This is a genomic window from Streptomyces sp. NPDC002888, from assembly GCF_042888465.1.
Taxonomy (GTDB): Bacteria; Actinomycetota; Actinomycetes; order Streptomycetales; family Streptomycetaceae; genus Streptomyces.
Window position 1 is genome coordinate 55,662 of sequence record NZ_JBIAPU010000002.1, and the last position, 56,363, is coordinate 112,024.

General features: G+C 71.3%; 48 protein-coding genes, 1 pseudogene and 1 riboswitch (1 of these 50 only partly in view). Of the genes and pseudogenes, 26 read left to right on the top strand and 23 right to left on the bottom strand.

What is annotated here, in order from left to right; genetic code table 11:
- Positions 1 to 46: 46 nt before the first annotated feature.
- The gene (locus ACFYWX_RS03220; RefSeq protein ID WP_389422226.1) at positions 47 to 1,873 is read right to left on the bottom strand and encodes an acyl-CoA dehydrogenase; all 1,827 of its coding nucleotides are present in this window, start codon (positions 1,871 to 1,873) and stop codon (positions 47 to 49) included.
- Positions 1,874 to 2,085: 212 nt separating this feature from the next.
- Between ACFYWX_RS03220 and ACFYWX_RS03225 the strand changes: the two genes are divergently transcribed.
- Together ACFYWX_RS03225 and ACFYWX_RS03230 are read left to right on the top strand one after the other, a co-directional pair.
- Positions 2,086 to 2,559 carry an SseB family protein gene (locus ACFYWX_RS03225; RefSeq protein ID WP_389422227.1) on the top strand — a complete coding sequence of 158 codons (474 nt, stop codon included), beginning with the start codon at positions 2,086 to 2,088 and terminating at the stop codon, positions 2,557 to 2,559.
- Positions 2,560 to 2,693: 134 nt separating this feature from the next.
- Complete coding sequence (locus ACFYWX_RS03230) at positions 2,694 to 3,671, top strand: pirin family protein (protein WP_389422228.1); 978 nt, start codon at positions 2,694 to 2,696, stop codon at positions 3,669 to 3,671.
- Between the two features lie 41 nt (positions 3,672 to 3,712).
- Here the strand turns inward: ACFYWX_RS03230 and ACFYWX_RS03235 are convergent, their stop codons facing one another.
- On the bottom strand, positions 3,713 to 4,588 hold the full coding sequence (locus tag ACFYWX_RS03235) for a hypothetical protein (protein ID WP_389422229.1): 876 nt from the start codon (positions 4,586 to 4,588) through the stop codon (positions 3,713 to 3,715).
- A 183-nt stretch (positions 4,589 to 4,771) separates the two neighbouring features.
- Between ACFYWX_RS03235 and ACFYWX_RS03240 the strand changes: the two genes are divergently transcribed.
- Positions 4,772 to 5,836, top strand: a complete 1,065-nt coding sequence (locus ACFYWX_RS03240; RefSeq protein WP_389422230.1) for an AI-2E family transporter — start codon at positions 4,772 to 4,774, stop codon at positions 5,834 to 5,836.
- Between the two features lie 15 nt (positions 5,837 to 5,851).
- On the opposite strand, the gene ACFYWX_RS03245 is transcribed toward ACFYWX_RS03240, so the two are convergent.
- Complete coding sequence (locus ACFYWX_RS03245; protein ID WP_389422231.1) at positions 5,852 to 7,975, bottom strand: SpoIIE family protein phosphatase; 2,124 nt, start codon at positions 7,973 to 7,975, stop codon at positions 5,852 to 5,854.
- 163 nt (positions 7,976 to 8,138) lie between these two features.
- On the opposite strand from ACFYWX_RS03245, the gene aspS reads away from it, so the two are divergent.
- From aspS to ACFYWX_RS03270, 5 genes are all read left to right on the top strand, one after another.
- Positions 8,139 to 9,902: an aspartate--tRNA ligase gene (gene aspS / locus ACFYWX_RS03250; RefSeq protein ID WP_389422232.1), complete on the top strand. Its 1,764-nt coding sequence runs from the start codon at positions 8,139 to 8,141 to the stop codon at positions 9,900 to 9,902.
- 133 nt (positions 9,903 to 10,035) lie between these two features.
- Positions 10,036 to 10,995, top strand: coding sequence for an intradiol ring-cleavage dioxygenase (locus ACFYWX_RS03255; RefSeq protein ID WP_389422233.1), 960 nt, complete (start codon positions 10,036 to 10,038; stop codon positions 10,993 to 10,995).
- Positions 10,996 to 11,161: 166 nt separating this feature from the next.
- Positions 11,162 to 12,538: an MFS transporter gene (locus tag ACFYWX_RS03260; RefSeq protein ID WP_389422234.1), complete on the top strand. Its 1,377-nt coding sequence runs from the start codon at positions 11,162 to 11,164 to the stop codon at positions 12,536 to 12,538.
- Positions 12,539 to 12,586: 48 nt separating this feature from the next.
- Positions 12,587 to 13,045, top strand: coding sequence for a hypothetical protein (locus ACFYWX_RS03265; RefSeq protein WP_389422235.1), 459 nt, complete (start codon positions 12,587 to 12,589; stop codon positions 13,043 to 13,045).
- Between the two features lie 133 nt (positions 13,046 to 13,178).
- A complete protein-coding gene (locus ACFYWX_RS03270) occupies positions 13,179 to 14,171 on the top strand; it encodes an intradiol ring-cleavage dioxygenase (RefSeq protein WP_389422236.1) in 993 nt (330 codons plus the stop codon).
- 73 nt (positions 14,172 to 14,244) lie between these two features.
- On the opposite strand, the gene ACFYWX_RS03275 is transcribed toward ACFYWX_RS03270, so the two are convergent.
- Entirely contained in the window at positions 14,245 to 16,803 is a 2,559-nt protein-coding gene (locus ACFYWX_RS03275) for an FG-GAP-like repeat-containing protein (protein ID WP_389422237.1), read from the bottom strand.
- A 185-nt stretch (positions 16,804 to 16,988) separates the two neighbouring features.
- Here ACFYWX_RS03275 and ACFYWX_RS03280 point away from each other — a divergent pair, with 185 nt between their 5' ends.
- Positions 16,989 to 18,332, top strand: coding sequence for a polysaccharide lyase family 1 protein (locus ACFYWX_RS03280; protein WP_389422238.1), 1,344 nt, complete (start codon positions 16,989 to 16,991; stop codon positions 18,330 to 18,332).
- A gap of 67 nt (positions 18,333 to 18,399) precedes the next feature.
- Here ACFYWX_RS03280 and ACFYWX_RS03285 read toward each other — a convergent pair whose 3' ends face one another.
- On the bottom strand, positions 18,400 to 19,011 hold the full coding sequence (locus tag ACFYWX_RS03285; RefSeq protein WP_389422239.1) for a hypothetical protein: 612 nt from the start codon (positions 19,009 to 19,011) through the stop codon (positions 18,400 to 18,402).
- Positions 19,012 to 19,088: 77 nt separating this feature from the next.
- Here ACFYWX_RS03285 and ACFYWX_RS03290 point away from each other — a divergent pair.
- Positions 19,089 to 19,234: pseudogene (locus tag ACFYWX_RS03290) on the top strand (pectate lyase); the annotation flags it as partial.
- A gap of 82 nt (positions 19,235 to 19,316) precedes the next feature.
- On the opposite strand, the gene ACFYWX_RS03295 reads toward ACFYWX_RS03290, so the two are convergent.
- Complete coding sequence (locus ACFYWX_RS03295; RefSeq protein WP_389422240.1) at positions 19,317 to 20,249, bottom strand: hypothetical protein; 933 nt, start codon at positions 20,247 to 20,249, stop codon at positions 19,317 to 19,319.
- A gap of 165 nt (positions 20,250 to 20,414) precedes the next feature.
- Positions 20,415 to 21,272, bottom strand: coding sequence for a helix-turn-helix domain-containing protein (locus ACFYWX_RS03300; RefSeq protein WP_389422241.1), 858 nt, complete (start codon positions 21,270 to 21,272; stop codon positions 20,415 to 20,417).
- A gap of 394 nt (positions 21,273 to 21,666) precedes the next feature.
- On the opposite strand from ACFYWX_RS03300, the gene ACFYWX_RS03305 reads away from it, so the two are divergent.
- Positions 21,667 to 22,542: a helix-turn-helix domain-containing protein gene (locus tag ACFYWX_RS03305; protein WP_389422242.1), complete on the top strand. Its 876-nt coding sequence runs from the start codon at positions 21,667 to 21,669 to the stop codon at positions 22,540 to 22,542.
- Positions 22,539 to 22,748: a DUF397 domain-containing protein gene (locus tag ACFYWX_RS03310; RefSeq protein ID WP_389422243.1), complete on the top strand. Its 210-nt coding sequence runs from the start codon at positions 22,539 to 22,541 to the stop codon at positions 22,746 to 22,748. Before ACFYWX_RS03305 ends, ACFYWX_RS03310 begins: the two co-directional genes overlap by 4 nt.
- 7 nt (positions 22,749 to 22,755) lie before the next feature.
- Here the strand turns inward: ACFYWX_RS03310 and ACFYWX_RS03315 are convergent, their stop codons facing one another.
- The 3 genes from ACFYWX_RS03315 to ACFYWX_RS03325 form a co-directional block, all read right to left on the bottom strand.
- On the bottom strand, positions 22,756 to 23,121 hold the full coding sequence (locus ACFYWX_RS03315) for a PH domain-containing protein (RefSeq protein ID WP_389422244.1): 366 nt from the start codon (positions 23,119 to 23,121) through the stop codon (positions 22,756 to 22,758).
- A gap of 47 nt (positions 23,122 to 23,168) precedes the next feature.
- On the bottom strand, positions 23,169 to 24,785 hold the full coding sequence (gene metG, locus ACFYWX_RS03320) for a methionine--tRNA ligase (RefSeq protein ID WP_389422245.1): 1,617 nt from the start codon (positions 24,783 to 24,785) through the stop codon (positions 23,169 to 23,171).
- A 118-nt stretch (positions 24,786 to 24,903) separates the two neighbouring features.
- Positions 24,904 to 26,667, bottom strand: a complete 1,764-nt coding sequence (locus ACFYWX_RS03325) for a VWA domain-containing protein (RefSeq protein ID WP_389422246.1) — start codon at positions 26,665 to 26,667, stop codon at positions 24,904 to 24,906.
- A gap of 273 nt (positions 26,668 to 26,940) precedes the next feature.
- On the opposite strand from ACFYWX_RS03325, the gene ACFYWX_RS03330 reads away from it, so the two are divergent.
- A complete protein-coding gene (locus ACFYWX_RS03330; RefSeq protein WP_389422247.1) occupies positions 26,941 to 29,025 on the top strand; it encodes a PhoX family protein in 2,085 nt (694 codons plus the stop codon).
- Between the two features lie 70 nt (positions 29,026 to 29,095).
- On the opposite strand, the gene ACFYWX_RS03335 is transcribed toward ACFYWX_RS03330, so the two are convergent.
- From ACFYWX_RS03335 to ACFYWX_RS03345, 3 genes are read right to left on the bottom strand one after another with little or no spacing between them, the layout of a single operon-like run.
- Entirely contained in the window at positions 29,096 to 30,100 is a 1,005-nt protein-coding gene (locus ACFYWX_RS03335) for an endonuclease/exonuclease/phosphatase family protein (RefSeq protein ID WP_389422248.1), read from the bottom strand.
- Positions 30,045 to 30,389, bottom strand: coding sequence for a hypothetical protein (locus tag ACFYWX_RS03340; protein WP_389422249.1), 345 nt, complete (start codon positions 30,387 to 30,389; stop codon positions 30,045 to 30,047). The genes ACFYWX_RS03335 and ACFYWX_RS03340 overlap by 56 nt, the downstream gene beginning before the upstream one ends.
- Positions 30,390 to 30,432: 43 nt before the next feature.
- Entirely contained in the window at positions 30,433 to 31,224 is a 792-nt protein-coding gene (locus tag ACFYWX_RS03345) for an alpha/beta fold hydrolase (protein ID WP_389422250.1), read from the bottom strand.
- A gap of 89 nt (positions 31,225 to 31,313) precedes the next feature.
- Here ACFYWX_RS03345 and ACFYWX_RS03350 point away from each other — a divergent pair, with 89 nt between their 5' ends.
- Entirely contained in the window at positions 31,314 to 32,648 is a 1,335-nt protein-coding gene (locus tag ACFYWX_RS03350; protein ID WP_389422251.1) for a PLP-dependent aminotransferase family protein, read from the top strand.
- Here the strand turns inward: ACFYWX_RS03350 and ACFYWX_RS03355 are convergent.
- Positions 32,554 to 33,462, bottom strand: a complete 909-nt coding sequence (locus tag ACFYWX_RS03355; protein ID WP_389422252.1) for a hypothetical protein — start codon at positions 33,460 to 33,462, stop codon at positions 32,554 to 32,556. The two genes, ACFYWX_RS03350 and ACFYWX_RS03355, sit on opposite strands and share 95 nt — an antisense overlap.
- A 296-nt stretch (positions 33,463 to 33,758) precedes the next feature.
- Positions 33,759 to 34,211 carry a hypothetical protein gene (locus tag ACFYWX_RS03360; protein WP_389422253.1) on the bottom strand — a complete coding sequence of 151 codons (453 nt, stop codon included), beginning with the start codon at positions 34,209 to 34,211 and terminating at the stop codon, positions 33,759 to 33,761.
- 241 nt (positions 34,212 to 34,452) lie between these two features.
- Here ACFYWX_RS03360 and ACFYWX_RS03365 point away from each other — a divergent pair, with 241 nt between their 5' ends.
- From ACFYWX_RS03365 to ACFYWX_RS03385, 5 genes are all read left to right on the top strand, one after another.
- Positions 34,453 to 35,736, top strand: coding sequence for a hypothetical protein (locus ACFYWX_RS03365; protein WP_389422254.1), 1,284 nt, complete (start codon positions 34,453 to 34,455; stop codon positions 35,734 to 35,736).
- A 79-nt stretch (positions 35,737 to 35,815) separates the two neighbouring features.
- A complete protein-coding gene (locus tag ACFYWX_RS03370) occupies positions 35,816 to 36,160 on the top strand; it encodes a hypothetical protein (RefSeq protein WP_389422255.1) in 345 nt (114 codons plus the stop codon).
- A 4-nt stretch (positions 36,161 to 36,164) separates the two neighbouring features.
- A complete protein-coding gene (locus ACFYWX_RS03375) occupies positions 36,165 to 38,768 on the top strand; it encodes a caspase family protein (RefSeq protein ID WP_389422256.1) in 2,604 nt (867 codons plus the stop codon).
- The gene (locus ACFYWX_RS03380; RefSeq protein ID WP_389422257.1) at positions 38,768 to 40,129 is read left to right on the top strand and encodes an extracellular solute-binding protein; all 1,362 of its coding nucleotides are present in this window, start codon (positions 38,768 to 38,770) and stop codon (positions 40,127 to 40,129) included. The genes ACFYWX_RS03375 and ACFYWX_RS03380 overlap by 1 nt, the downstream gene beginning before the upstream one ends.
- 499 nt (positions 40,130 to 40,628) lie before the next feature.
- Positions 40,629 to 41,972 carry a tetratricopeptide repeat protein gene (locus ACFYWX_RS03385; protein WP_389422258.1) on the top strand — a complete coding sequence of 448 codons (1,344 nt, stop codon included), beginning with the start codon at positions 40,629 to 40,631 and terminating at the stop codon, positions 41,970 to 41,972.
- A 41-nt stretch (positions 41,973 to 42,013) separates the two neighbouring features.
- On the opposite strand, the gene ACFYWX_RS03390 is transcribed toward ACFYWX_RS03385, so the two are convergent.
- Positions 42,014 to 42,781 carry a hypothetical protein gene (locus ACFYWX_RS03390; RefSeq protein ID WP_389422259.1) on the bottom strand — a complete coding sequence of 256 codons (768 nt, stop codon included), beginning with the start codon at positions 42,779 to 42,781 and terminating at the stop codon, positions 42,014 to 42,016.
- A gap of 375 nt (positions 42,782 to 43,156) precedes the next feature.
- Between ACFYWX_RS03390 and thrS the strand changes: the two genes are divergently transcribed.
- Both thrS and ACFYWX_RS03400 read left to right on the top strand, forming a co-directional pair.
- Positions 43,157 to 44,371, top strand: a complete 1,215-nt coding sequence (gene thrS / locus ACFYWX_RS03395; protein WP_389422260.1) for a threonine--tRNA ligase — start codon at positions 43,157 to 43,159, stop codon at positions 44,369 to 44,371.
- 97 nt (positions 44,372 to 44,468) lie between these two features.
- A complete protein-coding gene (locus ACFYWX_RS03400) occupies positions 44,469 to 45,491 on the top strand; it encodes a nucleoside hydrolase (protein ID WP_389422261.1) in 1,023 nt (340 codons plus the stop codon).
- Here the strand turns inward: ACFYWX_RS03400 and ACFYWX_RS03405 are convergent.
- Together ACFYWX_RS03405 and ACFYWX_RS03410 are read right to left on the bottom strand one after the other, a co-directional pair.
- Positions 45,488 to 46,585: a HoxN/HupN/NixA family nickel/cobalt transporter gene (locus ACFYWX_RS03405; RefSeq protein ID WP_389422262.1), complete on the bottom strand. Its 1,098-nt coding sequence runs from the start codon at positions 46,583 to 46,585 to the stop codon at positions 45,488 to 45,490. The two genes, ACFYWX_RS03400 and ACFYWX_RS03405, sit on opposite strands and share 4 nt — an antisense overlap.
- A gap of 27 nt (positions 46,586 to 46,612) precedes the next feature.
- A riboswitch (cobalamin riboswitch) is annotated at positions 46,613 to 46,801 on the bottom strand.
- 120 nt (positions 46,802 to 46,921) lie between these two features.
- Positions 46,922 to 47,878 carry an LAETG motif-containing sortase-dependent surface protein gene (locus ACFYWX_RS03410; RefSeq protein ID WP_389422263.1) on the bottom strand — a complete coding sequence of 319 codons (957 nt, stop codon included), beginning with the start codon at positions 47,876 to 47,878 and terminating at the stop codon, positions 46,922 to 46,924.
- Between the two features lie 331 nt (positions 47,879 to 48,209).
- Between ACFYWX_RS03410 and ACFYWX_RS03415 the strand changes: the two genes are divergently transcribed.
- Complete coding sequence (locus tag ACFYWX_RS03415; RefSeq protein WP_389422264.1) at positions 48,210 to 49,871, top strand: glycoside hydrolase family 13 protein; 1,662 nt, start codon at positions 48,210 to 48,212, stop codon at positions 49,869 to 49,871.
- Between the two features lie 8 nt (positions 49,872 to 49,879).
- Here the strand turns inward: ACFYWX_RS03415 and ACFYWX_RS03420 are convergent, their stop codons facing one another.
- Positions 49,880 to 50,596 carry a DUF4142 domain-containing protein gene (locus tag ACFYWX_RS03420; protein WP_389422630.1) on the bottom strand — a complete coding sequence of 239 codons (717 nt, stop codon included), beginning with the start codon at positions 50,594 to 50,596 and terminating at the stop codon, positions 49,880 to 49,882.
- Positions 50,597 to 50,789: 193 nt separating this feature from the next.
- Here ACFYWX_RS03420 and ACFYWX_RS03425 point away from each other — a divergent pair, with 193 nt between their 5' ends.
- The 4 genes from ACFYWX_RS03425 to ACFYWX_RS03440 all read left to right on the top strand — a co-directional run bounded on the left by ACFYWX_RS03425 (position 50,790) and on the right by ACFYWX_RS03440 (position 53,997).
- Positions 50,790 to 51,458, top strand: coding sequence for an O-methyltransferase (locus ACFYWX_RS03425; protein ID WP_389422265.1), 669 nt, complete (start codon positions 50,790 to 50,792; stop codon positions 51,456 to 51,458).
- A 36-nt stretch (positions 51,459 to 51,494) separates the two neighbouring features.
- The gene (locus ACFYWX_RS03430; RefSeq protein ID WP_389422266.1) at positions 51,495 to 52,307 is read left to right on the top strand and encodes an MOSC domain-containing protein; all 813 of its coding nucleotides are present in this window, start codon (positions 51,495 to 51,497) and stop codon (positions 52,305 to 52,307) included.
- Positions 52,308 to 52,457: 150 nt separating this feature from the next.
- Positions 52,458 to 53,201, top strand: coding sequence for a carboxypeptidase regulatory-like domain-containing protein (locus ACFYWX_RS03435; protein WP_389422267.1), 744 nt, complete (start codon positions 52,458 to 52,460; stop codon positions 53,199 to 53,201).
- A 109-nt stretch (positions 53,202 to 53,310) separates the two neighbouring features.
- Positions 53,311 to 53,997, top strand: a complete 687-nt coding sequence (locus ACFYWX_RS03440; protein ID WP_389422268.1) for a DUF6445 family protein — start codon at positions 53,311 to 53,313, stop codon at positions 53,995 to 53,997.
- Positions 53,998 to 54,004: 7 nt separating this feature from the next.
- Here the strand turns inward: ACFYWX_RS03440 and ACFYWX_RS03445 are convergent, their stop codons facing one another.
- The 4 genes from ACFYWX_RS03445 to ACFYWX_RS03460 form a co-directional block, all read right to left on the bottom strand.
- Complete coding sequence (locus ACFYWX_RS03445; protein ID WP_389422269.1) at positions 54,005 to 54,499, bottom strand: hypothetical protein; 495 nt, start codon at positions 54,497 to 54,499, stop codon at positions 54,005 to 54,007.
- 111 nt (positions 54,500 to 54,610) lie between these two features.
- Entirely contained in the window at positions 54,611 to 54,799 is a 189-nt protein-coding gene (locus ACFYWX_RS03450; RefSeq protein ID WP_389422270.1) for a hypothetical protein, read from the bottom strand.
- Positions 54,800 to 54,886: 87 nt separating this feature from the next.
- A complete protein-coding gene (locus ACFYWX_RS03455; RefSeq protein ID WP_389422271.1) occupies positions 54,887 to 55,708 on the bottom strand; it encodes a hypothetical protein in 822 nt (273 codons plus the stop codon).
- Between the two features lie 94 nt (positions 55,709 to 55,802).
- Positions 55,803 to 56,363, bottom strand: partial view of a hypothetical protein gene (locus ACFYWX_RS03460; protein ID WP_389422272.1) — the 3' portion only. 21 nt of this gene lie beyond the right edge of the window; the window shows 561 of its 582 coding nt (coding positions 22–582); its start codon lies beyond the right edge, outside the window; its stop codon occupies positions 55,803 to 55,805.

Sequence of the window (56,363 nt, forward strand, 5' to 3'; positions counted from 1 at the left end):
TGGAAGCGGGCCCTCGTAAGGACAGTGTGGAGGGAGGAGCCGAAGCCTAGAACGCGGCCTCGTCGAGCTCCATGAGGTCCAGGTCGACGCCCTCGGCCACCTTGCGGGCCAGGGTCACGCCGGGCAGGACGTTGGCCGCGAAGAACTTCGCCGCCGCGATCTTGCCGGTGTAGAACGACTTGTCCTTGGCCGAAGCCGTCGGAAGCTTCTCGGCGGCGACCGCCGCGCCCTTGAGCAGCAGGTAGCCGACGACCACGTCACCGGAGGCGAGCAGCAGGCGGGAGGTGTTGAGCCCGACCTTGTAGATGTTCTTGACGTCCTGCTCGGTGGCCGCGAGGTCGGTCAGCATCAGGCCGACGATCGCCTCCAGCTCGACGGCCGCCTTCGCGAGGTGCTCGCGGGCGCCCGCCAGCTCCTCGTCGCCGGTGCCGAGCGCCAGGAACTTCTTGATGTCCTCGGCCAGGGAGTTCAGCGCGGCGCCCTGGTTGCGGACGATCTTCCGGAAGAAGTAGTCCTGGCCCTGGATCGCGGTGGTGCCCTCGTACAGGGTGTCGATCTTGGCGTCGCGGATGTACTGCTCGATCGGGTACTCCTGCAGGAAGCCGGAGCCGCCGAAGGTCTGGAGCGACTGGGCGAGCTGCTCGTAGCCCTTCTCGGAGCCGTAGCCCTTGACGATGGGCAGGAGCAGGTCGTTCAGCGCGTGCTCGGTGGAGGTGTCCTCGCCGGCGGCCTCCTTGACGGCGATCGCGTCCTGCACCGACGCCGTGTAGAGGACCAGGGCGCGCATGCCCTCGGCGTACGCCTTCTGCGTCATCAGCGAGCGGCGGACGTCGGGGTGGTGCGTGATGGTGACCTTGGGCGCGGCCTTGTCCATGAAGTTGGCCAGGTCCGGACCCTGGACGCGCTCCTTGGCGTACTCCAGCGCGTTGAGGTAGCCGGTCGACAGGGTCGAGATCGCCTTCGTGCCGACCATCATGCGGGCGAACTCGATGATGCGGAACATCTGGCGGATGCCGTCGTGCTTGTCGCCGATCAGCCAGCCCTTGGCGGGGTGGCGGTCGCCGAAGGTCATCTCGCAGGTGTTGGAGGCCTTCAGGCCCATCTTGTGCTCGACGTTGGTGGCGTAGGCGCCGTTGCGCTCGCCGAGCTCGCCGGTCTCGAAGTCGAAGAGGTACTTCGGGACGAGGAAGAGGGACAGGCCCTTGGTGCCGGGTCCTGCGCCCTCGGGGCGGGCCAGCACGTAGTGGAGGATGTTCTCCGACATGTCGTGCTCACCGGAGGTGATGAACCGCTTCACGCCCTCGATGTGCCAGGAGCCGTCCTCCTGCTGGACCGCCTTGGCGCGGCCGGCGCCCACGTCCGAGCCGGCGTCCGGCTCGGTGAGCACCATGGTGGAGCCCCACTGCTTCTCGACGGCGATCCCGGCGATCTTCTTCTGGACGTCGTTGCCCTCTTCGAAGAGGACGCCGGCGAACGCCGGGCCGGAGGAGTACATGAAAGCGGCCGGGTTCGCGCCGAGGACCAGCTCCGCGTTCGCCCAGAGCAGGGACGGGGGAGCGGTGGTGCCGCCGATCTCCTCGGGCAGGCCCAGGCGCCAGTACTCGGCGTCCATGTAGGCCTGGTAGCTCTTCTTGAAGGAGGCGGGGACCGGCGCGGTGTTGGTCTCCGGGTCGAAGACCGGCGGGTTGCGGTCGGCCTCAGTGAAGGACTCGGCCAGCTCGTTCTCCGAGAGCCGGGTGAGCTCCTCGAGGATGCTCTTCGCGGTATCGGCGTCCATCTCCTCGAACGGGCCCGTGCCGTACAGCTTGTCGCGCCCGAGCACCTCGAAGAGGTTGAACTCGATGTCGCGGAGATTCGACTTGTAGTGCCCCATGGCGACGGCTCCGTAGAGAGATCGGCGAGGCACTGACTCCCCGCACATGTTCACGTTCCAATCAAGTGGCTCCGATGATGCTACCCGCCGGTAATAAGAAGCAACCCCGAACCGTGATCTGTGACGCGTTACGCGCTCGGCCGGTTCGCGCCGGCACCGCGAGGGTCACCGAGCAGTCCCGCCCGACGGGTCCTCTCGGTACTCTTGCGCTCATGTACGGCTACGACCAGAACGTCGGTGCACAGCAGGGCTACGCCCCGCCGCAGCAGCCCATGTCCGGCGGCGTCGGAGGGTACGGCCAGCAGCCGCCGCTCTACCCCGAGCCGTCCCCGCCCTCGCTCGCGGACGCGGTGCGGGCCTTCACGACCGGGCAGCTGTCGGCCGAGGACTTCCAGCAGGTCTTCGCGACGTCGAAGGTCTACTGCCCGCGCGGCGACAACCCGGGCTTCCTCGCCCTGCACAACACCCAGCAGCCGGTCATCCCGATGTTCACCTCCCTCAAGGAGCTGCGCCGGTACGCGGGCAAGGAGTCCAAGTACTTCGTGATCACCGGATCGGAGGTGATCGACCTGCTGCCGACGGGGTACGGCTTCGTCCTCGACATGGAGGGTGAGCACCGGATGGTGTTCGACGCGAAGGCGGTCGAGCAGATGGTCGAGTTCGCGATGCGCCGGATGTATGGCTAGACGCCCTTGCTTCGCAGGCGGCTGACGCGCCCCACACCCCGTAGGCCCGGAGGGAATGCCCTCCGGGCTTTCTCTGTTGGGGGTAGCAGAAAGTTCAATGCTCAACTAAACTGGCCGCACAAGGAGGTACCGACATGCCTGCAGTGACCGTCGAGAACCCGCTGACGCTGCCGCGCGTAACCGCGCCCGCCGACGCCGTGGCACGTCCCGTGCTCACTGTCACGACCGCGCCCAGCGGTTTCGAGGGCGAGGGCTTCCCGGTGCGCCGTGCGTTCGCCGGGATCAACTACCGCCACCTCGACCCGTTCATCATGATGGACCAGATGGGCGAGGTGGAGTACGCGCCCGGGGAGCCGAAGGGCACCCCTTGGCACCCGCACCGCGGCTTCGAGACCGTCACCTACATCATCGACGGGATCTTCGACCACCAGGACAGCCAGGGCGGCGGCGGCACCATCACCAACGGCGACACCCAGTGGATGACGGCCGGCTCGGGCCTCCTCCACATCGAGGCGCCGCCGGAGTCCCTCGTCATGTCCGGCGGCCTCTTCCACGGCCTGCAGCTGTGGGTGAACCTCCCGGCCAGGGACAAGATGATGGCCCCGCGCTACCAGGACATCCGCGGCGGCCAGGTCCAGCTGCTCGCCTCCCCCGACGGCGGCGCGCTGATGCGCGTCATCGCCGGTGAGCTGGACGGCCACCAGGGCCCCGGTATCACCCACACCCCGATCACGATGATCCACGCGACGCTCGCGCCGGGCGCGGAGATCACCCTGCCGTGGCGCGAGGACTTCAGCGGCCTCGCCTACGTCCTGGCCGGTCGCGGCACGGCCGGTCCGCAGCGGCGGCCCGTGCAGATGGGGCAGACCGCCGTCTTCGGCGCCGGCTCCTCGCTGACCGTCCGCGCGGACGAGAAGCAGGACTCCCACACGCCCGACCTGGAGATCGTCCTCCTCGGCGGACAGCCCATCCGTGAACCCATGGCGCACTACGGGCCGTTCGTGATGAACACCCGCGAGGAACTCCAGCAGGCCTTCGACGACTTCCAGAAGGGCCGTCTGGGGACGATCCCGGCCGTCCACGGGATGTCCGAGGAAGGCCCGCTGGGCTGACAGCGGATTGATCCGCCTGACCCGCGCCGCGCGGCCGCGGGTCAGGCGGCTTCCTCCGTCTTCTCCCACGTGGTCACGTCCAGCGTGACGGAGGACAGGCCGTACTCGTCGTCCTTCTGCCATCCGAGGACCCGGATCGCCGCGACGCGGTTCTCATCGGTGAGTACGCATGAGGTGAGCCCCCTGCGGATGGTCTTCGCCTTGATGGTGAAACCGAATTCGGTGGCCGCGGAACAGCTCTCGGCGGTCGGTTCCCCGTTGACTGTGGCGAGGTCGCCCTGGTCCCCCGCGATGGTGTAGCCGTCGGCGTTGGACGTCAGGTAGAAGGAGATGTCGGGCTGGCCGTTGGTGAAGTCCACGTCCAGGTTCGTGCCGGACCGCAGGACCACCTTGCGTTCCTCCCGGACCGCGGCTGCTCCCGTGGCCGCTCCCGTGACGTCGGCCGTGGCGGCGCCGGACGCGGGAGCGCCGAGGACGCCCGACGGGGAGGGTGTGCCGGAGGCCGTCGGTGCGGTGGGGGCTCCGGTCCGGCCGGCTGTCCGGTCGGCACCGGGTGTGCCGTTCGACTGCGTCAGCATCTGATAGGTCACCACACCGCCCACGGCCAGCAGGGCGGCCGCCACGAACGTGACGGTGGTGCCCTTGAAGGCGAACCTGAAGCCCCGGCCGCCCACGGAGAGGCTGGACGTGGGAGAGCTTCCGTGCGCTTCCTGCATCACCCGTGTGACCTCGGCGTCCGCGACGGCCCGGGTGCGCCGGGCGTCGGCCTCGCCCTGCGCCCGGATGGTCATCGCTTCAGCCTCCCCCTGTGCCTGGATCCTCGCCGACTCCGCCATACCCGCGCTGTACTCGCGCATCATCTGCGGTGTGAACGAGGCCTCCTCGGCCCCGTCCTTCCGGGATGCGGACTTGCCCATGTCGCTCCTTGCCTGCCGTAGGGACACGGCCAGGGCACACATCGTGCAGTTCGGGAGGCGACGACAGCCCTCACTCACACAGGGGTCACTCGAAAGAGTGGTGTAGTGGGATAATTGACGATCCGTCACCCGACCGGCCCGCCAGTGAAGGACAGCCCGCCCTCCCCGTGCTCCCCTGGAGGCGTGCAGGAGTCCCGCCCGCTGCTCCCCGGCCCCGTCCGCCGTCTCGCCGCCTGGTGCGCCACGATCCTGCTCGTCTCCGGGGTCGTCTACGTCGGGATCAGGCTCTGCGCGCAGGTGCGGACGGCGGTCGTGCCGGTGCTGCTCGCGCTGCTCGGGACCGCGCTGCTGCGGCCCTTCCACCGCAGGCTGGTGAAGGCGGGGGTCAACCGGTCCCTCGCCGCCGGGGTGACCTGCGTGGCCGTCGTCGCCGTGGTCGGCGGGGCCGTGTACATCGTCGTCGCCGCGCTCATCGACACCGGGGACGAGATCGTCGCCTCGCTCAAGGACGCGGCGCGGGGGGTCGCCGACCACTTCGGGGCCGCCGGAACCTCGCTCGACGACCTCGCCTCCAACGCCCGGGAACTGCTCACCAAGTTCGGCGGGACCGCCGCCTCCGGTGTGATCAGCGGGGTCAGCGTCGTCGGCGAGAGCATCGCCATGGCCGTCCTCGCGCTGCTGCTCGTCTTCTTCTTCCTGCGCGACTCCGACCGCGCCGTCGGCACCCTGCGGTCCGTCGTCCCCGGTCCGGCCGGCGACACCCTGGAGGCGATGGCGCGGCGGGCGTTCCGGGCCGTCGAGGGGTTCATGCGCGGGACCACCCTCATCGCGCTCATCGACGCCCTGTGCATCACCGTCGGACTCCTCGTCCTGCGCGTCCCCGGTGCCGCGGGCCTCGGCGCCCTCGTCTTCGTCGGCGCCTACATCCCCTACCTCGGCGCCTTCCTCTCCGGAGCCCTGGCCGTGCTGGTCGCGCTCGCCGACCGCGGGTTCGTCATCGCGCTGTGGGCGCTCGGCGTGGTGCTCGCCGTGCAGGTGCTGGAGGGCCACGTGCTCCAGCCGGCGATCCAGAGCCGGACCGTACAGATGCATCCGGCGGTGGTGATGGTCACGATCACCGCCGGAGCGTCCGTGGCCGGCATCCTCGGCATGCTGCTCGCGGTACCGCTGACCGCGGCCGCCTTCGGGGTCGTACTCGAACTACGGGCACGCCACGGCACGCCCCCGGCGCCCGCCGGGGAGTCGTAGCGGCCCCTGTGTGTCCTACCGCGTGTCCGCCCGGGGCTCGTGGAGCTCGAACCAGATGCTCTTGCCCTCGCCCTGCGGAGCCACCCCCCACGCGTCCGCGAGCAGCTCGATCAGCATCAGGCCGCGGCCCGACGAGGCGAGTTCTCCGGGCCTGCGCTTGTGCGGAAGATCGTCGCTGGTGTCCGCGACCTCGATCCGCATCCGGCGCCCGCCCGGTGCCCCGGTCACCTCGGCGACCAGGAGGGCGTCGGCGTCGGTGTGCACGAGGACGTTGGTCAGCGTCTCGGAGACGAGGAGCACCGCCGAGTCGACCTGGTCCTCGCAGGACCAGTCGTGCAGCAGCTCGCGCAGCTGCTGGCGGCCCTCGGCGATCCGCTCGGGCTCGTCCTGCGCGACCGTCAGCACCGTGCGGCGCACGCTCGGCCGTACGGTGACGGTGTCCCCGCAGCCGCAGCCCTCACCCTGCCTGCACAGCAGCAGTAAGGCGATGTCGTCCTCGCGGCGGTCGGCCAGCGGGCCGGTGGTGTGGTGCGAGGACGGCCCGTGCACGGCCTGGACCAGGGCGTCGGCGAGCCCCTCCAGGTCGCCCTCGTGGGCCTCCAGGGTCTTGCGGATGCGCTGCCAGCCGGTGTCGAGATCATGGCCGCCGGTCTCCAGCAGGCCGTCCGTGCAGATCATCATGGACTCGCCGGGCTCCAGGCCGAGCCGCGTGGTCGGGTAGTCGGAGTCCGGATCGATGCCCAGGGGCAGGCCGCCGGCCGTGGGGCGGACGATCACCGTGCCGTCCGCCATCCGTATCGCCGGATCCAGATGGCCGGCGCGGGCGGTCTCCAGGACCCCGGTCACCGGGTCGACCTCGATGTACAGGCAGGTCGCGAAGCGCAGGCCCGCCAGGTCGTCGTCGGAGTGCGTGATGCCGTAGAAGAAGCGGGAGGCGCGGGAGAGGACCGCGTCCGGCCGGTGGCCCTCGGCGGCGTACGCCCGCAGCGCTATCCGCAGCTGTCCCATCAGGCCCGCCGCCCGTACGTCGTGCCCCTGCACATCCCCGATGACCAGGGCGAACCGACCTCTGGGCAGCGGGATCATGTCGTACCAGTCGCCGCCGACCTGGAGGCCGCCGCCGGTGGGGATGTAGCGGGCGGCGAGGGTCATGCCCGGTATCTCGGGGCCGAGCTGGGGCAGCATCGAGCGCTGCAGCCCGTCTGTCAGCTCCCGCTGGGTCTCGGCCGCACCCGCCCGGGACAGGGCCTGGGCGAGCATGCGGGCCACGGTGGTGAGCACCGAGCGCTCGTCGGGCGTGAACGCCACCGGGTAGGCGAAGGCCGCCATCCAGGCGCCCATCGTGCGGCCCGCCACGATCAGCGGCAGGAACGCCCAGGACTGGCGGCCGAACTGCTGGGCCAGCGGCCAGGTGAGCGGATAGCGCTCCTTGTACTTCTCCGGGGAGGACAGGTACACCGCCCGGCCCGTGCGTGCCACCTCCGCCGCCGGATAGTCGGTCTCCAGCGACATATGGGTGAAGGGGCCCTCGTCGCCCGGCTCCTGCCCGTGGTGGCCGATGATCGTCAGGCGATCGCCCGTAATCCCGAACACGGCGAGCCCGTCCGGTGAGAACCCGGGCATCGACAGCCCCGCCGCGACCCGCAGCACCTCCTCCGTGGACCGCGCCTCCGCCAGCGCCCGTCCCGCGTCCAGCAGGAACGCCTCCCGGGAGCGCCGCCAGTCGCCGGTGACCGCGCTACGGCCCGCCGGGGTGCCCGGCGAGGGCTCGGTGACCTCCTGGAGGGTGCCGATCAGCTCGTACTCCTTCTTCACCCGGTCGAAGGACGGCTTGGAGCGGCTGCGGACGACCCGGATGATCCGGCCCTGGTCGTCCATGACCCGTATGCGCACCTCGGCGAGGGTGTTCTCGGCGACGGCGAGCTGCACCACGCCGGTGATCTCGTTCCAGTCGACAGGGTGGAGGCGGGCCCGGGCCTGGGCCTGGGTGAGGGTGGTCTGCTCGGCGGGCAGCCCGAGCAGCCGCGCTGCCTCCGCGTCCACGGTGACCAGCTCGGTGGCGGTGTTCCAGTGCCACAGGCCGGTCGCGAGGGCGGCGAGAACATCCCCCACGGCGGGCAGAGGCTCGCCAGTGCGCATTGCCCTACTTTAAGAACAGCCGATCGAGAAGTGCCACTGATCGCCTGATCGTCCACGAAACAATGGTGGGGAGGCGATCATGGGGTGCCCGGTACGCTGGGGGTGTTTCACGTGAAACACCGGCTGAAACAGACCCCGATCCGCGAAGACTGGATGAACGACGATGCATCGGTACAGGTCCCACACCTGCGGCGAGCTCCGCGCCTCTGACGTCGGCAGCGACGTCCGGCTGAGTGGCTGGCTGCACAATCGGCGCGACCTGGGCGGCATCCTCTTCATCGATCTGCGCGACCACTACGGCATCACGCAGCTCGTCGCCCGCCCCGGCACGCCGGCGTACGAGGCCCTCGACAAGCTCACCAAGGAGTCGACGGTCCGCGTCGACGGCAAGGTCGTCTCGCGCGGCACGGAGAACATCAACCCGGACCTGCCGACCGGTGAGGTCGAGGTCGAGGTCGGCGAGGTCGAGCTGCTCGGCGCCGCCCAGCCGCTGCCCTTCACCATCAACACCGAGGACGGGGTCAACGAGGAGCGGCGCCTGGAGTACCGCTTCCTGGACCTGCGCCGCGAGCGCATGCACCGCAACATCATGCTGCGCACGGCGGTCATCTCGGCGATCCGCCACAAGATGGTCGCCCTCGGCTTCAACGAGATGGCGACGCCGATCCTGACCGCGACCTCCCCCGAGGGCGCCCGCGACTTCGTCGTTCCCTCGCGTCTGCACGCGGGCAGGTTCTACGCCCTGCCGCAGGCTCCGCAGCAGTTCAAGCAGCTGCTGATGATCTCCGGCTTCGACCGCTACTTCCAGATCGCGCCCTGTTTCCGCGACGAGGACGCGCGCGCCGACCGTTCGCCGGGCGAGTTCTACCAGCTCGACGTCGAGATGAGCTTCGTGGAGCAGGAGGACGTCTTCCAGCCCATCGAGCAGCTCATGACCGAGCTGTTCGAGGAGTTCGGCAACGGCCGTCACGTCACCTCCCCCTTCCCGCGGATCCCGTTCCGCGAGGCGATGCTGAAGTACGGCTCCGACAAGCCGGACCTGCGCGCCCAGCTGGAGCTCGTCGACATCACCGACGTCTTCGAGGGCTCGGAGTTCAAGGCCTTCGCCGGCAAGCACGTACGCGCGCTGCCCGTCCCGGCGGTGAAGGACCAGCCCCGCAAGTTCTTCGACCAGCTGGGTGACTACGCCGTCTCGCAGGGCGCCAAGGGCCTGGCCTGGGTCCGCGTCGCCGAGGACGGCTCGCTCTCCGGCCCGATCGCCAAGTTCCTCACCGAGGAGAACGTCAAGGTCCTCACCGAGCGCCTCGGCCTGGAGGCCGGTCACGCCGTCTTCTTCGGCGCGGGCGAGTTCGACGAGGTCACGAAGATCATGGGCGCGGTGCGGGTCGAGGCCGCCAAGCGTGCCGGGCACTTCGAGGAGAACGTCTTCCGCTTCTGCTGGATCGTCGACTTCCCGATGTTCGAGAAGGACGAGGAGACCGGCCGGATCGACTTCTCGCACAACCCCTTCTCCATGCCCCAGGGCGGCATGGAGGCGCTGGAGACCCAGGACCCGCTGGACATCCTCGCCTGGCAGTACGACATCGTCTGCAACGGCGTCGAGCTGTCCTCCGGCGCGATCCGGAACCACGAGCCGGACATCATGCTGAAGGCGTTCGGCATCGCGGGCTATGACGAGGAGACCGTCGAGCGCGAGTTCGCCGGCATGCTCCGCGCGTTCCGCTTCGGCGCCCCGCCGCACGGTGGCATCGCGCCCGGCGTCGACCGCATCGTCATGCTGCTGGCCGACGAGCCCAACATCCGCGAGACCATCGCCTTCCCGCTCAACGGCAACGCCCAGGACCTGATGATGGGCGCGCCGACGGAGCTGGACGAGGCGCGCCTGCGTGAGCTGCACCTCTCGGTGCGCAAGCCGCAGCCGAAGTAAGGCAAGCCTTTAGAGGCGCTGACCTGGAAAGGGACCTGAAATCGACGTCGGTTTCAGGTCCCTTTCGCGTGCGCGGGGAAAAGGCGCTGTTTTCTCAGGTCGTTGACAGGCTTCTTACCTAGCTTCCGGGACCATGACAGCGAATGAACAGCATCAAGAGCCCCAGGCCGCCACGGAATCCAGTGAATTGACGCGCCGCAAGGTCGTCGCGGTGGGCGCGGGCGCGCTCGCCGTGGTGGGCCTGGGCGGCAGCGCGTTCGCCGCGAACGCCTTCGCCGAGGACACCGCGAGAACCACCGGGGACGATGCCGAACTCTGCTACCGGCTGACCTCGGAGACGGTGGAGGGCCCGTACTACATCGACGCCGACAAGATCCGTCAGAACGTCACCGAGGACCGCGAGGGAATTCCCGTCCTCCTCAGCCTCAAGGTGATCGACTCCGAGACGTGCAGGCCGATCCGCAACGCGGCCGTCGACATCTGGCACTGCGACGCGGTGGGCGTCTACTCCGGCTACGAGGACCAGGGCAACGGAGGGGGCGGGGGCGGCCCCGCTCCCACGGGTGAGCCCCCGACCGGCGAGCCCTCGGGGCCCCCTCCCGGCGGCGGGCACCAGGAGCCGACCGACGACACCCGCTATCTGCGCGGCACATGGCGGACGGACCGGGACGGCCGGGTGACGTTCCGGACGGTCTTCCCGGGCTGGTACCGGGGCCGCTGCGTGCACATCCACACCAAGGTGCACGTCGACGGCAAGTGGACCGACGCCGGGTACGAGGGCGGCCACACCTGCCACACCGGCCAGTTCTTCTTCGACGAGGAGTCCGTCCTCGCCTCCGCCGAGGTGGAGCCGTACGTGTCCAACACCGCCGAGCGCACCACGCTCACCGAGGACACGATCTACGACCAGAGCGGCACGCAGGGCGGGCTGCTGAAGCTGAAGTACGACAAGCGGCACATCGCGAAGGGCGTCCACGCGTCGCTCACGGTGGGCGTCGACCCGGAGGCGACGCAGGACGGCCAGGGCGGACCGCCGCCGGGTGGTCCGGCGTCGCCCTCGGCGTCACCTTCACCGTCGCCTTCGGCCGGCTGACACCTCTCGGCCCCCGACCTGCACGGTTGGGGGCCGTTTTCTCTCCACCACTTGTTCATATACGTGTCCATCTGAACAGCCCATTGACCCGGAAGTGTTGCCTCCATATCGTGCCCAAGAACGTGATAGCGATTCACGTATGTGAACGGCGAGTGGGGAGACAACGATGTCAGAACCGTCAGAGCCTGAAGCCTCCCGGCCCGGGGCCGAGAGCCGGGCCGTCGGCAAGTTCCTGCGCCGGATGATGCCGCTGCTGGTGCTGATGCTCCTGGTCAACAACCTGGACCGGACGAACGTGGGCTTCATCGAGGAGGAGCTCCAGGCGGACGTGGGGATCGGCGCCACCGCCTACGGCTTCGGGGCCGGCCTGTTCTTCATCGGGTACGCCCTGTTCGAGGTGCCGAGCAACATGCTGCTGGAGCGCTTCGGGGCCAGGGTCTGGCTGACCCGGATCATGATCACCTGGGGTCTGGTGATCGTGGCGATGTGCTTCATCCACAACGTCACGACCTTCTACGTCCTGCGCTTCCTGCTCGGTGTCGCGGAGGCCGGCTTCTTCCCCGGCGCGATGCTCTACATCACCCAGTGGCTGCCCGACTCCAGCCGCGGCCGGGCGACCGCGATCTTCCTGGGAGGTTCCGCGGCCGCGGGCATCGTCACCGGACCGATCACCGGCGCGCTCCTCGAGCTGCACGGGGCGGGCGGGATCGCCGGCTGGCGCTGGATGTTCGCTCTGGAGGGCACGTTCTCCGTCGTGGTCGGCATCGCCGCCGGCTTCTTCCTCGTCTCCCGGATCGAGGACGCGCCCTGGCTCACGCGGGACGAGAAGGACGCGCTGAGCGTGGCGGTGGCCAAGGACCAGGAAGCCCGTATCGGGGCGCCGAAGGTGTCGCGGCTGAGGCTGCTGTTCCACCGTCAGGTGGCGCTGCTGATCGGCGCGTTCTTCGCGATGACGCTCACGGGCTACGCGATCACGTTCTGGCTGCCGAGCCTCATCGAGGACATCGGCGGACTGTCGTCCTTCCAGGTCGGGCTGCTGTCGGCGATCCCCGCGGTGTGCTCCATGGTCGCCATGTACTCCATGAGCCACTTCACCGACCGCGCCCCGGACCGCCGCCCCTACCTGGCACTCATGCTGGTGCTGTCCGCCATCGGAACCTTCCTCGCCACCCTCGGCTCCCCCTGGTTCGGCCTCGCGGCGATCACCCTCGCGGGCGTCGGCTCGAAGTGCGCGGCGACGCTGTTCTGGCCGATGGCACAGTCGGGGCTGGACCTGAGGATCGCGGCGCCGGGCCTGGCCCTCGTCAACTCGATCGGCAACCTGGGCGGTTTCGTGTCCCCGACCCTCTTCGGCTACCTCAAGGACACGACAGGCAGCACGAACGGCGGTCTCTACACCCTGTCGGCGGCGTCGCTGCTGGCCGTGGTCGCCGCGATGTTCATCCGCGGTGCGCGGGCGACCTCCGAGCGGCCCCTCTTGGAAACCTCACCGGAGGCACACAGCAACCCCGAGGGAGGCGCACAGCGGCCTGTCGTGTCATAGGGGAGGCGGGTCGTCCAGCACCGGAGAGACCGGAGAGTAGGGGAAGTCATGGGGTCGGGGTCCACGGGATTCATGCTCGCGTCGGCCGTGCTGTTGATCGTCGGCGCGGTGGTCGCCGTCGTGGCGCAGCGGCGGACGGGGCGGGCGGCGGATGACCTGTCCGACCTCGATGCGGAGGCCGAGGCGAACGGGTGGCTCGTGCGGTTGGGCGCGAGCCTCTCGGGGCTGGACGTACGGGAGTGGGCCCGCGCCGACGAGAACGCGGCGCAGGCGCTGGCCCACGCCACCGACCACCACCGCAAGGCCCGCGCCCAACTGGCATCGGCCCGCACCTCCGCGGAGTACACGCAGGTGAGCCGGACGGCGGCGCAGGGGCTCCGGCATGTGGAGGAGGCTCGGGCGGCGTTGGGGGCGAGATGGGAAGGAACGTCCACGCCGGGGTGGGTAGTTCGCACCAGATGTGCCGCAAGGCCGTCACCACTCCGCAGTCCGGCGGGTCCCGAGTAAGGCAAGCCTTGCAAGGACTTTTACCGGAAAAGGGCCGAGATTGGACCCCGTTCTCACCCCGCCCTCACGGACCCATGGAATTCCATAGCCCTTTCTCACGGTCCTGACAGCCGTGCCTCCTAGCTTCCTCGCCATGACGGGAAACCAGACGGCCGAAGGGCCGAAGCACAAAAAGAACCTGACTCGCCGCAAGGTCGTCGTCGCCGGTGCGGGTGTCGTCGCCGCGGTGGGGGCGGGCGGCACGCTGGCCGCGGGTGCGTTCGCCGGTGAGACCCCCAAGGGGAAGAAGGGGGCCGGGGCCTCCGCGAGCAGCAGCAGCTCCGAGGTCTGCTACAAGCTCACCTCCGAGACCACCGAGGGCCCCTACTACATCGACGCCGACAAGATCCGCCAGGACATCACCGAGGACAAGGAGGGCATCCCGCTCACCCTCAGCCTCAAGGTGATCGACTCCGAGACCTGCAAGCCCATCGCGAACGCGGCCGTCGACATCTGGCACTGCGACGCCCTCGGCCTCTACTCGGGGTACGAGAGCCTGTCCACCGGGGGCGGCGGCGCACCCTCGGGCGCTCCCAGCGACGCCCCCTCCGGCACCCCGACCGGCGAGCCGCCGTCGGGTGAGCCGCCGGCCGGTGGCGGCGGTGGCGGTGGGCACGAGGAGCCCACCGACGACAAGCGGTACCTGCGCGGCACGTGGAAGACCGACAAGCAGGGGCGCGTCACCTTCAAGACGGTCTTCCCGGGCTGGTACCGGGGCCGCACCGTCCACATCCACACCAAGGTGCACGTCGACGGCAAGTGGACCGACGCCGGGTACGAGGGCGGCCACACCTGCCACACCGGTCAGTTCTTCTTCGACGAGGTGTCCGTCCTCGCCTCCGCCGAGGTGGAGCCGTACTCCACCAGCACCACCGAGCGCACCACCCTCACCGAGGACACCATCTACGACCAGAGCGGCACCCAGGGCGGCCTGCTCAAGCTGAAGTACAACAAGAAGAACATCGCGAAGGGTGTTCTCGGCTCGATCACCATGGGCGTCGAGCCCGACGCCACCCACGACGGCACCGACGACGCCGTCCAGCCGGGCGCGTCCGCCTCGGCGTCGGCCTCCGCCTCGGCGAGCTGACATGACAGGGCGCCCGGGAGTACGCGTCTCCCGGGCGCCCCTCAGCCTTTACGACAGGGCCTTGCAGCCGCCTTTACGACAGGGCCTTGTAGCCGCCCCAGCCCGTCGCGATCCTCGTCCCCGCGCCGAACGAACCCTTGCCGTCACCGTTGTGGCGGTAGAGGTTGCCGCTGGTGTCGCGGGCGACGATGTCGGCCTTGCCGTCGCCGGTGATGTCGCCGACGCCGGCGAGGGCGTTGTAGGAGCCGCCCCAGTTGGCGAACACCTTGGTGCGGGCCTTGAAGGTGCCCGTCCCCGTGCCGTCGTAGCGGTACAGGTTGTTGGACTTGTCCTGCGCGATGAGATCCCCGATGCCGTCACCGGTGATGTCCCCGACTCCGACGATCTTCTTGTACGTCCGCCAGTCCGCGAAGATCTTCGCGCGGGCCGACAGGCCGCCGGTGCCGGTGCCCTTGTAGAGGTAGATGTCTCCGGTGGTCGCGTTGCGGGCGACCAGGTCCGGGCGGCCGTCGCCGCTCACGTCTCCGGGCGCGGCCAGGACGTCGTACTGGTTCCAGCCGCTGGTGCCCACGGTCGTGTACGCCGTCGACGGGGTGACGGCCTTGCCGCACACCGGCTTGTACAGCCGCAGCGATCCGTTGCTCTGCCGCACGAGTACGTCGTTGCAGCGGTCGCCGCTCAGGTCGCCGAAGGGCACCGCCGTGATCGACGTGGCCCAGCCCGTGGCCGTGGTCTTCCCCGAGAACCTGCCGCCGTAGTGGACGGACAGAGCCCCTGACGAGTTCAGGGTCAGCAGATCACCCGTGCCGTCCGGGGTGCCCGAGGCGCCGCCGAAGTCGCGGGCGACGGCCGCGCCGCCGGAGACGGTGACCGTGCCGGAGGCCAACTTCACGGCGGTGGTCGCGCCCTGCTGGGTGGCGTTGAGGGTCCAGGTCAGGGGGCCGTTGGGGGCGTAACCGCCGCTGGTGGTACGGCCGTTCCAGCTCGCCGCGACCAACAGGTCGGCGGTGGTGCCGGTGAGGGTGCGGACGGTCTTCCCCGCCGGGTCCTTGATCGTCACCGACCAGGAGGAGGTGGGCCGGCTGAGCTGCCAGGTGGGCGCCCAGACGGTGCCGGCGGAGGTCGTGCTCTTCAGCGAGGCCGCCGCCGGGACGGTGGACCCGGTGACGGCGAGCGCGGGCCAGGCGGTCCGGGAGCCGTACAGCTGCGCCTTGCCACTGTCGGTTTTGGCGCCGGACCAGACGGCGGTGGCACTGCCGTCGGGGCCCACGCTGATCTCGCCGTAAGTGCGGGCGTTCGTCGAGCCAGGCAGCTCGGCGGGAGTGGTCCACGTGCCGTCGGTGCGGACGGACTCCCGCAGGGCGCCGCTCTGGTTCCACAGGGCGCGCACCGTGCCGTCGGGGCCGATGGTGGCGTCGTACGCCTCGGAGGCGTAGGCCGTCGACAACGTCTTCGGGGCCGACCAGGTGCCGGTGGCGGCGTCGCGGGTCGCGGTGCGGGCGCTGAACGTGCTGGTGTAGTCGACCCAGACGAGGGTGACGTCGCCGTCGGGCGCGATCAGCGGCTCGGGGGTGCCGGCGAGGTCGTCGCTCGCGGTCACCGTCTCGGGCGCGGACCAGGTGCCGGCGGCGGACCGGGTGGACGTGAGGATGGTCGTGTCCTCGGACTCGTCGGTGCCCGGCCAGGCGAGGGTCAGGGTGCCGTCGTCGCCGGCGGTGACCTCGGGGTCGCCGACCGACTGGTAGCTGCCGGTCGCGGCGGCGGGGGCGCTCCACTCGGCGGCGCCGGCCGCGCGGGTGACCGCCAGCAGCCGGGCGGACGGGCCGTCCCACTGCTTGTAGACGACGACGGTGGTGCCGTCCGAGGTGACGGCGACGCTCGGACCCGCGGCCAGGTCGGCCCCGTCCGCGGCGGCGGTGCTCAGCGGCACCGGCGCGGACCAGGTGCCGTCGGCGCCACGCGTGGAGCCGTGGACCTCGGCCACGGCACCGGCCGTGGTCCGGTTCGCCCACACCGCGGTGAGCGTCCCGTCGGGGGCCTCGGCGAGGTCGATGCCGGCGTTGCCCCAGGTGGTGTCGGTGCCGACGATCTCGGCGGGCGCGGACCAGGCGGACCGGTCGGCGGCCAGGACCGAGCTGACCAGGCGCATGCCGAGGGGGCCCTCACCCGGCGCGGCCTCGTCGGGGTGCTCCACCCACAGGGCGGTGACCGTGCCGTCGGCGGAGGCGTGCAGTTGGGCTGCGCCGGCCTCGGTCGGGGTGGTGGCGAGGAGCTTCGGCGCTCCCCAGGTGTCGCTGCCCTCGGCCCGTACGGCCGCGTACAGCTTCCGCTCGCCGCCGCCGGTGCCCGCGAACTGGTTCCACAGGGTGACGGCGGATCCGTCGGTCGCGGTGGCGACGTCGAGGACGTAGGTGTCGACGTCGGTGCCGGTGATGGCGGTGGCCGTGCTCCACGGCGCGACCGGAGCGACCGGCGAGGTCGGAGCGGTTGGCGCGGTCGGAGCGGTCGGCGCGGTCGGAGCGGTCGGCGCTGCGACGGCTGCCGACGGAAGGACGGCGCCGCCCGCGACCACGAGCGCCACCGAGGAGATCGCGACCGCCAGTCGGCGGCGCGGCAGGGCGTATCTGCCCACGTGTTCTTCCCTCCCCGCGAAGGGACACGCTCCCTTCGCACAAGTGAGCGGACTTTACCAACGCCGAAAAAAACAGTGACGGGCGGCAACCCCTGTGGCTGCGGCGACAACTGAGGGGTCGTGAGCACCGTTCACCGGAGCTTCACCGCACAGCACTTGTCCCACAACCCTGTAAGGACTCCACCGTGGCAGCAGCCTCCCACCGCCGGTCCCTCCGCAAGCGGCGCGCCCTCGTCGTCTCCGCCGCCGTCGTCGCGGCGGGTGTCGGCGCCGGTGTGGTCGTGATGAACGCGAACGCCGCCCCCGTCGACCTGTTCCACCAGACGCTCGCCGCGAAGGACGGCTGGGCGTCCTCCGGCACCGGCACGACCGGCGGCGCGAAGGCCGACGCCGCGCACACCTTCACCGTCTCCACTCGCGCGCAGTTGGTGAAGGCGCTGGGTTCCGCCACCGACACCACGCCCCGGATCATCCAGGTCAAGGGCACGATCGACGCCAACACCGACGACGCGGGCAAGAAGCTGACCTGCGCGAACTACTCCTCCGGCACGGGTTACTCGCTCTCGGCGTACCTGAAGGACTACGACCCCGCCACCTACGGCCGCTCCAAGCTCCCCTCCGGCACGCAGGAGAAGGCCCGCGCCGCGGCCCAGGCCAAGCAGGCGAAGAACGTCGTCTTCAAGGTGCCGGCCAACACCACCCTCGTCGGCGTGCCGGGCACGAACGCGGGGATCACCGGCGGCATGGTCCAGATCCAGAACGTGGACAACGTCATCGTCCGCAACCTCACCTTCGCCGCCACCGAGGACTGCTTCCCGCAGTGGGACCCGACGGACGGCGACGACGGCAACTGGAACTCGAACTACGACTCCGTCACCCTGCGCGGCGCGACCCATGTCTGGGCCGACCACAACACGTTCACCGACGGCCCGCACTTCGACAGCGCGAACCCCAAGTACTACGGCCGCGAGTACCAGATCCACGACGGCGCCCTCGACATCACCAAGGGCTCCGACCTGGTGACCGTCGAGCGCAACCAGTTCACCAACCACGACAAGACGATGCTCATCGGCAGCAGCGACACCGACAGCGTCGGCAAGCTGCGCGTCTCCATCCACCACAACGTGTGGAAGGGCATCATCCAGCGCGCTCCCCTGGCCCGCATCGGCCAGATCCACATCTACAACAACGTCTACGACACGACGACCCTCAACGGCTACGCGCCGCAGTACAGCATCAACTCCCGCGCCAAGGCCCAGGTCGTCGCCGAGAACAACTACTGGAAGCTCCCCTCCGGCGCCAAGCCCGCCAAGGTGTTGAGCGGCGACGGCACCGGCTCGGTCAAGGGCACCGGCAACCTCGTCAACGGCACGGTCACCGACCTCGTCGCCGCATACAACGCCGCGTCGTCCAAGGACCTGAAGACCACGGTCAACTGGACCCCGACCCTCACATCCGGCCTCCAGACGTCAGCGAAGAACCTGCCGACGGAACTGGGGACGACCACGGGCGCGGGCGTCCTGAAGTAGCGCGTGTGCGAGGGGCCCGGGATGTGTTCCCGGGTCCCTCGCGGCGTCTCACTCGCTTGGCAATCGCTCAGGACTGGGATTCGGCCCAGAAGTTAAAGATCCTTGAGAAGCCCGCCCGTACGGCGCCGCGCCGCGTGAGCACGGACCGGTCGACTCCGGAGAAGAGAGCTGCGAGGGAGACGTCGGCGGGTAGGACCCGGCCCGCCACCTGCACGGTTACTTTCCTGCCGCTTCCGAGACCCGACTGCCGCACCGTGATGACGACACCGGGGTCTTCGGCGTCGGGCTGCCGGGACAGCGTGTATGCCCGGCGGTTGATCGCCGTGAGTCTGTACGCGTCGCCCAGATACGTCATGTGCAGGGAGCGCCCCCGGTGCGTAAGCGCCCACCGGTGCCGGCTCATCCGCACGAGCCCGTCGCCCACCCGGAGCGTCGCGCGGTTGAGGGTCGGCATCGACAGGACGTCCGTGTGCACGCCGCGCGTCTCGAACGTGGCCGTGGGGATCAGAGCACCGCGCACATCCGTGACGATTGCGTTCGACGCGTCCCGGCCCGCCGGGTACACCACCCGGATGTCGCCGAGCTCCGGAGAAGTGCCCTCCCAGCCGAACTTCGTTCGCCCGACGGGCTGTTTCTCCTTCCAGTACGTGAGTGTGAACGGGCTGATGGTCGTGTGCATGTCGTCCCTCGCTAGTCGAACGGGTTGAGGGCGCTGCCCAGCTTCTTCGCCCCGCCGGCGATACCGTCCCCGACTTCTACGACACGACGACCCTCAGCGGCTACGCGCCGCAGTACAGCATCAACTCCCGCGCCAAGGCCCAGGTCGTCGCCGAGAACAACTTCTGGAAGCTGCCCTCGGGCGCCAAGCCCGCAAGGGCCTCCATGGCGATGGCACGGGCGCGGGCGTCCCGAAGTAGTGCATGCGTGAGGGGCCCGGGACTTCAAGTCCTGGGCCCCTCACGGGCGCTGCGCCTTGTGCTGCGGCTACTCGGTTTCGAAGATCTCGGCAGCGGACGAGGCGGTGAGAGCTCGGTCGAGCCAGTGGCGCAGGAGGTCGAGGTCGTCGCAGGAGGTGATGCGTTCGCGTGCCTCGTCGGGGACGTCGAGGCCGCGCCGCTCCAGGACGAACAGGATGTCCTCGGCTCGGCCCTTGGCTTGGCCCTCGGCCCGGCCCTCGGCCCGGCCCTCGGCCCGGCCCTCGTCGAGGGCCTTGGCCCGGGCTTCGTCGCGGACTTCTTCGAAAAGGGGCGACTTGTAGAAAGAAAGGTCCACGGCCACCAGGTTCCTCCATAGTGCTGCGGCGGGCAGCTTGCCCAGGCCCTGCGAGATGAATTCGATGATGGGGTTCTTGACGGCGTCCGGCGTGTCCCGCAGAACGGTCGTCATTGCCTTCAGTATGGCCCCGATGTCCGGGTTCTTACCGTGAGTGATCGCGGACAGCGTGGCGAGCGCGAGGTCCTTGCGGGCCTCGGCCGGGTCGGTGATCACCGGCATGTTGTGCGGTCCCGCGACCAGCGGGCGCAAGGTGAGCACGGGCCACTGCCGAGGGCCGAAGTGGACCGGTCGCGCCGCCCATTCGGCGGTGGCACGGTCCTGGCAGACGACCAGCAGTATCGGCTGCAACTGGTACTTCGTGAGCAGGTACGACGCGTAGTACGCCCAGCTGGCGGGCTTGTCCGGGTCCTTGCCGCCCTGGGCCTCGATGGCGAGGATGAGCGGTTCGTCGTCCTCCATGTCCAGCCGCAGCAACGTGTCGACGCGGCGTTCGAGGGGGCGGGTTTCGGTGAGGTCGGTCGGCAGGACCGTGACCGAGGTGGGTGGGGCGAAGTCGACACCCAGCACCTCGGAGACCCGGGAGAAGAGGTCCGGGTGCTCCTGGAAGATGCGGTGCATCGCCTCGTGGGGCGAGCTGACCATACGGGTTCCTGTGAGGGTGAGGTAGTAGGAGGTAACACGGGAAGGGGATTGCCTCTGGCACATGCCAGAGCCGATCCTGTGTCGAGCGTAGGGGCGCAACACCGCGCAGTGGCAGTGCAGTTGGTGATGTTCACCCGCAGGGGTGAGTGCGGTGTGAGTCGGTCTTCAGTGGACGAGTTCGCGGCACTCCCGGCAGCGGCCGGGCTCGGGGGCGCGGAAGGCGCGGTCGCAGCTGTCGCAGTTCCGGAGTGGGTGCCTGACGGGCGGGGGTGTTTCCGGGCTGCGGTACGGCGGCAGGGGCGGGAGCTGAGCCGCGAGGCGGTGGGCCAGGAGGGCGGCCGGGCGGTGCAGGGGCTCAGGTGGCAGGTCGCTGCTCAGGGCGTGGCGTACGGCGGTGGGGGTGAGGTCGCGCTCCAGCCAGGCGACGACGCCGGGGGCGAGGTGCTCGGCGTCGGTGGTGGAGAGCAGGAGGCGCGGGTCGTGGCGGCGGAGGCCGGCGAGGAGATCGGTGGCCGTGCGGAGGAGGGCGGGGGAGACGTGTGCGGGCTGGGGTACGGCGGGGAGGAGCTTGCGGGGCGGCGGGGCCTTGTCCGGGGCGGGCCGTCGAGTGGGTGGCCTGGACGCTTCGGCTGCCGTGCCGTGGTGCCCGGGCTGGTTGCAGGAGACCGTACGGGTGACGATACGGCCGCTGTCGGTGCGTTCGCGGGTGCGGCGCAGGTAGCCGTGGGTCTCCAGTTCGCGCAGGGCGGCGGCGATACGGGTCGGCCCCTCGGGGAAGCGGGCGGCGAGGGTCTTGATGTCGACGAGGGCGCCGCTGGGGAGGGACTGGATGTGGACGGCGAGACCGATGGCCAGCAGCGACAGGTCGGGGTGCTGGGCGAGGTGGTTGCCGATCACCGTGAAGCGGGTGGTGTGGCGGGCGTTGTCGTGGACGACGCCGGCGTGCGGGCGCCTGTGAGGGTGGTTTTTGCCCGGGATGCGGGACTGGGCGCGCAGGGGCGCGCTAGGGTTTTGGACGTCCATCAGGAAGCTTGTCTCTTCCTCGGTGGTCAGGCCCTCGCAGGGATCGCTAGTCCCGGCGGGGGCCGACTCATGTCTGGGGTCGTGCTCTGTCGCGCCGAGCGTAAGGCAGGCAACCCATCCCGAATCCAGCCGAGTTGGGCATATTCACTCGCGGGAGTGAGTTTGCGCGGCGGGAGGGACGGGTGGGGCTTGGTGAGGTTCTTTCCCTCTCGTGTTCCTTGGAGAAGAGCGCCGACGGCACCGGAGCACACGCGGGCGGGCTTCGGTGGTGGGGCCGGGGTGGGTGGACTTTTTCTCGTTCACGTCACCGAGCGTGGTGGCGCGTGCTTACCGTGAACAGTGACGACGCCGATGCGCAGGGTGACTGCCCGGCGGTACGACGGAGGGGTGCGGTATGTCGGTGAACGGCGAGGTACGGCGGCTCAAGAGCGAGGCGGACGAGCCGGGGTGGGAGGTGGACCCGGATGACGACTGGGGTCTCGCGGTCGTCGCCACCGTGGGGCGGCAGTTGAAGCTGCGGCGGGAGGCGAAGGGGATGCGGGCCGCCGAGTTCGGGACGGCGGTGGGGTACGGGGAGGACCTCGTCTACAAGATCGAGGGCGGGAAGCGGATCCCCCGGCCTGAGTATCTGGACAGGGCGGACGAGGTGTTGGGGGCGGGTGGGTTGCTCTCGGCGATGAAGACGGACGTGGCCAAGGTTCGGTATCCGAAGACGGTTCGGGACCTGGCCCAGATGGAGGCCAGGGCGGTCGAGCTCCAGCTCTACGATCCGCTGAACATCCACGGGTTGTTGCAGACACCGGAGTACGCACGCGGGCTGCTGCTGATGCGGCGCCCTGCGTACACCGAGGACGAGGTGGAGCGGTTCATCTCCGCGCGGGTGTCTCGGAAGGCCGTGTTCGAGCGCGACCCGGCGCCTGAACTCAGCTTTGTCCTGGAGGAGTGGACACTTCGGCGTCCGCTCGGGGGAAAGGTGCTGTTGCGCCGCCAGCTCGAACATCTGCTGGACGCAGGGCAGTTGCGGAATGTCGAGCTTCAGGTGATGCCGATGGATCGCGAGGAGCATGCCGGACTGGCCGGCGGTATCGAGGTGCTGAAGTTCGCGGACGGCTCGGTGGTCGGGCGCTCGCCAGCAGTGGCCAACGGTCGACCGATTTACGAGCCGAAGCAGCTCCGTATCCTTGAACTGCGGTATGGCATCATCCGGGCTCAGGCTCTCACGCCACGGGAGTCGACGGCCTTCATCGAGCAACTGCTGGGGGAGACATGATCCGTAAGACCTCGGTCGGGGATGCTTCCGGCCTGGCGTGGTTCAAGAGCAGCTACAGCAGCAGCAGTGAAGGCGACTCCTGCGTGGAGATCGCCACCACCCCCGCTGCAGTCCACGTCCGCGACTCCAAGAGCATCGGCGGACCTCAGCTCGCGCTGGCGCCGGACGCGTGGGCGGACTTCGTGACGTACGCGTCCGGCAGCTGACGTATCCCTACCCGGCGACGAACTGCGTGAGGATCGCCTGGACCTCGTAGATGTCGACGCCCTTGGTGAAGGTCTTCTCGATCGGCTCGTGGGTGCCGGAGATCCAGATCTTGAGTTCGGCGTCGAGGTCGAAGTGGCCGGCCGTCTCGACCGAGAAGTGCGTGATGCTGCGGTACAGGATGGAGTGGTACTCCACCTTCTTGCCGGTGAGCCCCTGCTTGTCGACCAGGATCAGGCGTCGGTCGGTGAAGAGGATGGTGTCGCGGATGAGCAGGTACGCGGCGTGGACCTGCTCCCCGTGGCCCAGCAGGCGCTGGTAGTCCTGCTGGGCCTTGCCGGGGTTGACGGTGTGCGCGTTTCCGAACAGTGCCATGTACCGGGGGACGCGCACGGGGGTGCGGAGGGTTGCGTACGCAGGACCTACGCGGTCGGCTTCTCCTCAAGGCGCGGGAAGAGAACCGCGCCCTTCGTGACCGTCGAGCCGGCCGGGAGCGTGCCCCACTCGCCCGCCTCCTGGACGTTCTGGTCCGCCAGCGCCCCGAGGGACGGCTCGGCGCCCAGGGAGTCCCAGAGCTTCTGGGAGGTGTCCGGCATGACCGGGTTCAGGAGGACGGCCACCGCGCGGAGCGACTCGGCGGCGGTGTAGAGGATGGTGGCGAGGCGGGCCCGGCCTTCGGCCGAATCGTCCTTCGCGACCTTCCACGGCTCCTGCTCCGTGATGTAGCCGTTGACCTGCTTGACGAAGTCGAAGACCGCCAGGATGCCGCCCTGGAAGTCCAGCTCGTCGCCGATCTTCCGGTCGGCCTCCGCGACCGCCTTGGCGAGGCCGTCGTGAACCGCCTTCTCGGCCTCGCCGTCGGCGGTGGACTCCGGCAGCGCGCCGTCGAAGTACTTGCCGACCATCGCCGCGACGCGGGACGCCAGGTTGCCGTAGTCGTTCGCGAGCTCGCTCGTGTAGCGGGCAGAGAAGTCCTCCCACGAGAAGGAGCCGTCCTGGCCGAAGGCGATCGCGCGCAGGAAGTACCAGCGGTACGCGTCCACGCCGAAGTGCGAGGTCAGGTCCTGCGGCTTGATGCCGGTCAGGTTCGACTTCGACATCTTCTCGCCGCCGACCATCAGCCAGCCGTTGGCCGCGATCTTGCCGGGGAGGGGGAGGCCCTGCGCCATCAGCATCGCCGGCCAGATCACGGCGTGGAAGCGGAGGATGTCCTTGCCGACCAGGTGGACGTCGGCCGGGAAGGTGGCCTCGAACTTCTCCTGGTTCTCGTTGTAGCCGACCGCCGTGGCGTAGTTCAGCAGCGCGTCGACCCACACGTAGATCACGTGCTTGGTGTCCCAGGGGATCGGGATGCCCCAGTCGAAGGTCGAGCGGGAGATGGAGAGGTCCTGCAGCCCCTGCCGGACGAAGTTCACGACCTCGTTGCGCGCGGACTCGGGCTGGATGAAGCCGGGGTTCGCCTCGTAGTGGGCGAGGAGCTTCTCGCCGTACTCGCTCAGCTTGAAGAAGTAGTTCTCCTCGCTGAGGATCTCCACGGGCTTCTTGTGGATCGGGCAGAGCTTCTGACCTGCGAAGTCGCCTTCGCCGTCGAGGAGCTCACCGGGGAGCTTGTACTCCTCGCAGCCGACGCAGTACGGGCCCTCGTAGCCGCCCTTGTAGATCTCGTCCTTGTCGTACAGGTCCTGCACGAACTCCTGGACGCGGTCGGTGTGCCGCTTCTGCGTGGTGCGGATGAAGTCGTCGTTCGCGATCTCCAGGTGCTCCCAGAGGGGGCGCCAGGCCTCGTCGACGAGCTTGTCGGCCCACTGCTGGGGACTGACGCCGTTCGCCTCCGCGGTGCGCATGATCTTCTGACCGTGCTCGTCCGTGCCGGTGAGGTACCACACCTTCTCGCCACGCTGACGGTGCCAGCGGGTGAGCACGTCGCCTGCGACGGTCGTATAGGCGTGGCCCAGGTGAGGAGCGTCGTTGACGTAGTAAATGGGGGTGGAGACGTAGTACGCCTTGCCACCCTGCTTCTCTGATCCAGTGGCCGCCATGCCCGAAATCCTACTGGGCGGGAGATGGTCGACTCACATGCGTTTCGCGGGGTGGACCCGGGACTGGACCCGGGGGTGGACGGTGGGCCGTCCACCCCCGGAGAGCGCCGGCAGCGGGTTACGGGCGCCAGGCCGCCAGGATGCCCTCGTAGACCTCGGCGTCCGTGAGCTCGCGCGGGGTCTCGCCGGCGAGGAAGTGGGACGTGTTGTCCAGCTTCAGCTTGCGGAGGTAGTCGAAGGCCTTGTTCTCCGGGTCACCGAAGGCGATGAAGGAGAAGAAGAGGGCGGGGTGGTTCTTCGCCGCGTCCGTGAGGGACTGGGTGGCGGGGGTCTTCGCGTCCGGGGCGCCGTCCGTCTGGAAGACGACCAGGGCGGGGGTGTCGGAGGCTTCCTTCTCGTGGTGCGCGATCACTGCCTCGACGGCCGCGTGGTAGCTGGTACGGCCCATGCGGCCGAGGGCGCCGTGGAGGTCGTCGATCTTGTTCTCGTGCTCGGTGAGGGTGAGCTCGCCGGTGCCGTCGAGTTCCGTGGAGAAGAAGACGACGTGGACGGTGGCCTCGGGGTCGAGGTGGGCGGCGAGGGCGAGGGTCTGCTCGCCGAGGGCCTGGGCGGAGCCGTCCTTGTAGTACGGGCGCATGCTCGCGGAGCGGTCGAGGACGAGGTAGAGCTTCGCTCGGGTGCCGGTGAGGTTCTGCTTCTTGAGCGTGGCGCCGGCTGCCTTGTAGGCGGTGGTGAGGCTGGGGGCGCGGGACTTTACGCGGGTGAGGGGGGTTGCGGGGGCCGCCGCGGGCGTACCGGCCTCGGCTTCGCCTTCGGCCGGGTCGTCGTTCCCACCCGCACCGCCCGTGCTGGTTTCGTTGTCGGGTGCCGGTGGCCCCTGCGGGGCGTCCTCGCCGTCGGCGGCTGCGGGCTCGGATTCCGGGGTGGTTTCCGCGACCGGTTCCGCGACCGGTTCGGCGACCGGCTCTGCGACCGGCTCTGCGACCGGCTCTGCGACCGGTTCGGCGACCGGTTCCACCTCGGCCGCAGGCTCGGGCTCCGGCGTGCTCTCCGCTGCGGGCTCGGGCTCGGACGCAGGCTCCGCTTCCGGCTCCGTGGCCTTCGGTTCCTCGGCGACAGGCGCCGCCTGAGCCGCGGGCTCCTCGGCCGCGGGCACCGCCTCAGCCGCGGGCTCCTCTGCCACCGGCTCGGCCGTCTCGGCCACCGGCTCCGGCGCCTCGGCAACCGGTGCAGCCTCGGGTTCGGGTTCGGCCACCGGCTTCGGCTCCTCGGCCGCGGGCGCAGCCTCGGGCTCTTCGGCCACCGCCTCCGGCGCCTCGGCAGGCGCAGCCTCGGGTTCGGGCTCGGCCACCGGCTTCGGCTCCTCGGCCGCGGGCGCAGCCTCGGGCTCTTCGGCCACCGCCTCCGGCGCCTCGGCAGGCGCAGCCTCGGGTTCGGGCTCGGCCACCGGCTTCGGCTCCTCGGCCGCGGGCGCAGCCTCGGGCTCCTCGGCCACCGGCTCCGGCGCCTCGGCAACCGGTGCAGCCTCGGGCTCCGGCTTCTCAGCCACCGGCTTTTCAGTCACCGGTTCCTGCGCCGCAGGCTCCTGCGCCGCAGGAACCCGTTCCGCCCCCGCAGGTTCCTCCTCCGTCACGCGGGTCTGCTTCGGGACCGTCACGTTGTTGAAGGCTGCCGAGACCAGGTCGTGCTCATGGTCGTCGGACGTGCGGGGTTCGGGGACCTCGGCGGCAGGGGGCGCGGGGGCCTCCGCCGTCGGGGTCGTGGAGGTCGGAGGCGTCGGCTCCGGCTCCTGCGAAGGAACCTGCTCCGCACCCTCTGCTTCGGCAGTGCGCGCTTTGCGTGACCGGCCGAACGCGTTCCGCAGGAGAGTGAGAATGCCCATGTGCGCAACCCTTCGCATGAGTTGTAGCCCGTCAATCCCTGGCCAGGACGGACACGTAAGGTTAGCTGCCCCGGATGGCGATCTTGGGGAGGGTCGGGGGCCACGGGTCCGACCGCTCAGCCCGTGGCCGGTTCCGGCCCCCGCCGGCCTCCCCAACTTCCTTACGGATGCCTCGGGTTCACCCCTCGTTCACCGCGTCGCCCCGCTTCCGCACAGTTGCGCCGCCTACCGTCCGTCACGCGAGATTCAAGGGGAAGCAAGGGGAGAGTAAAAGTGCGCATTCCGCTGCCGATCATCAGTACGACGTCCCCGTCGTGCTCGTCCGACTCACATCCCGGCGGCCGGTCCGCCCTGACCTGCCGCTTCCGGTGCGGTGACGCCTGCTTCCACGAGGCGCCCAACCCCACCGCGAACCCGTACGTCGGCGACGTCATCGCCGGCGCGCTCAGCCGCCGCAGCGTGATGCGTGCCGCGGCCGTCGTCACCGCGGCAGCGGCGGCAGCCGGTACGGCAGGGATCGCGGGGGCTCAGCCCGCCGCCGCGGCCACCGCGTCCGGCACCCACAAGCCCTCCGGGCGTCCCGCCCGCGGCCTGCGCTTCAGCCCCGTCGCGCCCAACACCGCCGACGCCGTGACCGTCCCGGACGGGTACCGGCAGAACGTCGTCGTCCGGTGGGGCGAGCCCATCCTGCGCGGTGCGCCCGCGTTCGACCCGGAGAACCAGACCGCGGCCGCCCAGGCCGGACAGTTCGGGTACAACAACGACTTCCTCGCGCTTCTGCCGCTGCCCGGTGAGCGTCATCGCCAGATCCTCGTCGCCAACCATGAGTACACCGACGAAGTGCTCATGTTCCGGGGGTACGACGCCGCCAACCCGACGCGGCAGCAGGTCGAGGTCGCCTGGGCCGCCCACGGCCTGGCCGCCGTGGTGGTCGAGGGCGACCGGAAGACCGGCCATCTCGTCGCCGTGCCCCGGCATCCGCTCAACCGGCGCGTCACCGCCACCACCGAGTTCCGGATCACCGGGCCCGCCGCCGGGTCCGAGCTGCTGAGGACGTCCGCCGACCCGACCGGCACCAAGGTCCTCGGCACCCTCAACAACTGCTCCGGCGGCACCACCCCGTGGGGCACCACCCTCCACGGCGAGGAGAACTTCAACCAGTACTTCGCCAACGCCGGGCGGGCCACCGACAAGCGGTACGGCATCGGCACCGGCGCCACCGAGCGCAAGTGGGAGAGGTTCGACAAGCGGTTCGACGTCGCCCAGGAGCCCAACGAGCCGCATCGGTTCGGGTACGTCGTGGAGTTCGATCCGTACGATCCGACCTCCACGCCCCGCAAGCACACCGCGCTCGGGCGGTTCAAGCACGAGGGCGCGACCGTGCGGCTCACCGACGACGGGCGGCCGGTCGTCTACTCCGGCGACGACGAGCGGTTCGACTACTTCTACAAGTTCGTCGGCAGCAAGCGCGTCAAGCACGGCACCTCCCGCGCCGCTCGCGAGCACAATCTGTCGCTGCTCGACGAGGGCACGCTCTACGTCGCCAGGCTCACCGGTGACTCGCCCGCCATCGAGATCGACGGGACGGGGAAGCTCCCGGCCGACGGCGAGTTCGACGGGAGTGGGGAGTGGATCGCGCTGGCCACCGCCACCGCCGACGGTGCCGTCTCGCACGTCGACGGGATGACCGCCGAGGAGGTGTTCGTCTTCACCCGGCTCGCCGGTGACAAGGTCGGCGCCACCAAGATGGACCGGCCCGAGGACATCGAGCCCAACCCGCACACCGGCAAGGTCTACGTCGCCCTCACCAACAACACCAACCGCGGTGTCGGCGCGAACGCCCCGGCCGACGAGGCCAACCCGCGAGGCGCCAACAAGCACGGGCACGTCCTGGAGCTCACCGAGCGCTGGAACCGGGCCGACAGCCGGAAGTTCGCCTGGACCCTGTTCCTCGTCGCCGGTGACCCGGACGACCCCGCGACCTACTTCGCCGGCTTCCCGAAGGACGACGTCAGCCCGATCTCCTGCCCGGACAACGTGGCCTTCGACCTGTACGGCAACCTGTGGATCTCCACCGACGGCGCCCAGCTCGGCTTCCACGACGGGCTCTTCGGCGTCGCGACCAAGGGGCCGCGGCGCGGTGAGCTGAAGCAGTTCCTCACCATGCCGATCGGTGCGGAGACCTGCGGCCCCATCGTCCAGGACCGGCGTGTGCTGGTCTCCGTACAGCACCCGGGCGAGGTCAACGGGGCGTCCGTGGAGAAGCCCGCGAGCGTCTGGCCCGACGGGGCCGGGAAGATCGTCCGCCCCGCCGTCGTCGCCGTATGGCGCGCGGACGGGGAGGACATAGGGGTCTGAGAGTCCGCAGGGATCCTCAGGATCCTCAGGATTCTCAGGGGATCCTGAGGGGCCCTCCTGGCGGGGCCCCTCACCGCCCGTGCAGCGACACGTCCACCACCAGCGCCCGGTGATCCGTGTCCGCCAGCCCCAGGAACCTCGCCCGGCTCGCCGAGAAGTCCGGCGACACGAGCACGTGGTCGATCTGGGTGCCGAGGGCCGGCGCGGTGCGGGACGGCCAGCTGGGGGTGCGGTCCTCGCCGCCGAGGCGGGCCGCGTCGCGCAGGCCGGTGTCGAGGATGCCGCGGAAGGCCGCGTGGTCCTGGGAGGCGTTGAAGTCGCCGGCGAGGATCACGGGGGAGCCCGGGCCGGCCGCGAAGTCCCGCAGCGCGCCCAGTTCGCGTCGCCAGAGGTCCACCTGGCCGGGGAGCGGGGGCATGGGGTGCGCGAGCTGGAGGCGTACGGCGTGGCCGCGCACGTCGGCGACGGCGCCGGGCATGCCCATCGTGCCGCGCACCCCGGCCGTGCCCCTCAGCGGGAAGCGGCTGAGGATGGCAGAGCCGTGCGAACCGTCCGCCTCGACGGCCTGGCGATAGGGATGGTCGAGGTCGCGCTTCAGCGCCGCCGCACACGCGTATTCGCACTCCTGCACGAATACGATGTCCGGCTTCTCCCGGCGCACGGTGGCGATCAGCGCGTCCGTCGCCCGGCCGAACTCGACGTTCGAGGTCAGCACGCGCAGCTCGGCGACCGGAGGCCCGCCGGGTTCGTCGGTCTTTCCGTACGGCTCGATGTACCAGGCGAGCAGCCCGAGGACCACGACGCACCACACCAGCCCGGTCCACCAGCGGGCGAGGAGCGAGAGGGCCAGCGCGATCCCGGTGGGCACGAGCAGCCAGGGCAGGAAGGCGAGCAGCTGCGGTACCGGGGTGGTGCCGTCGATGTCGGCGGCGCGGCAGCCCACGACCACGCTCACCCCGGCCAGCACCAGCCCGGCGCACCAGCCTGCGAACCGCCGCCCGGAGTGACGTCCGGCCTGGTCAGCGGAACTCTCGTACGACCTCGATCCGCCCCACGATGTGCGCGTTGAACTCATCCAGCTCCTCCGCCGGGACCCACAGCTCCAGGATGGTCTCACCGCCGGCCTGGCGCACGGGGTAGCGCTGAAGGAACTCGGAGTCCACCTCGAAGCGGGTGACGTAGCCGGAACCGGAGGCAGGGACGTTCCAGTCGCGGGCGATGCGGACGGCGTAGTCCTCGTTCAGGACCGGGTAGAAGATCGGCTGTTCGGGCAGGCGAGGCGGCCAGGCCGTCCAGCCGGAGGCCTCGACCAGGGCCAGCTCCTCGGGGCCCGTGGGGCGCCACAGGGTCGTCGTCTTGCGCATGGTCGGCGACGGTATCGGTGTCGGGCGGCGACCGGCGAGGGGATTACATGGGGCGCTGCTCGTCCACCCTCTTCAGGAACGTCCCCAGTGCCTCGTTGAACTCCTCCGGGCGCTCCAGGTTCGGCATGTGGGCCGCGCCGTCGATCACCCGCAGTACGGAGTCGGGGAGGGCCGCGTGCATGGCCTCCGCGTCGGAGACCGGGGTGAACTCGTCGTCGGCGCCGACGACGACCAGGGCGGGGGCGGTGACCCTGGTGAGCAGGTCCCGGTAGTCGGGGCGCTCGGCGCGGCCGCGCAGGGCCGCCGCGGCGCCCTCGGCGGGGGTGGCGGTCATCATGCGGTGGACGTGTGCCTTGACGGCCGGGTCGGCGTACGGGGCGACCATCTTCTCCAGGACCTCGTCGGCGTATCCGCGCATGCCCTCGCGCAGCAGCCGGTCCGCCATCGCGTTGCGTGCCTTCCTGCCCTCGGCGCTCTCCGGCGCAGGGAACGTGTCCGCGAGGACCAGGCCCCGGATGCGGTCGCCGAACTGCCAGTAGCAGTCCATCGCGATCTGGCCGCCCATCGACAGACCGGCCGGCACGAAGCTCTCCACCTTCAGGTCGTCCAGGAGCGCCGCGATGTCCTGGGTGAAGTCGGAGAGGAGCGTGATGCCGGGGACCACCGGGGACGCGCCGTAGCCGCGCAGATCGGGAGCGATCACACGTCTCTCCGCGCTGAACGCCTCGATCTGGGAACTCCACATCGTGCGGTCGAAGGGGTGGCCGTGGATGAGGACGAGGGGGACAAGGGAGGTATCCGCGCCTTTGTCCTCGTATGCGAGGAAGGAGGTCATGTGCTCGACCCTAGATCCGCTCAACTACTCGGTGCAATAAGATCTTTGCCCTCGGTGCAATCTTCGGGCCGTACGAGCAGGGGGACTTCGTGGACGACTACCGGCGCATCGCCGACCGCATCGCCGACGACATCACCGCGGGGCGGCTCAGGCCGGGCCAGCGACTGCCGCCACAGCGGGTGTTCGCGCGGCGGCGCGGGATAGCGGGGTCGACGGCGGGGCGTGTGTACGGCGAACTCGTGCGGCGCGGGCTGGTCGTGGGCGAGGTCGGGCGGGGCACGTTCGTACGGGCCGCGCCCGCCGAGCCGACCGGGCGGGCGCTCATCGAGCGGGCCACGGCCGCGCCGGTCAACATGGAGCTCAACTACCCCTCCGCGCCCGGCCAGTCCGAGCTGCTCGCCCCCGCCCTCGCGGCCCTCCTGCGCTCCGACGCACTCGGGGCGGCGCTGTGTCCCGCGGCCGCCACCGGCACGACGTCCGCCAGGGGCGCGGCCGCGACCCTGCTCTCCGCCCCCGGCTGGCACCCGGCCCCCTCCCAGCTGCTCTTCGCCGGCAACGCCCGTCAGGCCATCGCCGCGACCCTCGCCTCCCTGGTCCGTCCCGGCGGTCGGGTCGGGGTCGAGGAGCTGACGTATCCGCTGGTCAAGGAGATCGCGGCCCGGCTGGGGGTCGTCCTGGTGCCGCTGGCGGGCGACGCGGAGGGGCTGCGCCCGGACGCCCTCGCCGCCGCCCACCGCGCGGCGCCCCTGTCCGCCCTCTATGTCCAGCCGACTCTGCACAACCCGACCTCGCTGACCACGAGCGAGGAACGGCGACGGCAGCTCGCGCGGGCGGTGACCGAGCTGGACCTTCCGGTCGTCGAGGACCGCATCTGGTCCTTCCTCCGCGCCGACGACACCCCGCTCGCCGCCCACGCCCCCGGCCTCGTCCACGTGGTCGACGGGCTGTCCAAGCGGGTCGCGCCCGGGCTCACCGTCGGCTTCCTCGTCGTACCGCCGCAGCGGGTCGACTCCGTCGCGGCCGCGCTGCGGTCCGGGGGCTGGAGCGCGGGGCGGTTCGCGCTGGAGGCGGCCGTGGGATGGATCGGGGACGGGACCGTACGGCGGCTGGTGGCGGCCAAGCAGGCGGACGCGGCGCGACGGCAACGGCTCCTCACCCGGCACCTCGGCGCCTTCGCCGTACGGGCCGATCCGCGGGCGTACTACGCCTGGTGGGAGCTGCCCGCACCCTGGCGCGCGGACACCTTCACCGCCGCGGCCGCCGCGCACGGCATCGCCGTCACTCCCGGCACCGCCTTCGCCGTCGACCCCCACCGCACGCCGGACGCCGTCAGGCTCGGACTCGCGTCGGCTCCGGAGGAGGAGCTGGAGCGGGCGCTGCGGACGCTCGCCGACGTCGTGCGAGGGGCCCGTACCGGCCCGTGAGCCAGGTGGTCAGAGCGACCGTCAGACCGAGGGCGACCAGCAGCCAGGAAGCCGTGCGCAGGGTCGCGGTCAGGGCGTCGTAGACGGCGCCCCCGGCCGGACGGTGGAGGTCCTCGGGCAGGTCGGCCAGGGTGAGGCGGCGGCCGATGGCGACCGCGAGGGCGAGGAACGCGCCGCCGAGGGCCGTGCCCAGCGCGGTCGCGAGGACCGCGCCGCGACGGCGGGCGGCGACCGCGATGCCGGTGACGGCGAAGACGACGGCCGCGACGGGAAGCCAGAAGCCGGCGACGTCGAACACGTGGTACCCCTTCCGGAGCGGGGCCAGGTCCTTGGCCTGGAGCAGCGCGACCGCGGTGTGCTCGACCGGGATGTGGTCCGCGAGCGGCACGTTGTCGTCGGCGAGTTGGCGTTTGACCTGGAGGGTGACGGGGGCGAGGTCGACGGTGACGGCCCGGGCGCGGTCGTCCCGCAGGGCGTCCATGACGGCGTCGTGCGTGGCCCGGTTGCCCGCGTCCCACGCCGCGCGGAAGGCCCGCGTCTGCGTGAACGAGTGGACCGCGTCGTGCACGAACGGGGCGACTGCGCGCTCGTCCGGGTGGCCGACCTCGACCTCGCGCATGATGCCGGCGCCGACCGTGTCCGCAACCGCGTTCCGTACGGCCGGGTCGGTGGCCAGCGGCGCCATCGTGGCGACGTACCGGCCGGTGTCCGCGAGGCCGTACGCCACCCAGGCCGCCAGTGCGCCGAACGGCACGAGCAGGCACGACAGGGCGATCAGGGAGGCCGACAGAGCGGTCCTGAGACGTCGGGACACGCTCTCAGACAAGGGCGTGGCGGGCGCGGGCGCGAGCGGGGCGCGGCCACATGGGTACCGGGGGTGCCGGGATGCCGCTGCCGGGGGTGCCGCAGGCGGCGGACCTGGGGGTTCTGCTCTCCGGTGGAGCGTTCACCCGAACGGGTGTTTCCTGGAGTTGGGGGACTTGGACCCTTACCCGATCGGGTGAGTGGAGGGATGAGGGAACGCGGGCCCCGGCCACCATGCCGGGGCCCACGCATGCGCGCGTGAGGTGACGCGGGCGCCGGCGGGTCGGGCGTCAGCGGATACGCGCGTCAGTGGATCCGGTGTCCCTCCGCGTCCTCGCGCGTGTAGTAGCGGTAGAAGACGAAGAAGAACACGCCCGCCCCGATCACCGCCCCGAAGGCGCAGGACCGCAGGATGCTGTAGCCGGTCTGGCTGTACAGGAAGCCGAACGCGACACCGGAGAACGCGCCCCAGGACAGCGCGTGCAGTTCGCGCCTCATCCGCGGGGCCAGGTCCCGTACGACGACCCAGAGCACCGCGAACACGGCCGCGGTCACGAAGCCGAACAGCAGGTTCCAGCCGGTGATGGGGCCGCCGTCGCGCCGGTTGGCCGCGGCCCAGTAGCCGTAGACGAGCCCGAGCACGACGGGCGTCGCATAGGCCGCGATCCTGTGTGTGCGCTCGCTGAAGAGGTCGGGTGCCCGGGTCCGGCCGGTCAGCTCGGGTGGGCGTACTCCTGACGCGGGTGCCGCATGAGCCATGAGAGCGCTCCTCTCTCTCGCCGCCCCTGCCTTCCAGAGCACACCTGGGGAGGACGCCAGGCAAGTCGGTCGCGCGGGCGAATGCCGAGGCAGTACCCATATTTGCCCGTAATGCCGGAATAATTCCGAGTGTGAGACCCCGTACAGGGACGTTTGCAGTCCTGAGGCCCACCTTCGCAGCGGCAGCGGTTACGGTGCTGAGGTACCTGATCGACACGATGGACCGGTGACAGGGGGGACGATGCCCGGAACCGTGCTGCTGCTCGCGGCCTCGCCCGTGGGCAAGGGGTGTCTGGTGGACGCGGCCTCCGTGCTCCCTGTCCTCGCGGCCGTTCCACCCGCCGTGCTGTCCGGCACGGACACCGCGAACGTCGTGGAACTCGCCGACCCGCTGGAACCGCAGGCCGTCCTCACCCGGCTCCGCGCCGCCGCGGCCGCCCTCGACCCGCTCACCCTCTACGTCACGGGGCAGCTCCAGCTCGACCGCCGCCAACGCCTGCCCCACCTCGCGCTGGCCCGCACCACCCCGGCGACCGTCCGCTACACCGGCTTCCCCTGGCACTGGTTCCGCGAGGAACTGCGCCTGCGCCGCCCCGGCTCGACGACCCTCTTCGTCGACCTCCACGCCGACCAGGAGACCTGGGACCACCTCCGCGTCCACCCCCTGGACTGCGGCCCCGGCATCCGCGTCCACGGCCGCCTCGCCCCGCCCCCGTCCCGTCGCAGGGTCGCGGCTCCGGCGTACATGAAGGCCGTGGCGACGATACTGCGCAGCGGCTGGCGCCCACAGGACGAGCAACTGCACCAGCAGGCGTGGGTACGGCTGGCGCCCGGAGAGGGCGGACTGGAACTCACCGGGATGCCCGGAGCGCCCCTGGGGGCGCGAGGAACTGCGCGACCGGCCACAACGCTCCCGCAGCCGAGAACCTTCGCACCACCCGCGGGCACGGACAGCGCCCCGCACGTCCAGATCGGCACCGTCGTCCAGGCCGACCGGCACGCCCATGCCGCCTCCGACGCCGCCTCCGACGCCGCCTCCGCCTCCGACGCCGCCTCCGCCTCCGCCTCCGACGCCGCCTCCGCCTCCGGCGCCGACGTGGGCGGCGACCCGCACGCCGACATCGCGACCGCCGTCCAGGCCGGCCGCCACACCGACGCCGACGCGCTCGCGGCACGCCACGAGCAAGCCGCCGTACAGGCCCACGGCCCCTCCTCGGAAGAGGCCCTGCACTGGAGCGAGGTCCGCGCCGACCTGGCGATGTTCGCGGGAGACTCCGCACGCAGCTGCCGGACATGGCTGGCCGTGGCCGACGCCCGGCTGGCCGCCGGGCAGGCCCCCGACGCGCCCGCCGTGGAGGCCGCCGTCGACCGCGCCCACCACCAGTGGGGCCGCATCACCGACACGGCCCGCGCCCGCGAACTCGGCCCCGCGCTCGCGCAGTTGCGAGGCCGCGTCCCCGGCCGGCAGGAGGGCGCCCTGGAGAACGTACGGATGCAGCTGCACCAGCTCCAGACGCAGGGCTGACCGGAACGGGCCCTGCCGAAAAGGGCGTTGTTGTCCAACCCCTCCCTTCCGCCGCACCCCCGGGTGCATGATGGTGGGTATGGCTGAGGGGGAAGGTGTGGCCGACCAAGGCATCCGCGTCCGGCTGGACGAAAGTGCGAGCAGAAGCGACGTCACCGCGTTGAAGACGTGGCTCGAGCGCGAGTCGCTCCTGGAGGAGCTGCGCATCATCGAGCGACCCCGCGGGGACGTGCCCGACGGGCACATGGGCGTCGGGATGGAGATCTGGCTGGTCGTGGTCAGCTCGGCCACCACCGTCGTGACGGACAGGCTGCTCAACCACATCATCAGGGCAGTCCGGGCATGGCAGGACAACCGCCGAGAGGTGGAGAGCGGCGAACCGCCCCGGGTGGACGTCGATTCGGTGAACCTCGACGAGAGGTAGCCCGGTGAGCCGCTTCGACCCGCGCGAACACGCGAATCGGGCGCTGCTCGTCGGCGTCAGCACGTACGACCACATCAGACAGAAGGAACCGGACGGCGTACCCGGCCACCTGCCCGGAGTCCAGCACAACCTGGACCGGCTGGGGGACGCCCTGCGCGGCAACGGAGTGTTCGGCGCGCAGGAGATCGAGGTCACTCCCTCCCCCTCCCTCGACGAGTTCAGCGAGGCCCTGCGTCTCGTCGCCAAGGAGGCCAAGGGCCTGCTGCTGCTCTACTTCGCCGGCCACGGCGCCGTCCCCAGCGCGGGCAACGAACTCTTCCTCCAGATGCGCAACGCACGCGTGGTCGCGGGCGGTCAGGCGGTGTTCCCCGGCGCGGCACAGTTCACCAGCGTCCTGACCGAGCTCGCGGGGAGCCGCGCGAAGCAGATCGTGGTGATCCTCGACTGCTGCTACGCGGGTAACGCGGCCCGGGTCTGGCAGGACTTCGGTGACCACGCCGTCGACCCGAACAAGATCCTCGTGCTGATGAGCGTGCAGGCCAACCGCCTCATCCGCGCCGGGAACGGAAAAGTACCCACACCGTTCACCCGGGAACTCCTCCCCCTCGTCGAACGGAGCGGGGAGGTCTCCTTCCAGGAGCTGTTCGCCGCGTTACGGGAACGCATGAGAGCGGCTGGGTACAAGACCAGACTGGGCGAGCCGCAGAAGCCGCAACGGGCGGCAGACCAGGGCACGGATGTCCTGCTGGGAGCACGGGACGTACCCATCACCCGAACCCCGGACAAGAGGAGTATCTGGCGTCTCCAGGAACGCCTCGCGGCGCTCCTCGGGCCCCTCCGCGACGGACTCCGCATCGCCGCCCGCGCCACCGCCCGCTGGTTTCGGCGCGGCCGCCCCGTGCTGCGTGCCGCCGTGAGCGCGGTCCTCGTCCTCGCGCTCTCCGGCCTCGGCTACGCCCTCATCGGCTCCGGCGACGACACCCGCTGCGCCCCGCCCCTCGAACTGCGCGTGCTCACCGACCCCGACCTGAAGTCCACCGTCCGGGCGGCCGCCGACGCGTATCTGACCTCGGAGGCGAACACCACCGGCGAGGGCTGCCGCCGCAGTGGCCTGACCGTCTACGACGCGGGTGCCGCAGACGCGGTCGGCGCGCTGCGCGAGGACACCGACGCCTGGCAGGAGCCGGTCGTGGAGGACGACAACCCGCAGCGGGACGTCGGTCCACAGCCCGACGTGTGGATCCCGGCCTCCGCCGCGGACGTCACCCGGGTCGTCCGCGGCCGACAGGGCCGTTCCTTCGCCGAACTGGGGCCGTTCGGCGGGCCCTTCGTGTACTCCCCGGTCGTGCTGGCCACCCCCCGGGACCTGGCCGGTTCGGTCGAGGAGCGCAAGGGGCGCTCCCTCACCCGGCTGTTGGACGACCTGGAGCGGCGGGACGCGAACGCCGAGGTGCGCCGCCCCGACCCGGAGTTCACGACCGCGGCCCTGCTGGCGACGCTGGGCCTGTACGGCGGTACGGGCGGCAAGGGCGACGCGGCCGGCACCGGCGGCGCGGGTGACGCCGAGCGGCGGCTGGCGCCGGGTGCGCCGTCGCCCACCGCCTCCGAACTGCTGTGCGCGCTGCCCGAGGACGCCGGCGCGGACCGGCGCACCGCGGCCCTCGCCCCGGAGTTCCTGCTGAAGAGCGGCGTCGCCTGCCACCGGGCGACCCGCACCCCGCGCCTGGCCGCCTACCCCTCCGACGTACCGGGCCTGACCCCGACCTTCGTACCGGTCCGCTGGCAGGGCGCCGATCTGGACGCCGAGGCGCGTGGGGACGCGGTGAAGCGTTTCCACCGGTGGCTGACCGACGAGGACGGCGGCCTCGCGGTGTTCCGGGACGCCGGTTTCCGGTCCGCGGCCGGTGAGCGGGCCCTGCTCGACCCCGACCACTCCGGCACCGGTGTCCTGCGCGACCCCGGCCCGTTGGTCCCGACGGCCGAGCGGACGGCGATGGACACGACGCTCACGCGCTACCGCGGGGCCAGCGGCCCGGGCCGGGTCCTCTACCTCCTGGACAACTCGGGCTCGATGACCCGCTTCTGGGAGGGGCCGAGCGGCGGCCCCGGCATCCTGAAACAGTCGCTCGGCGGGCTCGGCGACCAGGACCAGTACGGCGTGTGGACGGTGTCCGGCATGTCCGGTGCCCGCCATGACCTCCTGCTCGGGTTCGGGAAACACCCGCGCGCCGACGCCGAGAAGGTCTTCGACCCACGGCGGACGAAGGTGCGCGACGCCGAGGCCGACCCGCACGCGGCGCTGCTCGCCGCGCTCACCGACATGGCGGGCCGCGGCACCGACGACGACGGACCGCAGCTGATCGTCTTCCTCACGGACGATGAGGACAACACCCGGCTGACCGGCCGGAACCTGGACGAGGTGCTGGAGAAGGCAGGGAAGACGGGAGTGCCGGTGGTCATGGTGTCCCTGGACATCGGCGCCTGTGACCGGGGCCGCCCCGACGCCCGGATCGCCGAGGCGAGCGGTGGCCGCTGCCTGGACGCGAGCGACGACCTCGGCGCCGGACTGCACGACGAGGTCGCGCGCGCGGGAACGGGGGACGACTGATGGCGCGACGCATGCTGCTCGCCCTGCTGCTCCTCGCGGTCACCGCCTGCACGGGCGGCTCGGTCGACCAGGAGGCCCCGTCGGCCGCCGCCGCGCCCGGGGAGATCGTGGTGGCCAGCGGCCGGGACGTGACCGGCAAGAACGGCATCCGGCAGCAGCTCATCGACGCCTGGAACCGGAAGCAGGACGAGACGGGCACCGGCTACTACGCCCGGCTGGTCGAACTCCCCGGCTCCGCCGACGAACAGCGCAGCCAGCTGCTCGGCGCGTTGCAGTCGGGCAGCGCCAAGTACGACGTGGTCAACCTGGACGTGACGTGGGTGCCGGAGTTCGCCGAGGCGGGCCTGGTCCGGCCGCTGGCAGACAAGGCGGTCGACGCGGACGTCATCCCGTCGGTGGCCCGCACGGCCCGCTGGGACGACAAGGTGTACGCGGTGCCGTTCAACAGCGACGTCGGGCTGCTCTACTACCGCCGCGACCACCTCGACGCGCTGGGCCGCACCGACCTCAGCGCGGGCACCACCTGGCAGGAGCTGCGGGAACTGATCAACTCCCTGGACCGCAAGGAGCCCAAGGGCTACGAGGAGGGCTGGACGAGTCAGCTGGCCTCGTACGAGGGCCTCACGGTCAACGCGATCGAGGCGTTCGCGTCGGCCACGCCGGACTTCGCGCTCACCGACGCCGACGGCCACTACAAGTCCGACGTCCAGGAGCTGACCGACGGTGTCGCCGAACTGCGCGCCCGTACCGACACGTCGTACACCCTCGACGACGCCTTCCGCTCCGACGAGGCCGCCTCCCTCGGTGACTTCGCCGACGGCCGTACGGCCTTCCTGCGGCACTGGCCGTACGCCTACCGCGACCTGCACCAGACGTTCACCGAGCAGCAGCTCGGCGTGGCCCCGCTGCCCGGCCGCGCGGTACTGGGCGGCCAGAACCTCGCGGTGACCCGGACGTCGGAGCGGTCCGCGGGCGCGTCCGATCTGATCGGCTTCCTCACCAACGCGGACAGCGAACGCTGCCTTCTGGACGCCGGGTTCGCCGCGACCCGTACCTCCGTCTACACGGGTGACGTGACGTGCACGAACGCCCGCGTCTCCGCCACGACCCCGGCGGCCTCCCCCACGGGCGAGAGCGCCGACCGCATGCCGCGGGACGAGGCAGGCCGGCCCAAGTACGCGGCCCCCATCCTCCTCAGGTCCCTGCAACAGGCGGTCGCCCGCCCCCGCACCCCCCTCTACGGTGCCTTCACCCAGACCTTCACCACCGAACTGAGCGCCCTCTTCAGCGAGGCCCCACCCACCGACGCGGAACTGGCCGGCCGCCTGGACAGAGCCTTACGGAAAGCCTTACCGAACTGAACGGGCCCGGGGATCGGGTGACGGGGTTACGGGGTTCCAGCTGAACCGCGTGGCGCGGCATGGCGTGGCGTGGCGTAAGTCCGGCCACAGCACCTCAAATGGGGCAGGCGTTGGCGGGCTGTCCCTAGCCTCCCCAGCCTTCCTAGCCCCCGTGCACCTGCTGGGCCGCCGGTGGGGTCGGGAGTTCCTCGTCTGCTCTTGCTGGGCCGGCGTTGGCCGCTGTGAGGAGGGCCGCTACCGCTATGACGGCTGCGGCGACGCCTCGGGCGATGGGGGCTGCGCCGGGTGGGCGGAGCCGGGGGTGGGAGAGGGTGGGGATGCTTTCGTAGCGGGTGGTTGTGCGTTCGTGCACGGCGACCTCGCAACGATGGTGGGGGGTGGCGGTGGAGAGAGGAAGGGAATTACAGCAATGTGTTAAGCACGGTTAATTCGCCGATTAACCTAGGGGCTGCCGTAGGTCAACGGCAAGAGGGCCCACGGGAGTTGGGGGAGCCACGACGTGGTCGAGCGAGACGGGCCCGAAGTCATCGGGCGGCGGGTGCAGCGGCTGCGGGTCGAACGAGGGCTCACGCAGCGGCAGTTGGCCGAGCCGACGTACACGCCCGCCTACGTCTCCACCCTTGAGGCCGGTCGCGTACGGCCCTCCGACGAAGCGCTCAAGCACCTCGCCGAGCGACTGGGCGTCGAATTCGCGGAGTTGGCCACCGGGCGCTCCGCCCGTCTCGTCACCGATCTGCGGCTCCGGCTCACGGAAGCCCAGCGCACCCTCGCCACCGGCGAGACCGAGGAGGCGGCCGAGCGGTACGCCGAGCTGCTCACGGAGGCCGAGACGCACGGGCTGGTCGACGAGCAGGCGACCGCGCTGCTCGGGCTCGGGGAGTGCGTGATCGAGCTGGGCGAGCTGGAGGCGGCGCGGGAGTACTTCGAGCGGGCGGAGACCTGTCTCGCCGACGCGCCCCTGCCCGTACGCGTCCCGGCGCTGCGCGGGCGCGCCGTCGCCCACTACCTCGCCGGTGAACTCCGTTACGCCGTCTACCTCCTCGAGTCCGCCCTCGACGAGCTGAACCGCGGCGGGCTGCACGACCCCGACGCGCTGCTCCTGCTGTACGCCTCCGTCATCGGGCCCTACATGGACATGGGCGCCCACGCCCGCGCCGCGCAGGCCGCCGAGTTCGCCCTCGCCCTCGCACCCCAGGTCGCCGATCCCGCGCTGGTCGCCCGTATGCACCGCTCCGTCGCCCGTACGCTCCTCGCCGAGGGCCGGATCGCCGAGGCCGACGCCTCGCTCGCCAAGGCCGCCGAGCTGTACCGCCAGCTCCAGATCCGTACCGAGCTCGCCAACTGCCACTGGATGCGCGGGTACGTGTACGCGCAGAACGGCGAACTGGACCGCTCGGAGGAGGAGTTGCGGGAGGCACTCACCATGCTCTCCGCCAAGCGCGCCGCCCTCTACAGCAGTCAGGTCGCCGTCGAGCTGGCCGACGTACTGCACCGGCGCGGCAAGTCGGAGGAGGCCGCCGAACTGCTGCACGGTGTCCTGAGCGACCTCAGTCCGGAGCGCGGCGCCCTGCACTCCGCCGCCGCCCACCGCCTCCTCGGCATCATCGCCGAGGACGCCCGCGACACCGAGGCCGCCGAGGAGCACTACGTCCGTGCCCTCAGCCTCCTGGAGCGCGCCGGAGCCGCCGGCGACCTCGCCGACCTGTGCCGCCTACTGGGGGACCTGCTCCGCCGGACCGGGCGCGTGGAGGCCGCCCTGGACGCGTACCGCACCGGCCTCGGGCACCGCACGGCACCGGGCACCACGACCCTCGGCCCGGCACCCGCACAGCCGCCCCTCTGACACCCGGCGTCGGCTCCGGAGTCCGGAAGCCAGTCACTGGGTCAGACCTGCACGCGCCCCCGTTTCCGTACCTCCGCCACCCGCTGTGCCCCGATCTCGACGGCCGCCTGGGTGACGGAGTCGAAGATCTCGCCGACGCCGCCGTTCGTGACGGTGATCGTGTCGTCGCCGACGCGGACGGCAGCGACGTACAGGGTGAGCTGGGTGGTTTCGTCCGCTGTCTCGCTGGTCAGGGTGATGCGCAGGCCCTGCCGGGCGTCGCCGACCTTCGGCAGGGCGGCCTCCGTGACCGTGCCGTCCTGCACGCGGCCCCCGGCGGCCTTCGCCCTGAACTCCCCGCACGAGCGCGGCAGCGTCCGCAGCCAGGCCAGGGTGCGGTCCACCTCCGCCGGGGGGTGGGTGACGACCTGGTAGTGCAGCTGGGCCTGGTACCAGTCGTCGTCGAGTCCGGCCACCGCCAGGATGCGCGCGTCCGGCCCGAACAGTTCCTCGGCGTAGAGCGCGTCGAGCAGCCGCCCGCACTCGGGGACGTCCGCCGAGGCCTTGAGCAGCCCGTCCCGCCAGGTCGCCGCGCCCTGGGTGGGTGTCCAGGGTTCCCCCAGATCACCCGCCGTGATCAACGCGGCCTGCGCCTGCGCGTCGGTGAGCGTGGGGGCCCCGGCGGGGGAGGGGGCCGTGGCGGCGGGTGAGGCGGGTGCGGCCGCCGGTGCCGTGCCCGACCCGGCGGCGGAGCACGCGGCCACGGTCAGCAAAGCGGTGAGCGCGAGCGCCGAGGGCACGACGGCCGCGCGGGCCGGGGGACGGGTCATGCGGGAGCCTCCAGGGGGAACGGGGGAGCCGTCAAGATCGGCTACGCCCCTCCACGGCACCACCGCAGCCGACCCGTCACCAGCGCGGCGGTCCGTCCGGGTGAGCAGGGCTGCCCCTGGCGGGTGTGTCCGGCGAGTGGCGTCGAGGGGACGGGGCCCTGGCCGCGGTCCCGGAAAACCCGTCGCGCCACCTCCACCCCCTTGCTACGGTCGCCCCATGCAGCGCGCCCAGCGACACTCTTGTCCTCCGTCTCTCACGACGACGCCGGAGTATGTCCCGGCGCGCTGACAGCTGACCCAGTCGAAGCCCCGGGGCGAGTGCCCCGGGGCTTTGTCGTGGCCCGGGTTCTCGCCCCTCCCACGAGGGAGCCCACCATGCATGACCACCGTCGCCTCGGCCGTGAACTCGAACTGTTCGACACCGACCCCCTGATGGGCGCGGGCCTGCCGTACTGGCTGCCCGACGGAGCGGTCGTACGGCACACCCTGGAGGAGTACGTCCGGGAGGCCGAACGGGCGGCCGGCTACCGGCACGTGTACTCGCCCGTCCTCGGCAAGCGCGAGCTGTACGAGATCTCGGGCCACTGGGACCACTACAGCGACGACATGTTCCCGCCCATGGAGCTGGGCGCGGAACAGGTCGTCCTGAGGCCCAGCCTCTGCCCCCACCACGCCCTCATCTACCGCTCCCGCTCCCACAGCTACCGCGAACTACCCCTGCGGATGGCGGAGTTGGGCGGCATGTACCGCTCCGAGCTGTCCGGCGTCCTCGGTGGACTGACCCGCGTACGGTCCATCCAGCTCAACGACGCCCACATCTTCTGCACCCTCGACCAGGCCGTCGAAGAGGCCCGCGCCGCCCTGGACCTCATCACCCGCGCCTACGCCGACCTCGGCATCCGCGCGTCCCGCCACCGCCTGTCCCTGCCGGGGGAGGGCGGCAAGTACGTCGCCGACCCCGCCCTGTGGCGGCGGGCGACCGAGCTGCTGAGGGAGGTCCTGGACGGCTCGGGACTCGCCTACGAGGAGGCGGAGGGCGAGGCCGCCTTCTACGGCCCCAAGATCGACGTGCAGATCGAGGACCGCGCCGGCCGCGAGGCCACCCTGTCCACCGTCCAGATCGACTTCCACCAGCCCGAACGCTTCGACCTGCACTACATCGGCGCCGACGGCGCCAAACACCGCCCGGTCATGGTGCACCGCAGCATCATCGGCAGCGTGGAGCGCGCGGTCGCGCACCTCGTCGAGGAGCACGGCGGCGCCTTCCCGGTGTGGCTCGCGCCCGAGCAACTGGCCGTGCTGCCGGTGGCGGAGGACCAGGTCGAGCAGGCGGAGGAGCTGGTCCGCCGGGCCGTCGCCCGCGGCCTGCGGGCGCGGCTGCACGGCCCCGAGGACGGCACCCTCGGCGCCCGTGTCCGGGCCGCGCGGCTGGTGCCGTACCAGGCGGTGATCGGGGACCGGGAGGCCGACGGCGACCTGGCCGCCGTACGCCTGCGGGACGGCCGTAGGCCGGGGGCGCTGCCCGCCGCCGATCTCCTGGACCGCGTCGAGGCGCGGGTCGTGGCGCGCGGGACCGCTCTTTGGGACTGAGAACGCGCGGGACCGACCGCCCTCCGGGACGGAGAAGGGGGGGTGAGGGCGGCGGGCCGGGCTGCATAAGGTCGGTGTGACGGAAGGGAGCCCCACCATGACCGCCCGCCCCACAGGTCGCACCAGCGACCGCTCGGCCGCCCGCACCACCGCCCGCTCGGCCGGCCGCCCCATCCCCGTGATCATCGACTGCGACACCGGCGTCGACGACGCCCTCGCCCTGCTGTTCGCGGTCCGTCACCCCGGCCTGGACCTGCGCGCGGTGACCTGCGTGGCCGGGAACACGGACGTCGACGGGGTCGTCCGCAACACCCTCACCGTGCTGGAGCAGGCCGGCGCCCCTGGCATCCCCGTCGCCCGGGGCGCCGAACGCCCGCTGATCGAGTCGGTCCGCGTGGCCCGGCATGTGCACGGCGAGGACGGCATGGCGGACCTGGGCCTGCCCGCGCCCACCCGCACCCCGGTCGACGTGGACGCGGTGACGCTGCTGCGCCGGGAGATCCTCGCCTCCCCGCACCCGGTCACCCTCATCCCGACCGCCCCGCTCACCAACATCGCCCTGCTCCTGCGCACCCACCCGGAGGTGGTCCGCAACATCGAGCGGATCGTGTTCATGGGCGGCGCGGTGGCCACCGGAAACGCCACGCCGGTCGCGGAGTTCAACGTCTGGCACGACCCGGAGGCGGCCGCGATCCTGCTCACGGCCGGGGTGCCGATCACCATGTACGGCCTGGACGTGTTCAAGGAGGTCCTGGTCCCGGCGGCCGACGTCCAACGCCTGCGCACCAGCCCGGAACCCAGGCTCCGCATGGCCGGTGAACTCCTCGCCCACCGCGACCCCGCCACCTCCGGCGACCCCACGCCCACCGGCGGCCTCGGCGACGCGGGCGCGGTCTGCGCGGTCGTCGACCCGGAGGGCCTGACCACCGAACTCCTACCGGTCGAGGTCTCCCTCGCCCCCGGCCCGACCCGCGGCCAGACCGTCGTCGACCGCCGCCCCCGCCCCGGCGAGTCCGAGATACACCACGGCACCCGCGAACAGCCGCTGGTGGACGTGGCGTTGGGCGTGGACGTGGAGCGCTACGTCAAGCTGTGGCTGACGGCGGTGGAGGGCGTCTAACGCGTGTCGGCGGCGGGCCGTGCCGCCCACCTCTGTTCCACCTTCGCGAGCTTCCAGTACGCGACCGCCGCCGCCCACACCACCACGAACAGGCCGACGATGACGTAGCCGACGTTGTCGAGGTCGAGGCCCGCGATCCAGCCGGTGACGGCGTCGCGCAGGGCGAGCTTCTCGTGGAGGACGCCCACGAGTTCGATCGTGCCGATGAAGAAGGCGACGGCGATGGACAGACCGGTGATGGTGAGGTTGTAGAAGACCTTGCGGACGGGGTTGGAGAAGGCCCACTGGTAGGCGAAGTTCATGAACGTGCCGTCGAGGGTGTCGAACAGGCTCATGCCGGCGGCGAACAGGAGGGGGAGACAGAGGATCGCGTACCAGGGCAGCCCCGCCGCCGCGCCCGAACCGGCCATCACCATCAGCGTGACCTCGGTGGCGGTGTCGAAGCCGAGGCCGAAGAGGAAGCCGAGCGGGTACATCTGGCCGGGGCGTGAGATGGACCTGGTGAGGCGGCCGAGGATGCGGTTCATGAAGCCCCGGGAGTCCAGGTGCTGTTCGAGCTCCCGCTCGTCGTACGCGCCTGCCCGCATCGCCCGGAAGACCTTCAGGATGCCCAGCAGGGCGACGAGGTTGAGGGCGGCGATGAGGTAGAGGAAGGTGCCGGAGATCGTCGTACCGAGGAATCCGAGGACCTGGTGGATACCGGAGTCCTCGTTCATGACCCGGCCGGCCAGCTGGGTGCCGCCCGCGATCAGCAGGGCGAGCAGGACGACCACGCTGGAGTGGCCGAGCGCGAACCAGAAGCCCACCGACACCGGGCGTTTGCCGTCGGCCATCAGCTTGCGGGTGGTGTTGTCGATCGCGGCGATGTGGTCGGCGTCGAAGGCGTGCCGCATGCCGAGGGTGTAGGCGGTGATGCCGAGGCCGATGCCGAAGGCCCTGTCGCCGACCTCGTAGTGGCCGGGGGCGACGAGCAGGAACAGGATGCCGAACGCGACGACGTGCAGGGCGGCGATGACCGCCATCAGCACCGCCGTCCGCACGGTGTCCTCGCGTCGCCAGCGGAAGGACGTGGGCAGGGCGGCAGGGTCGGTCATCCGGTCACGCTCCAGCACCTCGTGGATCAGTTCGTGAGATGCCGTGGCCGGTCTCCTGGCTTACGGGTGCACGCGCCCGGCCCGCCTTCCCGGCTGCCTCGCGGCGACCAGTGGCTGTCCCTCAGGGGACGTGGGACGGGAACTCCCCGATCACAGTGGCGAGGGCCGCGTCGGCATCACACCGACTTCCCGAACACCACGGCCCGCCCACCGTAGAGCAGACCCCCGGCCGCCGCCCACCCACCACCTGACCGGGTCGGTCAGGTGGTGGGCCTCACGGGCGGTCGAGAGGTGGCTCTCAAGGCCACGAAGCTACGGGGCTACGAAGCTACGTGGCTACGAGCGGGCGGCCTTGCGCCTGCGGGTCGTCATGACGATCGCTCCGCCGCCCACGAGGAGGGCCGCGGCGCCGGCGGCGATCACGCCGGTGTTGCTGTTCGCGCCGGTCTCCGCCAGGTCACCGCCGCCGCCGTGCGGGGTTGCCGCCGGGGGCGTGGTGGACTCGGAGGCGCTCGGGGGCGGGGTGGAGGCCGGCTCGGACGGGGTCGGGGTGCCGGCCGGGGGCTCGGTCTCGGCCGGCGGGGTCTCGGACTCCGACGCCGGAGGCGTCGCGGGCGTCGAGGGCGGCGAGGGCGGCGTGGAGGCCGGCGGGGTGGTCGGGGGCTGCGTCTCGGTGGTCGTGCAGTCCTTCGTGCCGCCGTTCCAGGCCGCGATCAGCTTGTCCTTGATCACCGGGCGGTCCGGGCCCTTGGGCAGGTCCCCGTGCTCGAAGCCGTCCTTCGCGTCGAGCTTGCCGTCGAACTTGACCGCACCCCGGTAGAGGTCGATCTGGGCGTAGCAGCCCGCGTCCGGCACCGCGATGTCGAGGGAGTCGGTCTGGCCGGGCTTGACCGTCACCGAGTCGAAGTCGACGAAGACCTGCTCGCCGGAGGTGCGGAAGTCGGCGCCGTGGGCGAGGAAGGAGGACAGGGAGGCGGTGCAGGTGCTCGCGTCCCCGGCGGTGCGGACCTTGACGTGGATCTTGCCGTCCTCGGTCGGCTTGAGGTTCTGGTCGTCGACCTTGACCGAGTCGAAGAAGTTGATGCCGTCCAGGGAGAACTGGCAGCGGTCCGTGCCGGTCTCCGTGCCCGCGCCGGTGCCCGGCTTGTACGTCCCCCCGGAGTTCCAGCCGTCGCCGCCGGGCTCGGAGGCCCAGGCGCCGGAGGCCGCGGCGACGGAGGCCGCGCACAGGGCGAGCGACGCGGCGCCCGTCCCCAGCAGGCGGCGCATGGTGACACGTCTCGCTATGGACATGCGGATCCCATCTTGGCGTGCGAAACCCGGGCACGGCGGGAGGGCAGCACGACGCTGCCGGCAGTACCGGGGGTGGGTGGTCGAAGAAACACTGGGCCCATTGGTCACATGCGCCACAGCGTGCACTCATGGTGGATCTCGGGACGGAACACTGTCAACCTGCGGCTGAGCCAAGGAAGTTCGGCTGTCATCACATTTCCGTCACACGGGGAATGGAATGTTCCGACGTTGTCGAAGGTTCACTTTTCCGGCGATGTGGACAGAATTTCCCTCTATCGTGCATAGAACGCTCGTCGCACCGACCCGAGACCGAACCGGAAGAGGAGCCCGCGTGATCGTCCGTACCACGCCCGACCTCTCGTCCAAGGATCCGAACTGGTGGCGGCAGGCCGTCATCTACCAGGTGTATCCCCGCAGCTTCGCCGACGCCGACGGCGACGGGCTCGGGGACCTCCGGGGGGTCACCCAGCGCCTGTCCCACCTCGCCGCGCTCGGTGTGGACGCGCTGTGGCTCAGCCCCTTCTACCCGTCCGAGCTCGCCGACGGCGGCTACGACGTCGCCGACTACCGGGACGTCGACCCGCGCCTGGGCAGCCTGGCCGATTTCGACGAGATGGTCGTCGAGGCCCACCGCCTGGGCCTGAAGGTGATCGTCGACCTGGTCCCGAACCACACCTCGCACCAGCACGTGTGGTTCCAGGAGGCCCTGGCGGCCGGTCCTGGCTCCCCGGCCCGTGACCGGTACGTCTTCCGCGACGGCCGGGGCGAGCACGGAGAGCAGCCGCCCACCGACTGGCAGTCCGTCTTCGGTGGCAGCGCGTGGCAGCGGGTGCCGGACGGGCAGTGGTACCTGCACCTCTTCGCGCCCCAGCAGCCCGACCTGAACTGGGCGCACGAGGAGGTCCGAGCCGACTTCCGCACCACCCTGCGCTTCTGGGCCGACCGCGGGGTCGACGGCTTCCGGGTCGACGTCGCGCACGCCCTCACCAAGGACCTGGCCGAGCCGCTGCGCGACCTGGGCGACCCCGAGCTGAGCCGGGAGGAGGCCCTGCCGGAGTTCGCCCCCGGCACGCACCCCTTCTACGACCGCGACGACGTCCACGAGATCTACCGCGACTGGCGCACGATCCTCGACTCCTACTCCCCGCCCCGCATGGCCGTCGCCGAGGCCTGGGTGCGCGGCCCGCGCCGCGCGTTGTACGCGCGCCCGGACGAGCTGGGCCAGGCGTTCAATTTCGAGTACCTCCAGGCGGGCTGGGACGCGCAGGAGGTGCGCGAGGTGATCACCGGGTCGCTGCGGGACGCGCGGCTGGCCGGTGCCTCGGCGACCTGGGTGCTGTCCAACCACGACGTGGTGCGGCACGCCTCCCGGCTGATGCTGCCGCCGGGCACGGACGAGAACGCCTGGCTGCTGTCCGGCGGCCACGCGCCCGCCGTGGACGGGTCGCGGGGCCTGCGCCGGGCCCGGGCGGCCGCCCTGCTGATGCTGGCGCTGCCCGGCTCGTCGTACGTCTACCAGGGCGAGGAACTCGGGCTGCCCGAGGTCGCCGACCTGCCGGTGGAGGTCCTCCAGGACCCGATCTGGGAGCAGACGGGACGGGTCCGCAAGGGCCGCGACGGCTGCCGGGTGCCGCTGCCGTGGACGACGAGCGGACCGTCGTACGGCTTCGGCGCGGGCGGCGCCTGGCTGCCCCAGCCGCCGAGCTTCGCGTCGTACGCCGTGCAGGCCCAGGACGGGACGGAGGGCTCGACCCTGGAGCTCTACCGCACGGCTCTGAAGCTGCGCCGCAAGCTGATCGAGGGCGAGTCCCTGACCTGGCTGGAGGACACCCCGCCCGGTGTCCTCGCCTTCACCCGCACCGACGGCTGGCGCTGTGTGACCAACCTGTCGGACGCGCCGGTCACCCTCCCGGGCGGCGAGGTCCTCCTGACCAGCGCCCCCCTGGAACCGGACGGCCGTCTGGGCCCGGACGCCACCGCGTGGCTGGCCTGACCCGGCGCTCACCCCGCCGACGGGCTGGGTGACGCCCCCGGCGCCTCCGTGCTGTTCGCCGGTGGGGTGAGCACCACCTGGGGCTGGCCGGGGGCCGGGGGCGGTGGGGTCAGGTCGGAGGAGGGGAGCTTGGGCGGGGTGGTCTCCTGGAAGAGGACCTGGTCGAAGTTGACCAGGCCCGTCTTCTCCATGACCGAGATGTGGTCCAGGACGGTCGTGTTGGCCTGATCGGCGAGCTGGCGCACCAGGGTGTTGCGGGTGGTGGAGCGGATCTTCGAGACCGTGTTGAAGATCGTGCCGTGCGTCACGCGCAGGATGTTGGCGAAGTCGGAGTCGAACTGCTTGCCGCTGTCGGAGCTCAGCGTCGTGACGAACCCCTGCTGCTGGGGGCTCGGCTGGTCGGGGATCGTGATGCCCAGCTGGGGCGCGATCCGGCGGACCGTCGCGTCCAGCGCCGCGTGCCCGTCGATCAGGTGCTGTCCGGCCGTGACGACCGCCTTGGACGTCCCTTTCTGCACCGCCATCTGACCCACCGGGTACTCCCACAGGCCTGCCGCCCGCACCTTCACCACGAAGTCCCGGTCGGCCTCGGTCAGTGGCCCGGACGAGGTCTGGGCGATGATCCGGTCGGGCGTGCTCGACACGTTGTTCATGCCGAGCACGGCCGGATAGGCGAGCGCGATGGTCGTCAGGCTCAGGGCGCCGCCCACGAAGAGGGTTCCCATCGCGTTCCGCGAGAAGAGCACGGTGTCTCCTGCCCGGTCGGGGATCCCGCCGTCGCACGGCGGGCTCGGTCGCACGGGGGTACGGGGGCGGCCGGTCAACGAAGCCTCTGTCATTGGTCAAAGGTTCCCAATCGCGGCCCCCACCAAGTAAGTTCCCATACGGAACTCACTTGCCTTCCGGAGGGAACAGTCCGTGACCCAGCAGACCTGGACCGCCGTCGACGCCTACTTCAACACCCTGCTCGTCGAGGAGGACGCGGCCCTGCCGGCCGCCGGCGGGGGCAGCGAGGCGGCCGGGCTGCCGCCGCACCAGGTGGCCCCCAACCAGGGCAAGCTGCTCCACCTGCTCGCCCGAGTCCAGGGCGCCCGCTCCGTCCTGGAGATCGGCACCCTCGGCGGCTACAGCACCCTCTGGCTCGCCCGCGCCCTCCCCGACGACGGCCGCCTGGTCACCCTGGAGGCCGACGAGCGGCACGCGCGGGTCGCCGCGGCCAACATCGCCCGCGCCGGCCTCGACCACCTCGTCGACCTGCGCGTCGGCAAGGCCCTGGACACCCTCCCCCGGCTCGCCGCCGAGGGCGCAGGCCCCTTCGACCTCGTCTTCATCGACGCCGACAAGCCCACCAACCCCGACTACCTGGAGTGGGCCCTGCGCCTGACCCGCCCCGGCAGCGTGATCGTCGGCGACAACGTCGTGCGCGACGGAGCCGTCACCGACCCGGACAGCGCCGACCCGCGCGTCCAAGGCGTCCGCCGCTTCACCGAACTCATCGGCCAGAACCCGAAGTTGACCGCCACGGTCGTGCAGACTGTCGGCGAGAAGGGGTACGACGGATTCGTGCTCGCCGTGGTCACCGGCTGACCCGGCACGAGAGCGACGAGAGCAGGGGGAAACACCATGGCGAGGATCACCGAGCTGACGTACTACCCGGTCAAGGGCTGCGCGGGGATCACGGTCTCCGAGGCGGCGCTCACGCCCACCGGGCTCGCACAGGACCGCCGGTATGTGATCGTCGACGAGAAGAGAGAGCTGCGCTGGCTGTGGGGAGACCCGCGGATGGCGCTGATCACACCCGAACTCGGCGGCCCGGGCGGGGACGCGGTCCTCACACTGCGGGCGCCGGGCTACGGGGATCTCCGCGTCGACTCGAACGCCTTCACCGAGCCGGTGGAGCTCCCCGGCAGGCGCTACCGGGCCGTCGACCAGGGCGACACGGCCGCCGCGTGGGTGTCGGACGTGATCGGAGCGGCCGGCAGACTGCTGCGGGTGCCGCCGGAGCAGGACGGCGCGCCCGTCGCCGCCAACAGCCACCGCCTGCACGTCGTCTCCCGCGCCAGCCTCGACCTGCTGAACCGGCGCCTGGCCGAGCGGGACGACCCGGCCCCGCCGCTGCCCATGAACCGCTTCCGCCCGAACCTCGTGGTCGACGGCTGGGACGACCCGCACACCGAGGACCGCGCCCACCGCCTGACCGTCGCCGACACCGAACTGACCCACACGGAGGCCACCGTCCGCTGCGCCATCACCATGGTCGACCAGCACACCGGCCGCCGTGCGAGCCCGGAACCGCTGCGCACCCTCGCGACCTACCGCAAGGCGGCCGACGGAGGGATCCTCTTCGGCGCGTACTTCGCCATCCGGCGCACCGGCAAGCTGTCGGTCGGCGACGAGGTGTCCGTCGCGGAGTGGAGGGCTCCGGAGCCGGTGTGACCGGCGGGGCAGGCGGCGGTGTGTCGTCCGTACGGCCGAACAGCGTGCGTCACCTGCGGGAACGGGCCGCGAGAATCGTGGTCGGGGGGTGCCCCAGTCGGGGGGTGCCCCGTCCGACAGCCCCTCCACAAGCACAGGGAGCCCCGCACCATGAGACGCTCACGGCCGAGGACGGCAGCCGTCCTGATGTGCACCGCACTAGCCGCCCCGGTCGCCGTGGGAGTCCCCGCGGCCTTCGCGCAGGACCGCGACCTGCAAGGCGCCGTCACGATCGTCCCCGGCCGCGCGGGCGTCCTCGACGTCTCCGGCCACACCGGGCCCGCCCTGGGCGCCGGTTCCACACTGACGCTGACGGCGCCCGGCCGGACCACGATCACGGACATGCCCCTCGACGCCCAGGGCTACCGGGGTTCGGTAGCCGCCGACGGCCGCCGGGCGACGTACACGTTCACCGGTACCACCACCCAGGCACCGTGGCAGGGGCGTTCCTTCCCCTTCGTCGTGGCCGTGCCCGCCGACGCCGTGCCCGGCACCCGGTTGGCCGGCTGCGCGCTGCGGCTCACCGACGCCGAGGGCGCCGCGCAGGGCGAGGGTGCGTGCACGGTGACCGTCGGGCTGCCCGAGCCGACGCTCGTGAGTCCCACGTCGGGTGTGCCGCTGGGGCTGCGGCCGGAGGTGGCCGGGAAGGCGTACCCGGGCGCACAGGTCGCCGTACGCGACAAGGACGAGAAGAAGGTGTGCTCCACGACCGCGGGAGCGGACGGTGCGTGGTCCTGCGCCCCGGGCCCCGGCCTCCCCGTCGGCGCCAACCGGCTCCAGGCGACCGCCACCCTGAACGGCGTGAGCGCGGCGAGCGAACAGGTCGCCATCACGGTCGGATCGCCGCAACAGTGATGTAACGCCCGTACACGGGGCGTTCGTTGGGGAAACGTTGACTGTTCCCGGCGGAGTCCTGGCGATTTCGCGGGAGAGTCCTGACGAACCCTCGACCTATGTTCGCCGCATGCCCCCACAGCCACCCCCGCGCGTCCCCACCGCGCTCCCCGTCCTGCCCTACCGCAAGCCCACCAGGGGCCGCGACTACTGGGTCCTGGACGACGTCCTGCCCGACGCGGACGCCGTACGGGAGCGCTGTCTGGCCAAGGACGACTGGGTGCGGGGCTACCCGTACACCTCGGAGACCTGGCCGGGGCTGCGCACCATGCCGGGTCTGGAGCCGGGTGAACTGGCCCGGGTGGAGCGGCTGGTGCGGAAGGCGACCGGCGCGAAGGAGCTGTGGGTGCAGCGGGCGCCCGGCGGCGGCACCCTCAACCACAACTGCGTACAGGTCGTCGGCGAGGGGGAGAGCGAGCCGCGCCCGCACACCGACTCGCGTCACCTGTGCCGGTATGCCGCCGTCCTCTACCTCAACCCGGGCGTGCCCAAGGACTGCGGCACCAGTTTCTACCGTCAGTCCCTGCCCGGCGGCCGTCTCGGCGGCAACGTCGTCCAGTCCCCGCACCACAACCTCGTCGAGGCGCTCGGCACCCGGTTCGTGGCGCCGGACGCCTTCGAGGAGGACGTACGCGTGCCGCACCGGTACAACCGGCTGCTGCTGTACCACGCCAACCTCGTGCACAGCGCGACCGGTTACTTCGGTACGACGCTCCAGGACAAGCGGATGACGGCGGTCTTCTTCTGGATGGCGTGACCCCGCTTCAGTAGCGCAGCGCCCGGCCCACGTACGTCTTCACGTCGCCGGACAGCTTGCGTGTGCTGCGGGCGGTGGCCTTGCCGGTCCGGCCGGCCGCCACGTCGGGGACGGTGACCACGACGACGTCGAGCAGCCCGCCGCCGGACTGCTCGAAGTCGACCTGCACGGCGAAGGACCTGGTCTTGCCGTCGGTGTTGGCCGCGGTGACCTCGACGGTCGTACGTCCGTCGGAGCCGGTGGCCGGCTTGCCCAACTGGACGTCGCCCTTGGCGTCGACGCCGCCCTTCACCTCGTCGAGCTTGTGGCCCGCCTCCGCGGTCGCCGACGCCAGCACGTCCCCGGCCTTGGAGGCGAGCGAGGACGCGGCGGAGGCGGCGTCGCTGACGACGGACTCGGGCGTGCTGTCGTCCGAGCAGCCGGTCAGGCCGGCCGCCAGCGTGAGCGCAGTGACCGCCGCCAGCGCCGTGCCCGTCGCGCGGCGGGTGCGGTGAGCGGGCATGGTGCCTCCAGGGTCGGGGTGTCCCCTTCAGTGAAGGCCGCCGCACCCGCGTCCGCATGCCGGGGCGATCCGGACGGCGTACCCCGGTGACCCGCCGCTGAGGCACGGGCCTCAGCGCTTCGCCTTCTTGTACCGCCGCATCAGCTCGATGATCCGCGCCTGGTCCGCGGGGCCGTTCAGCTCGGCCAGCAGGTCGTCCGGGCACAGCTCGTAGAAGTCGCCCCAGAATCCGCGCCTGCGGTTGTCCCAGATCCGGTAGCCCCCGGGCACACCCCGAGCGACATAGCGCCGCTTGCTCACGTATCCGTCTCCCCACCGTCGGCTCGCGCCAGTGTCCCCCGGCACCCGCGCCTTTCGTACTGGTTTTCGGGCGGGAGCCTCTTCGGGTCAAGGGACTGGGTCGGCCGGTGCGTTCGCCGTGCAGGACGGGGAGCAGGTCGTGTCGGTGGCGCCGTCCGGCGGGGTCACCGTCGGGGCGTCGGCGAGGGTGTCTTCCAGGGTGCCGGTGAGGGTGTAGGTGAGGGTGCCGCCGGGGGCGATCGTTCCCGTGGTGTGCAGGGTGCCGTCGCCGGAGGCGGCACCGCAGGAGCTGCCCCGGGTCGCCGTGCAGGTCCAGGAGGCGGGCGCCGGGTGGTGGATCGAGGTGTCGGTGGCCGTCGAGGGGCCGCCGTTGGACACCGTGATCGTCGGACCGTCCCGCGTGCCCGACAGTGAGGTCTGAGGAGCCGTCACCACGGGGTGGACGGGCGGTGCGTCGTTGTTGCCGGGCTCCGGGTCCGGCGTACGGGAGTGCGACGTCGCCGTGCCCGTCAGGTCCGCGCCCGTCCCCGCGTACGACGGGTGCAGCCGGACCGTGACGTCCCAGGAGGCGGCGGCGCCGGACGCGAGGATGTCCACGGGCCCGCAGACGACCTTCCGGCCGGACGCCGTGCAGCCGTCGTCGCGCGCGAAGACGAAGGCGACGCCGACGGGGAGTGTGCCGGTGGCGGTGACCTTCGTGGCGTCCGACGGGCCGTTGTCGGTCACGGTGAGCGTGTAGGCGAAGGTGCCGCCCGGGAAGATCGGGTCGTCGTCCGTCGCCCCCACGATCGTCACCGCCGTGACCAGGTCGGCCTCCGCCTCCCCGGCCTCGGCCGCGGCGAGCGTCCCGGCGAGCGTGACCGCGAGGAGCAGCGCCCGCAGCGTGCGGGTGAGGGATGTCCACCGCATGAGCAACGCCCTCCGTGATACCGACGGGTGCGCTCTCATGCTCGGCCCGCCGCCCGGCCGGACGTCGGCCGCCACGCCCGTCCGCCGCGCGAAGTCACCCGAACCTCCCGGGCCGCCCTCGGCTACTTCGCCGCCGCCCCGGCCACCTGGACCTCCTTTGGGGGCCGCGCGCCGCGTACGCGGCGGAGAGCCGGTAGTCGCGGGTGGGGGCCGTCCAGGTGTCGTCGCGGCGCGGCGCGGACGGGGTCTCGCGGGGCTTGCGGGGGTTGATGCGGCAGTGCCCGGCGTGTCCGGCCGGGTCGACGGCCACCGGGTCGCCGGCCTGCCTTCCCTCCGCCCGCAGCATGTCCCACAGCTCGCTCCGGATGGCTTCCCTGCGCCGCTCGGCGTCCCGCACCGTCTTCGGGTGCACCTCCTCGTCGTGCCGCAGACGGTCGACGCGGGCGCGGGCCTTCTCGTGGGCGCGAACCGCGCGGAAGGCCTCGTTGCGGAGCGGGCCGGCAGCGGCACCGGAACCGGCACCGGCAGCGGAAGTGGCACCGGCAGCGGCACCGGAACCGGCAGTGGCATCGGCGCCGGCGGGGGCCGCGGTGAGCGCGACCAACAGGGTGGCTACCAGGGCGGCCACCAGGACGGCGCCGTGCCGTGCGATGCC

Coding starts and splice junctions, on each gene's coding strand:
- ACFYWX_RS03220 (WP_389422226.1), bottom strand. CDS start 1,873: ATGGGGCACTACAAGTCGAATCTCCGCGACATCGAGTTCAACCTCTTC.
- ACFYWX_RS03225 (WP_389422227.1), top strand. CDS start 2,086: ATGTACGGCTACGACCAGAACGTCGGTGCACAGCAGGGCTACGCCCCG.
- ACFYWX_RS03230 (WP_389422228.1), top strand. CDS start 2,694: ATGCCTGCAGTGACCGTCGAGAACCCGCTGACGCTGCCGCGCGTAACC.
- ACFYWX_RS03235 (WP_389422229.1), bottom strand. CDS start 4,588: ATGGGCAAGTCCGCATCCCGGAAGGACGGGGCCGAGGAGGCCTCGTTC.
- ACFYWX_RS03245 (WP_389422231.1), bottom strand. CDS start 7,975: ATGCGCACTGGCGAGCCTCTGCCCGCCGTGGGGGATGTTCTCGCCGCC.
- aspS (WP_389422232.1), top strand. CDS start 8,139: ATGCATCGGTACAGGTCCCACACCTGCGGCGAGCTCCGCGCCTCTGAC.
- ACFYWX_RS03255 (WP_389422233.1), top strand. CDS start 10,036: ATGACAGCGAATGAACAGCATCAAGAGCCCCAGGCCGCCACGGAATCC.
- ACFYWX_RS03260 (WP_389422234.1), top strand. CDS start 11,162: ATGTCAGAACCGTCAGAGCCTGAAGCCTCCCGGCCCGGGGCCGAGAGC.
- ACFYWX_RS03265 (WP_389422235.1), top strand. CDS start 12,587: ATGGGGTCGGGGTCCACGGGATTCATGCTCGCGTCGGCCGTGCTGTTG.
- ACFYWX_RS03270 (WP_389422236.1), top strand. CDS start 13,179: ATGACGGGAAACCAGACGGCCGAAGGGCCGAAGCACAAAAAGAACCTG.
- ACFYWX_RS03285 (WP_389422239.1), bottom strand. CDS start 19,011: ATGCACACGACCATCAGCCCGTTCACACTCACGTACTGGAAGGAGAAA.
- ACFYWX_RS03295 (WP_389422240.1), bottom strand. CDS start 20,249: ATGGTCAGCTCGCCCCACGAGGCGATGCACCGCATCTTCCAGGAGCAC.
- ACFYWX_RS03300 (WP_389422241.1), bottom strand. CDS start 21,272: ATGGACGTCCAAAACCCTAGCGCGCCCCTGCGCGCCCAGTCCCGCATC.
- ACFYWX_RS03305 (WP_389422242.1), top strand. CDS start 21,667: ATGTCGGTGAACGGCGAGGTACGGCGGCTCAAGAGCGAGGCGGACGAG.
- ACFYWX_RS03310 (WP_389422243.1), top strand. CDS start 22,539: ATGATCCGTAAGACCTCGGTCGGGGATGCTTCCGGCCTGGCGTGGTTC.
- ACFYWX_RS03315 (WP_389422244.1), bottom strand. CDS start 23,121: ATGGCACTGTTCGGAAACGCGCACACCGTCAACCCCGGCAAGGCCCAG.
- metG (WP_389422245.1), bottom strand. CDS start 24,785: ATGGCGGCCACTGGATCAGAGAAGCAGGGTGGCAAGGCGTACTACGTC.
- ACFYWX_RS03325 (WP_389422246.1), bottom strand. CDS start 26,667: ATGGGCATTCTCACTCTCCTGCGGAACGCGTTCGGCCGGTCACGCAAA.
- ACFYWX_RS03335 (WP_389422248.1), bottom strand. CDS start 30,100: ATGAGTTCAACGCGCACATCGTGGGGCGGATCGAGGTCGTACGAGAGT.
- ACFYWX_RS03340 (WP_389422249.1), bottom strand. CDS start 30,389: ATGCGCAAGACGACGACCCTGTGGCGCCCCACGGGCCCCGAGGAGCTG.
- ACFYWX_RS03345 (WP_389422250.1), bottom strand. CDS start 31,224: ATGACCTCCTTCCTCGCATACGAGGACAAAGGCGCGGATACCTCCCTT.
- ACFYWX_RS03360 (WP_389422253.1), bottom strand. CDS start 34,211: ATGGCTCATGCGGCACCCGCGTCAGGAGTACGCCCACCCGAGCTGACC.
- ACFYWX_RS03365 (WP_389422254.1), top strand. CDS start 34,453: ATGCCCGGAACCGTGCTGCTGCTCGCGGCCTCGCCCGTGGGCAAGGGG.
- ACFYWX_RS03370 (WP_389422255.1), top strand. CDS start 35,816: ATGGCTGAGGGGGAAGGTGTGGCCGACCAAGGCATCCGCGTCCGGCTG.
- ACFYWX_RS03380 (WP_389422257.1), top strand. CDS start 38,768: ATGGCGCGACGCATGCTGCTCGCCCTGCTGCTCCTCGCGGTCACCGCC.
- ACFYWX_RS03390 (WP_389422259.1), bottom strand. CDS start 42,781: ATGACCCGTCCCCCGGCCCGCGCGGCCGTCGTGCCCTCGGCGCTCGCG.
- thrS (WP_389422260.1), top strand. CDS start 43,157: ATGCATGACCACCGTCGCCTCGGCCGTGAACTCGAACTGTTCGACACC.
- ACFYWX_RS03400 (WP_389422261.1), top strand. CDS start 44,469: ATGACCGCCCGCCCCACAGGTCGCACCAGCGACCGCTCGGCCGCCCGC.
- ACFYWX_RS03405 (WP_389422262.1), bottom strand. CDS start 46,585: ATGACCGACCCTGCCGCCCTGCCCACGTCCTTCCGCTGGCGACGCGAG.
- ACFYWX_RS03410 (WP_389422263.1), bottom strand. CDS start 47,878: ATGTCCATAGCGAGACGTGTCACCATGCGCCGCCTGCTGGGGACGGGC.
- ACFYWX_RS03420 (WP_389422630.1), bottom strand. CDS start 50,596: ATGGGAACCCTCTTCGTGGGCGGCGCCCTGAGCCTGACGACCATCGCG.
- ACFYWX_RS03430 (WP_389422266.1), top strand. CDS start 51,495: ATGGCGAGGATCACCGAGCTGACGTACTACCCGGTCAAGGGCTGCGCG.
- ACFYWX_RS03435 (WP_389422267.1), top strand. CDS start 52,458: ATGAGACGCTCACGGCCGAGGACGGCAGCCGTCCTGATGTGCACCGCA.
- ACFYWX_RS03440 (WP_389422268.1), top strand. CDS start 53,311: ATGCCCCCACAGCCACCCCCGCGCGTCCCCACCGCGCTCCCCGTCCTG.
- ACFYWX_RS03445 (WP_389422269.1), bottom strand. CDS start 54,499: ATGCCCGCTCACCGCACCCGCCGCGCGACGGGCACGGCGCTGGCGGCG.
- ACFYWX_RS03455 (WP_389422271.1), bottom strand. CDS start 55,708: ATGCGGTGGACATCCCTCACCCGCACGCTGCGGGCGCTGCTCCTCGCG.